Origin of the sequence: Streptomyces sp. NPDC044984 (genome assembly GCF_040646935.1) — a bacterium.
Classification (GTDB): Bacteria; Actinomycetota; Actinomycetes; order Streptomycetales; family Streptomycetaceae; genus Streptomyces.
Genome location: NZ_JBEZBE010000002.1, coordinates 151,654 through 208,384, shown reverse-complemented (window position 1 = coordinate 208,384; position 56,731 = coordinate 151,654). Strand labels below are relative to the sequence as shown.

Genomic DNA, 56,731 nt, shown 5'->3' with positions numbered 1-56,731 from the left:
TACTATTCTGCCCTCCATTCCGACATAGGCGCGCTGAGCCGGTGTGGAGTGCTGCCAGGACAGGGTGAGCGCTTGGCGCAGGTCCTCCTCGTGGACACCCAGTACCTCGCTTCCGATGCGGTCCATGAGACGCGCGTGGCGCGCCTCGTCCGCCGCCTGACCGCCCAGGAACAGCAGCGCCGTCTCGTCGGGCGCACCCGTCATGATGGGAGCCATGGTCTCGGTCGCGGCGTACTCGCTGACCAGGAAGTGCTGGATGACTCGCTCGAGCCGTCGCCTGGTACCGGCAGAGAGCCGGCTCCATTCCTCGGCGTCCTGATCAAGACGCAAGCCCTCGGACGACCACTGCTGCCTGTCCCAGGCGCGGTAGAGATTCCGGTAGGTGGGCCGGGAGCTGATCAGATTCTCCGCGTGGCCGCCGATGTGACTCATCGGCAGCAGGGCCATCTCTTCCAGCGTGGCCTCATCGACGAGAACGCTCCAGCGCTGCAAGGGCTTCTCCCTTCGGTTCGTGGTCCGGTGAGCCGGTTGCCGTGTCGACTATGCGTACAGGTCCAGGACGCGGGCGCCGAACGGCTCGTAGACGGCATCCCAGTCCACCTCCACGCCCTGCACGTGAAGGGAGGTCATGGCCGCGAGCACCGCCGCCCTTTCGGACCCGCGTCGCTCCATGACAGGGACGGCCAGGGCGTCCTTGCCGGGTCCGAACGCGCTCGGCGCCACCGCTGACAGCTGCGCGCAGGGGCCGATCTCGACGAACACCGAGACGCCTTCGCGCATGACGGCGTCCAGACCGTCTCCTACACGCGCCTTGTCACACAAGTGCCGCACCCAGTAGTCGGGATCGCAGATGCCGGAGGGATCCACCAGTGTGCCCGTCACGTTCGACACCATCGGTATGTCGGGAGCCGAGTAGTGCAGGCCCTTGATCGCCTCCCGGAAGTGAGCAGCCGCAGGCTCCATGAGCGGTGAGTGGAACGCATGACTCACACGGGCCCGCCACGCCCTGTGACCGGCGGCCTTCACCGCGTCCGCCACCGCGCGCGTCGCTTCCTCGTCACCGCTGATGATGACGCAGTCAGCGGTTCCGGCCGCGATGCATGCCCGGCCGCGAGTCCCGCGCAGCAAGGGCTCGACCACGTCCTCCGGAGCAGTGAGCACGTACATGGCGCCGCCCGGAGGGAGGTCCTCGACCACACGTACCCTCTCTGCGACGAACCGGCAGGCGTCGTCCAGGGACCACACCCCCGCGGTGTAGGCGGCAGCCACCTCTCCGAACGAGTAGCCCACGAGGAAGTCCGGCTGGACGCCCCACGACCGCAGCAGCCTGAACAACGCCACTTCGAGGATGAACATGGTCGGTTGTGTGTACTGGGTGCGATCCAGCAGGCGTGCTTCGCTGGTCCCACGCTCGGCGAACATGACCTCCAGCAGGGAGGAGCCGAAGGCCGACTCCAGCTTGCCCGCGATCTCCTCGACAGCCGTCCGGAAGACCGGGAAGGTCTCGTAGAGCTCACGCCCCATACCCGGCTGCTGTGCGCCTTGCCCGGCGAAGCAGAATGCCAGCCGGCCACGAGGTTTCACCTGCCCGACCGTGTAGGCGGGTGTCTCGTTTCCCCGTTCGATGTCGTGCAGGGCCTGGAGAAGGCCGACGCGATCGTCGTCCGGTACCAATGCGTAAGCGGTGAAATGGCCGCGATGTCGGGACAGCGTCAGAGCGACATCGGCGGACGTCCAGTCCGTACGGGACTCAAGGGCCGATCGAAGACGACCGGCGGCGGCGCCCAGGGCGGGGGCTGTCTCAGCTGTTATGGCGATCATGAAGTCTCGGATCCCGTGCGAGGTCGCGGCCCGCGGCCAACGGGCCCTGGCAGACGAGGAACGGGTCCGGAGTTCCTCCGGTTCACGTCGCGAGGTGTCTTCTTCGCGATCACACATGAGCGGGGGCCGGCATCACCGTCATACACGGGCCGGCCCCCTCGCCCGCCGAGCCGCGTAAGCCCATGCTGAACACGGTCCGGATGAAAGGCACCTGACGCTTCGACCACCGAGGAAGGACCGGGCCTTTGATATCGCGACACACCGATTGCCGCCGCGGAGGCAAGCTCATGAGGGCGACCGCCGTAGCGGTTCTGGCCGGCGTTCTCACCGGCAGCGCACTGCCCGCCCAGGCGGACACCCGGCACAGTGGCCGTTCAGCGGACCAGCGCCGACTGCGGGAACTCGTCGACGGGATGGTCCGAGCGGGCAGCAACACGAAAACCTTCACCGCGGTGGTGGTGCTGCAACTGGCGGACGAGGGCAGGGTCCGTCTCGACGCCCCGATCGAGGACTGCCTGCCCGCACTGGTCCGGGGCAACGGGATCGACGGAGGCCGTATCACCGTCCGTCAACTGCTCCGGCACACGGGTGGACTGCCTGAATACGTGTCCGGCCTCGGTGACTTCTTCGCGATCCGCGACGTCCACTACGAACCGGACGAACTGCTCGGCCTCGCTCCCTCGCAGGGGGCGCACGGTGGCGGAGCAGATCACCCGCCGTGTCCTCCGCAGGGCCGCCTTGCGCCACACTTACTTCCCCGCCCGCCGGGAGCGGTCCATCCGTGGAGCACACCCCGATGGATATCAAGCCACCACCCCCGGCGCTCCACTGCGTGATCTCACCGTGTTCGACCCGCCCTGGGCTTGGTCGGCGGGACAGTTGGTCTCCACACCCCGTGATCTCAACCGCTTCATCGCGGCGTTCATGGACGGGAGGCTCCTGAAGGCCGAGCAGCTGCGCGAGATGCGCACCACAGCACCCCGCTGAGCTGCGGGGGCCTGGTCCGGGGGCACGGAGGTGACATCCCGGGGTACGAGACGCGGGGAGGAGTCACTGAGGACGGACGCGCGGTGACCGTGGCCGTCACGGCCTTGCCGGCGGCGGTGCCGGAGCCGCAGGACGCGGCCGCGCACGTCCTGGACTTCGTCGACCGGGCACTGTGCGCGTGAACCCGCGAGGGCCCGTCGGTACGGCGGAGGGGCACGGTGCCCGCGCCGCGGTCGCCTGTGACGTGCCTCATGTGAACCACACCTCGCGACGGACCCGTTCACGCAGTGACATGACCAGATGTCGGCCGAGGCGGTGAGCGCGTCGCCGGTCGTGGGGCGGGCTTCAAGCAGCGGGGCCCGCGCCGCACGGCCGGCGGCGCGCCGGCTTCGGCCCCCGCCCGCGTGGCACACACATCGGAAGAAGCTGATGCACCATGAAGGACGCCGCGACCGTGTGGCTCCCGTACCCCTGGGAGGGGATCCCCGGACTGCCGGACGACTTCACCTACGGCCACTGGGACGGTACGGGACCGCTGCCCGGGGATCCCGGTGAGGTCCGCTTCCTCACGGGACCCACGGCGCCGGGCGCCGACCACGCGCTGCGGAGCGTGCTGCCACGCATGGGCCGGCTGGAGGTCTTCCAGCTGCTCAGCTCGGGGTACGACTACGTGCTGCCGATGCTGGACGACATGCCGCCCGGCACGAAGCTGGTGACGGCACGCGGAGTGCACCGTGAGGCCACCGCCGAACTGGCCGTCACCCTCCTGCTGGCCCTGTGCCGCGGGATCGACCAGTTCATCGCCCGGCAGGCCGAGGGACGCTGGCGCCCCGAACCACGTACCACACTGGTCGGCAAGCGGGTACTGGTCGTGGGGTACGGCGCCGTGGGTGCGGCCGTCGCGGCTCGGCTCCGCGCGTTCCGGTGCGCACCGGTCCTGGTGGCCCGCAGCGAGCGCACCACCCCGACGGGACACGTGCACGGGGCGGCGCAGTTGTCCTCCTTGCTGCCCACGGTGGACGCGGTGGTGCTGTGCGCACCGCTGACGGAGTGGACGCGTGGCATGTTCGACGCGGACACGCTGGCGCTGCTGAAAGACGGAGCCCTTCTGGTGAACATCGCCCGCGGGGAACTGGTGGACACCGACGCCGTCGTCCGAGAGGTGCGCAGCGGCCGGATCCGAGTCGCGCTCGACGTGACGGACCCGGAGCCCCTCCCCGCCGGCCACCCCCTCTGGGACCTGCCCGGTGCGCTGATCACCCCGCACGTGGCGGCGTTCACCGACGCCTTCCCCACGATGTCCGTGGCATTCCTCCGTGAGCAGCTGCACCGGTATGCGCGGGGCGAGGAACTCGACAACGTCGTCCTGACGACGACAGCCGGGAGTCCGGGCGGTGAGCGGGCTGCCTAGACGCACCAGGACCGCCGCGCGCTGCGGAGTGCCGCAGGCGGCAGGACCGGACGCGGAGCCGGTCCAGGTTCTCGAGAGCTTCGAGCGTGCCGGTCATGAGGACCCGGCGGCTGCTTGGCATGCCTTCACCCGCACGTGGAACTGGGCCGCGCCGCTGCCCGCGGCCGTGCCCGGCGACGACGGCGCGGCGGGCCTCGTCGCCCGGCCGGTCGCGGGCGGTTTCTCGCTGTCCGGACAGTGGCGTGTGCCGACGCGAGGCGTCCCTCGACGATGGCTGGCTTTGCCACTCACCGACGTCCGGGAGGCCGGCGGCCAGGCGGCGGCGGACGATCCGGACCTCTTCGTGGTCTCGACGAAGGTCCTTCCTCGGCCCTCCGGTCAGCACCACGGCGGTGACCGCGCGCGAGCGCCCGGCCCCGAGTACCGGCTGGACGGGGTCTACGTGCCGGCGGGCTTCGCCACGCGGTCGAGGGGCGGAGCCCTGCGGGCGGACGCTGCGGCTTTCCACTGGACCGCCGTGACGGCCATGGCGCTCGGGGTGGCCCGCCGTCTCACTGACACACTGACGGCTCCCGCACCCCTCGCCGCGGCCGGGCTGACCGCCCTCCTGCGCGACGAGAGGGCGAGCCTCGCCACGGCACTGCGAGAGGTCTCGAACGCCACGCGGGACGGTGCTCCGGACACCGTGGAGAAGCTGGCCGCACAGGTCGGGCGGACCGCCCGTGCGGTCCATCACGTCGTCGCAGCAGCCTACGAGGGTGTCCCGACGGCCGTCGTGCGTGACGGCCGGCACCCCCTGACGTGTCTCATCGACAGCGGCACGCCGATACTGCAACACGTCCGGTACGCGGTGGACCTCCATCGCCCCGACGACAGCGCTGTTCAAGAGGAAGGCCGACCATGGTGACGACCGTCGCGTATCAGGGTGAGCACGGGTCCAACTCGTCGACCGTCGCTCGCAGGCTGTATCCCGGCGGTCGAGAGCTCGCCTGCACGAACTTCGAGCAGGCCCTGGACGCCGTCGCGCTGGGCACCGCAGACGTGGCGGTGATCCCGGTCGACAACTCCGCCGCCGGACGCGTCGCGGACGTGCACCACCTGTTGCCCGGATCGGGACTGTTCATCGTCGCCGAGTACTTCCTCCCCATCCGTTTCGACCTGATGGCCGTACCCGGCACGACCTTCGATCAGGTGGAGTGCGTCCGCAGCCACGTGCACGCCCTGGGGCAGTGCCGGAAGCTGCTGCGGGAGGGCGGTTGGCGCACCCACGTCAGCGATGACACGGCGGGTGCGGCCCGGGAGGTGGCGGAGCTGGGTGACCCCCGGCACGCGGCCCTCGCACCGCCTGCCGCGGCCCCCCTGCACGGCCTGGAGGTCCTGCGGGCACAGGTCGAGGACGATCCGGACAACACCACGCGGTTCGTCGTCCTGTCCCGGGACGCCGTCGTCGCTCCGCTCGGTCCTGACGGGGCCGAGCCGACGATGACGAGCCTGTTCTTCCACGTACGGAACATCCCCAGCGCGCTCTACAAGGCGCTCGGCGGTTTCGCCGGCTGCGGTGTCAACCTCACCAAGATCGAGAGCTATCAGCTGGGCCCCGGGGTGAACCCCAGCCGGTTCTACGTGGAGATCGAGGGACACCCTGACGAGGTGAACGTCGCCCTCGCGCTTCAGGAGCTGCGCTTCTTCTCCTCGGAGGTGCGCGTCCTCGGGGTGTACCCGGCCCATCCGCACCGGCTGCGCGAGCGCACCGGCTGACGTCATGACGCCGCGCGGTCCCTCCGCGTCGGCAATGGCCGAGGAGGCCGGCGAACCGGTGCGGAACCGGACCGCGCCTCCTCGGCCACCTGGTCAGGACTGCGGGTACGACACGCCCGGGAAGTCCAGTCGGGCCTGCTGCAGCTGTGCCTCGTACTCGTCCGTCCACCCGAAGGCGGTCTCGGCCTGCTCCCGCAGATCGGCGCCCGCGGCCCCGCTCCAGAAGTGCACGAACTCACCCATGTTCATGTCGCGGATGTAGGCGCCGTTGTGCTGGGCGAAGTGCTCGGCCGTCAGCCGGAAGAACGAGTCGAGCGCCTCGCTCTTGCCGTGGTCGCGCCAGATCGGGAAGAACCAGTCACGGAACCAGGCGGTGTTGGCCCGCGGGAAGTTGTCGGTCTTGACGACGGCCTTGCTGTACCAGCTTTCGGCGTCGGCGGTCAGACCGGCTCCGAGGTAGGCGTCGTACTGGTAGATCTCCGCCCACTTGCTGTCGCCCCACAGTTTGAAGGCGGGTGATCCATTGACCCCGTAGGCCGAGAACTCGACGACGTGCGCGAGCTCGTGCGAAATGAGGTTGCGCGGCTGGGTGTCGGTCTCGATCCAGTCGCCGAGACCCATGTCGATCACGTTGCGGTAGTCGTGAGACCCGTCGAAGACGGTCGCGGGGTGACCGCCGCCGTACTTGCCCTGGTGGAAGATGGCGGCGAGCTGCGGGTTGCTGAAGCTGTCGTAGTTCTGCTTGGTGTACTTCCAGAGCTTGGTGACGTAGTCGTTCAGCCAGGTCTGGGAACGGTCCATGTCGTCGTCGAAGTAGATCGCGACGTCGTCGTTCTCGTAGACCTTGTTGAGCAGCTGGATGTGTTCCAGCCAGTGCTCCTGCCAGGTGGCAGGCATGTCGCCGGCCGGGGTGGTCGCGGACACCGCCGTGGTGTAGGCGGACCGGCCGCCGGCGTTCTCCGCCCGCAGACGGTAGTGGTAGGTGGTGTTCTCGGTCAGACCGAGGTCGATGTACCTGGTGGTGCCGTTCGGCAGGACCCGGGACCAGTCCCAGTCGGTGCCGTTGAGGGAGCGCTCCAGGCGGAAGGACTGCTCGGTACGGGAGTTGTCCGTCCACTCCAGGACGGCCTGGTCGCCGGAGACGGCTTTCCCGGACAGGTCGCTCGGCGCCTCGGGGGCGTCGACCTGGGTCTCGGTATTGGCGGTGCCCAGCAGTTCCCACTCCGCCACCTGCGTCTGGGCCGCGCCGTTGTTGGCGGTCACGTCGAGACGGAAGTAACGGTAGAAGCGGTCGGTGTCGACTGTGTACGACTTCTTCTGGTGCCGCTTGGTGAACGACTCGCCGCTACGGGTGTCGAGGTCGGTCCAGGTGGTGCCGTCGGTGGAGCCCCGCAGCGTCCAGTCCTTCGGGTCCCGCCCGGACGCGTCGTTGGCGGAGGTGATGCTGTACCCCGAGACCCTGGACGAGCCGGCGGGCTGGTACTGGACCCACGTGCTGCCGCTGTCGGCGAGGTACTTGGTGTACGGGCTGTTGTCCGCGACTTTCTGGCTGCCCTCCGTCCCCCCCTTGCTGTACCGGTCCGTGAGCGTGCCGGGCATGTCGGTGATGTCGAACACGCTCACCGACAGCTTGGTCGTGTTGGAGTACTCCGACAGCCCGTTGCCCACGCCCACCGCACGGATCCGGTAGGAGTAGGCAGTCTCCGGGGCGAGCCCGGGATCGGTGTAGGTCCGCACGTCCGCGCCGGCTGTGGCCAGCGGTTCGAACGGGCCGCCGTCGATGGAGCGTTCGATCTGGAAGCCGGACTCGGCGTAGCCGGTGTCATTACTGGAGTTGTCCGTCCAGTTCAGTACGGCCGCGTCACCGTCCAGCGTGGAGGTCAGCCGGGAGGGCGCCGCCGGCACACCGTTGCCGCCTGCCCACAGCTCCCACTCCGCGAGCTGGGAGTCGGGCGAGCCGGTGGTCTCGCTCACCACGAGCCGGTAGTGGGTGTAGGCCGTGCCGGGCGTGACGCTGAACCCGCGGGTCTGGTTGCGCGCGGAGAACTTCTGGTCGGTGCGGGTGTCGATGACGGTCCAGGTGGATCCGTCGAGCGAGCCCTGCAGCGTCCAGTCCTTCGGGTCGCGGTCGGGCGCGTCGTTGGCCGAGGTGAGGGTGTAACGGTCGATCGTCTCGGCGGTGGGCGACTCGTACTGCACCCACATCGCGGAGCGGATGGTGAAGTACTTGGTCGTGACATCGTCGTCGATCAGCATCGACTCCGACTCGGCGCCGGTTTCCTTGTACTGAGCGGTGATCTTGCCGCCGTTGCCGGTGATGTCCGTGCCCGGGTCCGGCGCGGTGGTCACCGTCGGAACCGTCTCGTCGGCGTGGGCTCGCGTGGTGGTCGCGGCGAGGAGGGTGGCGCCGACCGCTCCGGCGAGCAGAGCGGCCGCCCAGGGTCTGACGAGGAGTGTGTACCGGCTGCGGGAGCCGGTGGAGGACGAGTGCACCTCGGATCCTTTCCGTATGTGCTGGCTGTGCCACTGCGGGAACGGATCAGGGTGCGCTTCGGTTTAGCCGCGGCCGCACTTCGGCCGCCGTACCGGGCGAACCGGGACGAGAAGGCGGTGAGCGCACGCTGTCCTGCGGGGGAGCGGCGCAGCGCAGGGGACCACCGGTGCGGTGCGCCACCGCACCGGTGTCAGTGGGGCGTCAGGACAGGGCGACGCTGTACACCCGGAACTCGACACGCAGTCCGGGCAGGAGTCTCCCCTCACCGACGAACACCGTCTGGTTCACCCAGGCGTACCGCTCGTCCCCCGTTTCCATACGCGGCGTGATCATGAAGTACTGCTCGCCGAAGGCGGTCGGTTCATCGCCGCCCGCGAGGACCGCCTTGATGCCTTTCGTCATCTCGATGAGCCCGAAGTACTGGACGTAGATGGCCGCCCCGTCGTGGGTGTCGAACGTGCTTCGCACGTCGACCCGGGCGTAACCGTCGTCGCCCACGAGCAACCAGTCACCCCCGCCGGCGGTGATGGTTCCCTTCAGCCTGTCTCCTGTGATTCCTCCTCCCACTCCCTCGGCGATGATCCGGTCGCCGAAGGGCCCGTCACCGATGTGTTCCGTGGCGAGGTCGACGTAGAAATCGAACTCCTTGACCAGAGTGGCCATGTTCTTCCTTTCTCGGGTGGTGCGGTGTTGCGTCCGCCGTGGGCGGACTTCAGCCCAGGCGCCGGATCAGCAGGGACAATGCCTCGTCGGGAGCGGCCATCGCGGCGATGTGTCGCGCGGCGGTCCGGGCGGCGGCGCGGTAGGACGAGTCCTCCAGTACGCGTACGACGGCCTCACCGGCTTCGCCGGCGTCACGATGACCTCCGCGGCGCCGAACGCGGACACTCGTTCGGCGCCGCCGAAGGCCTTTGGTGATGCGGCCTTCGCACGGGGGCGGTGCGTCGTGCTGCAGGCAGCCGGGCCGGGGATCGACCGGCGCGCACGGTCGCGACAGGGCGATGCCCCGTTCTGCCAGGCGCGCGCCGGCCACGTCGTGCATGGCTTCGGCGACGGATGCCTCCAGGGCGACGCCGACACCGTGCCGGGCCCGCGGCACGCGGAGGCGGGAGGCCGCCAGCGGACCCAGGAAGTCGGCCGGCTCGGCGATCACCAGCTCCGGGGCGAAATCACGAGCCACCGCGAGAGCGTCGTCCGCCCCCAGGTCCACGCGCGTACCGCCGAAGAACTCACCGGCCGCCGCCGGGTTCATGCCGACAGCGGCGTTCGTCCCCGTCCTGCGTCGGAACTCGCCCAGCGTCTCCTCGAGGGTCGGGCCCGCTGAGTGAACGGTGGTGGGCGCGACCAGCATCTCCAGACAGGCGTGGGTCAAGAAGGCCGTGGTGTGACCGGCCTGACGGGCCGCTCCTTCGAGCGGAAGGAGAGGCAGTACATGGCCATAGGCCGGTGTACTGGAGAAGAGGACGCGCATGGGACACCTTCAGCGGAGGAGCGAGAGGCCGAGGCACCGTCGGTGAACGGTGTGGCAACGGCGCATCGGGCCGCGGGTGCAGTGCACACCGCCGTCACCGGCCTGGCGGACTCATCATGTCCGTGACTCATGCTCCGTGGGGAGCCAGTAATTGCTCAGAACTGCTCAGTGCCGGTACGGGCGGCGGTCGGGCGTCGGCACAAGGCCAGCAGGTATCAACTGTTCGAACGAGGTGACAACTCGGTCATGGGTCGCGGACTCCACGGTATCGGGGTCCTTGCCCGGTGCATGGTGATCACACATTCCATGACGAGGGCACAGCCGTGAGCGGTGCCCCGTCCCTGTGACGAGGAGATCTCATGTTCACCCATCGCCGTTCCCGTACGCGTCTGCTGGCCGCTGTCGTCGTGGCGGGTGTATCGCTGCTGACGGCCTGCGAGGGCGACTCCGACAAGGACACTGCCGCGGCCGAGGTGGCCAGCACCGTCTCGGCCCCGGCCTCGAAGTCCGCCTCGCCGTCCGCTTCACCTTCCGAGTCCGCGGCGGACGACGGGAAGTCAGCGGCGACGGGTGACGAGACGGACGCGGACTCCTCCCGACAGGACGAGGGCTACGCGGCCGACGAGGATTCGGCGGCTGACGACAGTGCGGCCGACGAGGACGCCGCGGCGGACGACAGCGCCGGCGGGGTGAGTGGCGGAGTCAGCGGAACGTTCGCCGGCGGTACGGTCGAGTACCTGGCGCCGGGCACGTACATCGTGAGTGCGTCCGGCAAGGACCAGCAGTTCTTCGTGTCCGACAGCACCGCCGTCTACGGCGCGGGGACGCTGTGTGGCAGTTACAGCACGCGTGCCACCACACGGTGCTCCCTCGAAGACCTGGAAGCGGCCACCAGCAGCGGGTCCGTTGCCGCAGATGTGGTCGTCAAGCAGGGCGTCGCCACCCGGGTCACCGAGCGTCCCGCGCCGGACGAGGGTCCGGCCGTCGACGATCAGTGAGACGTCCGGTGCGCGGTCATAACGGTTTCCACCCGGGTCCGGCGGACGTCCGGTCACCGGCTCGGGTGCTGCCGATACTCGCCGGATGGCTCGCGTTCTGCTGATCGACAGGGATCCCGTGCTGCGTGACGACGTACGCAAGGCACTACTGCCCCTGGACGCCGAGGTGTTCGTGGCGTCGACGGGCGACGGGGGACTGGAGAGCGTCCGGCAATGCCGGCCCGACCTGGTACTGCTGGACGCGGACCCGCCGGACATCAGGGGAGTGGAGGTGTGCCGCGGCATCCGCTCGACAGATTCGCTGCCCGTTCTCTTCCTGTCCTCACGGGCCGAGGATTGCGAGGTCGTAGCCGCTCTTGAGGCGGGAGCGGACTGGTATCTCGTCAAGCCCGTGGCCGCCCGCGTGCTGCAGTCCTATGTCGCGGCGGCCCTGCGGCACCTCGACCGGGTCCGGCCGCCACGCACTCCGGCGGAGCAGTACGGTGACCTGGTCATCGACCGTGTCGCGGCGGAGGTGACCCTGCGCGGCCGGCGAGTCCCCCTCGCCCACTCGGAACGCATGCTGTTGTTCGCCATGTCCGCGGCGCCGGACCGGGTGTTCAGCCGCGAGGACCTCAAGGCGGTCACCGGGGGAACCACCGCGGGGACGAGCCCGCGCAACATCGACTCATGTGTGAAGCGCCTGCGGCTGAAGCTGGGCGAGTCACGTGGTGCGCCGGGCTTCATCGACACGGTGCGGGGACGGGGTTACCGATTCCGGGTGCACCGGGACCCCGGGCCGGCCGCTGAGGTGTGACCCTTCCGGGCCGTGCACGCGGCACCGGGCGTCGGCGTCGGGTGGGCCCCGGCTCAGTCCGTGCCGTCCTCACACCGTGCCCATGAGCGTTCGGCCGGGGCTCGGCACATCACTTCAGGCGGCCGCGGCGCGCCGCGGAGAGCTCTCGGACTGCCGCGTCAACGTCAGCCTCACCGTGCACTGGCTTCCCTGAGGGACGACGACGGCCCCGAACAGGTGGGCCAGCGCCAGAGCGGGCCGGTTCTCCGCCAGCACCAGGGCGTGCAGCTCGTCGTGGCCACGTTGCCGGGCGATGCCCACCATCCGCCTCACCAGCTCCGAGCCGAGCCCTCTGGACTGCCAGCCGTCGTCGACCAGGAGGGCCAGTTCGGCGGGGCCGGCACCGGATCCGCGGGCTGATGTACCGGCGGCGCACAGGACGTGCGTGACGGCGATGACACAGCCGGGCTCGTCGGCCGGCTGGGTGACCCAGGTGAGGCCCGCCGACGGGCTTGTCAGAGCACGCCACTCCGCTGACGAGAGGCCTCGCCGGCCGGTGAGGTACCGCCGGACGAGGCTCCGTTGTGAGCAGCGGGCGTGTAGGGCGTTGACGGAGGGCAGATCACCGGCGGCGGCGAGCCGGGTGTGCGTCGTTGTCCCGTCGTGCAGCCGCGTGGTCCATCCGGTCGCGGGGCCCGCTCCGGCGTCCGGGCGGCCGGGCACTGCCTGAACGGCCCCGTCCCCGGGGGACAGTGTCGTGGGGCTGCCCATCACGTGTCCTGCCGCTTCGGGGCGACGGAATGTCCCCGTGGACGCGCTCGGGCTGCCGCCCGGGGCCGCCACGGCGAGTCCGTGTCTCGTGTCCGTGCTGTGGACTGCGGCGTGCACCGAGCCGTGGGCAGGGCGGAAAGCGTGCATGGGTGTCCCGAGGTACTGGAGGTTCCGGCCGTTCGGTGCGGCGGTCCGCGAAGCGAGGTGACTGTCCGGGGCCGATGCACGCACGTCACGGTATCCGCTGGGCAGGGCTGTCGCCGCTGGTTGAGCAAGGGATGGACGGTTCTTGGCATGGTCGGTGGACACCTGACCGCTCCCGGGCCGCGCGCCCGTGGAATCGCTCAGCACCTGATCGACAACTGCTCATCCGGTGCTCGCAGTGATGTCGCGGCCGTACGACCCGAACGTCGGTCGTCAACACTGATCACCCAAGAGCGTGGGACCAGCGACAACCCGTGTGGACGTCCCACCACGTCAGGAAGGTGCTCTCGATGAGCAGGATACGCAGCATGGTACTGACCTCCGGCGCCGCATCGTTCGCCGCGGCACTGCTGGCGATCGGGGCGCCGGCCGCTTCGGCGTCGACGGACGAGGGGGCGTGCCCCAGGCCCTATCCGACAGTGGACCCGGTATGTGTCTTCGACGGAGCCGACTTCACCGGACTGCTCGAGAACAACCCGGCGTGGACGCCCGCCCTGCCGGCCGACAAGAACGACAAGATCTCGTCGATCATCAACGACTCCGACTACCGGCTCCTTGTCTTCGCGGACAGCAACTACCAGGGCGACTGGATCGAGATCGGCCCGCACCAGAGCTGGGTCGCTCCCGTCGATTGGGACAACCGCGTCTCCGGTTACTTCATGTACTGAGCCGGACCGCCACGGACCCCCGCGTCGACCGGACGGCGGGGGTCCGTGGCGACCGCCGAGCACTCTGCCGGGCTATTTCCACGCCCTGAGAAGCATGCGCTCACCCCGGGCTCCGAAGAGGCTGAGGAACTCGACGGGCTGATCGCCCAGATTGCTGAAGGCGTGCGGGAGGCGTGTGTCGAACTCTGCGGCCTCCCCCGCCTGGACCACGAGCTTCTCCCCGCCCGCCGTGATGCCCAGCCGTCCGAACAGGACGTAGATCCAGTTGAACCCCTGATGAGCGTGGAGTTCGGGCGCTTCGGCGTCCGCCGGCCCCGGCGGCAGAACGTGCTTGTGTGCGTGCGGACCACCGTAGTGGCGCACCAGCGGGATCACCGTCCGGCCCTGCTGGGCGACGGCGACAGGGCGCAGATGGATACGGGGATCGCCGGTCTGGGGAGCGCCCACCAGCTCGTCCAGCGGCACGTTGTACGCGGCCGCCAGCGGCAGCAGCAGATCAAGGGTGTACTTGCGCCGGCCGGATTCCATGCGGGACAGCGTGCTCGGAGAGATGCCGCTGATGTCGCTGATGTCGTCCAGGGTGGCCTGGCGCTCCCGCCGGAGCGCCCGCAGGCGTCCGCCGACCGTCAGGAGGAATTCCTCTACCTCGTCGTGGTGCACACCTCCATCTTGCCAAGTCGGCAAGCGGCCTTGGACGCGCCCGCCCGATGGTCGCAGGATCACCGGCGAACGGAACGGAAGGAACCACCATGACCGACGAACACACCCTGTACGACGCCATCGTCATCGGCGCGGGCGCGGCCGGCCTCAACGCGGCGCTCACCCTCGGCCGGGCCCGGCGCTCCGTGCTGGTCGTCGATGCCGGGCAGCAGCGCAACGCCCCGGCGCGGTCGATGCACAACTACCTGGGACACGAGGGCATCGCCCCCGCCGACTTCCTGGACCTCGCGGGACGCGAGATCTCCCGCTTCGGTGTGGAGCGCGTGACGGCCTCGGTGCTGACCGCGACGCGCGAGACGGAGACCTGCTTCCGCCTCGAACTGGACAACGGCGCCACCGTACGAGCGCGCCGGCTGCTGCTGGCCACCGGACTGGTGGACGAACTGCCCGACGTACCCGGCATCGCCGAGCGCTGGGCACGTGACGTACTGCACTGCCCGTACTGCCACGGGTGGGAGGTCCGGGACCAGCCCATCGGCATCCTCGCCACCAGCCCGGTGGGCGTGGAACAGGCGCTGCTGTGGAGTCAGTGGAGCGACCAGGTCACCCTGCTCGCGCACACCGGACCGGTTCTCGACGACACCGCCCGCAAGCGTCTGGAAGCCCGTTCGGTGCGGGTGGTCGAAGGCGAGGTGCGCGCGCTGGACGTCGTGGACGACCGGCTGGCGGCGGTGCTGCTCGCGGACGGGCGGCGCGTCGACCTCACACAGATCGTGGTCGCACCCCGCTTCACCGCTCGCGTCACCGGGTTGGACGGGCTGGGTCTGGACGTCACCGACTGGGAGATGTTCGGGCAGGTCGCCGGCAGTTTCGTGGCGGTCAACCCGCAAGGCGCCACCAGTGTGGCCGGGGTGTTCGCGGCGGGCAACGTCGCCAGTGTCACCGAGACGGTGATCGGTTCCGCGGCCGCCGGGCTGAAGGCGGCGGCCGGGCTGAACCTCGATCTCATCGCCGAGGACACGCGGCGCGCGATGACCGCCTGACGCCCGTCCCGTAACCGGTACCAGCGGCTGAGGCACCCGCGCCCCGTACGGCACCCGACGGATCACGGGTGCCGTACGGGCGCGGATCACGCCGCCCTCGCGAGCGGCCCTCCTGCCGTGGCGTCTCAGAGCGTACGGGTCACACGTATCCGAAGTTCTGTGTCCACATCGGACCCAGCGGGGTGACGAACACGCCGACACCGATCACGCGGAACCCGCGACGCAGGATGTTCCGTCGATGCGGTGGGCTGTTCATCCAGTCGGCGACCACCTCTTCCGGTGTCGGCTGGCCGAAGGCGATGTTCTCACCGCCGGGCAGCGGGAAGCCGGCCGCGAGCATGCGCTCCGCCGGCGAGGTGCCGTCCGGAGCCAGGTGGTCGAAGTAGCCGAGGCGGACCATGTCCGCGCTGTGGGCGCGGGCTGACGCCCGCAGACGCTCGTCGCTGACCAGGAGTTGCATGCCGCGCACGGTGCGCTCCCGGTTGACCAGCGAGACGACCGGATTCTCCAGCGACCGGCGCACGGCGTCACCACCGATGGCGGACCCGTCCGCGGTCGGACAGTCGCGGGGCGCGCCCTCGAAATCGCCTGAGGGCGAGCCCAGGAAACGAATGCGTCCTCCGGTGCCGCCCCACTGGGAGTCCCAGTCGTCCGTATCCGTGTCGTTCGGATTCATTTCTTCAGCCGGTCCACCATTTCCTTGGCCTCGAGAAGGCCGGCTCCCGTGGCCTCGCGGTACTTCTTCATCGCGGAGATGTCCTCTCCGGCACGGGCGAGAGCGGCGACTTCCGCCGGCACGAGTTCGTGATCCGGCACGCCGGCCTGTGTCAGCAGAAGGTCGACCTTGTGTTCCAGGCGCGTCATTCGCCGGTCCAGTCGGCGTGCCCGGCTTTCCAGCGCCGCCGTCACCGTGAGGCCCACGAGAACCACGAGAAGGGATGTGATGACGTCCATGTGTGCTGCGTTTCCTCTTCGTCGAATGACAGACCTGGCCGAGGGGCGGCTGTACATCCTATGAGCGGCGCGCACCTCTTCGAAGAGCATGTCCCGGCACTGAAGCCGCAGATGGTGCTCGACATCTGCTCGCTTGCTGCTCATCCCCGAGGTCCCCTCCTCAAGGAGGAGCCCGCCCGCCCGTCATCTGCGTGACGGAGCCGCCGTATAGACGCGAGGAGGGAGGATCCTGCCGCGATGAGCCGATGAACTGTGAAGACCACTCCCCGAACCGATCGAAGGTCCCCACATGCTCGGAGCACGCAGCCGCAGAACGCCCCCCGGCGCGCCCATCGGAATCGACTCCACCCGCAGCGCCGTACGTCTGACACAGGTGACCAAGGCATACGGTCACGGACCGTCCGCGGTCGTCGCGCTCGACCAGGTCAGCGCCGGCATCACCGCCGGTACCTTCACAGCCGTCATGGGCCCCTCGGGCTCGGGGAAGAGCACCTTCCTGCACTGCGCCGCCGGACTGGACCGGCCGACGTCGGGGGTGGTGCAACTCGGCGGACAGAACCTCGGGGACCTCGGGGAACGGCAGCTCACGGAGTTCCGGCGGAGCCACATCGGATTCGTCTTCCAGGCCTTCAACCTGTTGCCCTCCCTCACCGTGGAGCAGAACATCACCCTTCCCCTGCGGCTGGCCGGGGCCAGGGCGGAGAAGGGGGCCTTGCAGGGCATCGCCTCGGCCGTGGGGCTCGGGGGGCTGCTGGACCGCCGCCCCGCCGAACTCTCCGGCGGCCAGCAGCAGCGCGTCGCCATCGCCCGCGCCCTCATCACCCACCCCGAGGTCATCTTCGCGGACGAGCCGACGGGCGCACTCGACCCCGACACGGCCGAGGAGATACTCGCCCTGCTCCGGCAGGCGGTGACCGACCTCCACCAGACCGTGGTGATGGTCACCCATGATCCGGCCGCCGCCCAGCGCACCGACCGCGTCCTGTTCCTGGCCGCCGGCCGCGTGGTCGACTCCGTCAACACGCCGTCCGCGGCCCAGGTCAAGGGCATCATGAGCGAGCTGCGGAGGCGGTACTGATGCTGCGTCTGGCCCTGGCCACCCTGCGCTCGCGCGGCGGTGCCTTCGCCGCCACGTTCACGGCCCTGCTGCTGGCGGCGGCCGTGGTGAGTGCCTGCGGGGTGCTCCTCGAATCGGGACTGCGCTCCGCGCTGCCGCCGGAACGGTACGACAAGGCCCCGGTGATCGTGGCCGCGAGTCAGTCCGTGGAACTGACGGTCAAGTCCGCTGACGGGACCGACTACCGCAGCGCGCAGCCGCTTCCCGAACGGCCCGGTCTGGATGCCTCCCTGACCGAGGGCATCGCCGCGCTCGACGGCGTCACCTCGGTCGTGCCCGACCGCCGTGCGACAGTGCGCCTCCTGGCGGGCGACCGGTCCGTCACCGGCGCCAACGGTGCCGTACCGCAGGTACACACCTGGGAGAGCCGTGTCCTGGGCGGCTTCCGTCTCACCGAGGGGCACCGCCCCGAGGGTTCCCGGCAGGTCGTGCTGGACACCGACCTGGCCGAGCGGGCCGGTCTCCGCGTCGGCGACGACGTCCGGCTGATGTCCACGGCCACGCCCCGCACCTTCGAGGTGGCCGGTCTCGTGGCTCTCGACGGGGGCCGCACCCCACGGCAGTCGGTGCTCTTCGCCTCCGCGACCGCGGTCGAGGAGCTGTCACCGGCCGCACGCACGTCGGTCGACGCGTTCGGCGTGCTCACCGCTCCCGGCACCCCCGCGGGGCAGGTCGCCACGGAGATCGCGAAGACGCTGAAGGGCACCAACGCGTCCGTCTACACGGGCGAGGGGCGGGGGGAGGCGGAGTTCACCGACGTGGCGGTCGGCGCGGCCACCCTGGTCGAGCTCGCCACCGCGATCGGCGGCAACGTCATGCTCGTGGCCGTCTTCGTCCTGTGCGCGACGACCTCGCTCGCCATCCGGCACCGGCGGCGGGAGTTGGCTCTGCTCCGCGCGATCGGCACCACGCCACGGCAGCTCCACCGCATGATCGCCGCGGAGTCCGCCGTGGCCGGCCTGGCCGCGGGGGCGTTGGGCTGTCCCTTGGGCGTCGGCGTCGTGTACTGGCTCAGTGATCAGTTCGCCGGACGCGGCATCGTGCCCCCGGACTTCCAGCCGGTGATCGGACCGCTCCCCTTCCTCACCGCTGTGGCGGCCACCGTCCTGACCGCGGTGGGAGCCTCCTGGTTCGCCGCCCGGCGCGCGGCGCGCGTCCGCCCCACCGAGGCGCTGCGGGAAGCAGCGGACGATCCCGGCCGCCTGGGCCGCGGACGGCTGGTGACCGGCGGGATCCTGCTCGCCCTGGCGGCGTCCGTACTGGGCCTGGGCCTGGCCTACCGCACCGACTTCCTGACCCTGGTCGGAATGGCCAACTCCCTGGTCCTGGTGCTCGTGACAGCGGCAGCGGTCCTCGGACCGCTGCTGACCCGCCTCGCGGCCGCTCTGCTCGCTCCCGCGCTGCTGCGTACCGGTGCCGCCGGCTGGCTGGCGGCGGCCAACATCCGGGCGCGGGCCGCTCGGACGGCCGCGGCCGTCACCCCGCTCGTCCTGGCGGTGTCCTTCGCCGCGACCGTCGTCTTCACCCAGACCACCCAACTCGACCGGTCGGCACAGGAGATCCGGTCCGGCACGGTGGCCGACCACGTGCTGACCTCCGCCGCCGGAGTCTCACCCGACCTGGCGCGCCGGGCCGCGGAGCTGCCCGGGGTGTCGGCCGCCACCGGGGTGGTCCGTTCCAAGGCCGTGGGCGTGGGCTCACTGCTCGGTACGGAAGAGACCGTGTCGCTGACCGCGCAGGGCCTCCAGCCCGCCGCCCTGTCCGCCACGATCGACCTGGACGCCCGCGAAGGCGACCTCTCGGCCCTCGCCGCGGACACGGTCGCCCTCAGCACGACGGCGGCGTCGTGGCTCGGTCTGGGGGTCGGGGACCGAGCCCATCTGTACCTCGGGGACGGCACCCCCTTCACCGGAGAGGTGATCGCCGTGTACGGCCGGGGACTCGGCTTCGCCGACCTCACCTTCGACCACGACCTGCTGCTGTCGCACACCACCGCCGGCGTCGACCAGTCGGTACTGGTCCGGTCCGCGTCCGACGCCGGTGATGTCGCGGACGGGCTCTCCGCACTGGCCCGCGCGTACCCGGGTACGGCGCTGAGCGGCGCACTGGCGGTGGACGACCTGGTGGCGGAGCAGCGGGCCATGGCGTGGGTGAACTACGTGGTGGTCGGTCTGATCATCGCCTACACCGCGCTCACCGTCGTCAACACCCAGGCGATGAACACCGCCTCCCGACGACGGGAGTTCGCCCTGCTGCGGCTGACCGGTACGACCCGTGCGCAACTGCTGGGGATGGTGCGTCGGGAGAGCGTCGCGGTGGTGGTCGTCGGGGCGGTCCTGGGGACACTTCTCGCCGCTCCGCCGCTGGTGTTGGTCGCGCTCGCCCTGACCGGTGGGCCGTTCCCCACGGTGCCGGTACGGGGCTGGCTCCTGATCGTCGGCACCACGGGCCTGCTGGCGATGGCCGGTTCGGTGCTGCCCAGCCGTCTGATGCTCCGTGCCCGGCAGGCGGAGGCCATCGGGACGAAGGAATGACCGCATGACCCGTGGTCGCGTGGCAGGAGCGCGCTGACCGCGATAACTCCCGTCGGCTCATACAGGTGAGTGATTCGGTGCACATGACGCAACAGCCTGTGTGTTCACCGGGCGGTGGAACGGCCCGTGGCGAGGTCCCGGACGCCGCCGAAGCGCCGTTCGTCGGCAGGACCGCGGAGCGTGCGGTGTTCCGGTCGGCGCTTCGCGGTGAGCGCGAAGCGCCGGCGGTGCAGTACCTGCACGCGATGAGCGGTGTGGGGAAGAGCGCGTTGCTGAGGCGGTTCGCCCTCGACGCCGCCGGCGCCGGCAGGCCGGTGTTCGAAGCCGACGGGAGCCGTGTCGCCGCGCCGCGAGCCCTCGCGGCTGCCCTGGGGAACATCGCGGACCTGACCGGTCCCGTGCTGTTCGTCGACGAGGTGGACCGGTGCGAGGGCCTTGAGGCGTGGCTGCGCGAGTGCCTCCTGCCGTCTCTGTCCCAGGAGGCGATCGTGGTGCTCGCCGGCCGCCGGTGCCCCGAACCGGACTGGACCGCCGATCCCGGATGGGCTCGCCATGCCCGTACGCACCGGCTGTCACGTCTGGGGGAGGACGAGGCGGACCGGCTTCTCGACAGTCTCCTCGTGCCGCGGCCGTTGCACACCGCCGTCAAGAGCTTCGCGGCGGGCCACCCGCTCGCTCTGCGCGCAGCCGCGGCCGACGCGCGGACACGTGCCGTCCCCGCCGGGGCGGAGGAGGAGTGGTCTCCCGCTCCCGCGACCACGTCTTTCCTGTTCGGCCGCCTCGTCGGTCCGGCACCGACGGCCCTGCAGCGCAGGACACTGGCCATCGCGGCAGCCGCGAGGACGGTCACCGAGGGACACCTGCGGGCTGAAGTGGGCAGCCAGGCCATGTCGGCGTTCCAGTGGCTCCGCACCCAGCCCTACACGACGCCTGTGGCCGGGGGACTGCGGTTGAGCGAGGTGCTCGTCCACGTCGTGCTGGCCGTGCGGGAGCGGGAGGAAGCGCTCCGAGACAGAAACTTGCCTTACTGGTAAGTTAAGTTTCATGAGTCCTCGAAGGAGCGCCCGCAACCAGCTCATCGCCAGTGCCGAGGAGGTCTTCTACCACCGGGGCCTCGGCGCCACCAGCGTGGTGACCGTCGCGTAGGAGGCCGGTGTGTCGAAGCCGACGCTGTACGCCCACTTCACCGGCAAGAGCGAGCTCGCCGCGACGGCACTGCGCCACCGGCACGACCAGGCGGCCGCGGAACTGGCGGACTGGCTGGCCGGCGTGGCGGAACCCGCCGACCGACCGCAGGCGGTGTTCTCCTGGCTGGCTCACCGGTACGAGACCAAGGGCAGGCGAGGCTGCGCCTTCCTCAACGCCGCGGCCGAGACGGTCGACACCGAGGACCCCGTGCACCACGCCGTCCGGGCGGAGAAGCGCTGGCTGCGGGAGCTGCTCACCACCCTGTGCGCCGAGGCCGGGACGGCGGCACCCGAGCTGCGCGCCTCCCAGTTGCTGCTCCTCATCGACGGAGTGGCCGGACGCGTGGTCGTCGAGGGGCCACAGGCCGCCGCGCGGGCGGTGGCCGACGCCGCGGACGCCGCGGCCGCACTGCTGGCGGCCGGTCCCTCATGAGGTGCGCCGGGGACCGGGTCGGGCGCCGCGCCGCCCTCCTGCTGTCAGGCCTGGCTCTCTACGGGGTCAGTACGGCCCTGCTGGTCCGCGCCGGACTGGGAACGGACCCGTGGACGGTCCTGACCCAGGGCGTCGCCCGTGCCGCCGGGCTGTCGCTCGGAGCCGTGATGGTGCTGATCTCCGCCGTCGTGTTCGTCCTCTGGGTTCCCCTGCGGCAGCGCCCCGGCATCGGCACCCTGGCCAACGCCGTTCTCGTCGGCCCCGTGCTCGACCAGGCGCTGCGCGTACTGCCCGCCCCCGGCCCGTGGCCGTGGCGGTTGCTGTTCCTGCTCGCCGGCGTCGTCGGCACCGCGGTGGCCACCGGGCTGTACGTCGGCGCCGGCTGGGGGCCGGGCCCCCGGGACGGCCTGATGACCGGACTGGCGCGGTGCGGCGTTCCCGTCCTCGTCGCCCGCACCCTCATCGAGGCGTCGGTCCTGCTGGGTGGATGGCTGCTCGGCGGCACCGTCGGTATCGGAACGGCGGTGTACGCCCTCGGTATCGGGCCGCTCGTCGCCTTCTTCCTGCCCCGTCTGTCCCTGGAGCCGGGTGAGCCACGAGCCCCCGCTACGACGGACTCCCCGAGAACTGCGTCCCGATCGTCCGCAGCAGCGCCAGCGCGTCGTCGTCCGACGACCCCGGAACAGCCGTGTACAGAACGACGCGCAGGTCGCTGCCCTCGACGGTGAGCACGTCGCAGTCGAGGGTCAGGGGGCCCACTTCGGGGTGGTGGATCGTCTTGCGGGTGGAGGCGTGGCGGGCCACGACGCGCGCCTGCCACAGGGTCTCGAACCGGGGACTCGTCCGCCGGAGGTCGGCGATGAGGTCCCGCAGCAGCGGGTCGTCCGGGTGGCGTCCGGCGGCGGCACGCAGGTCGGCGGTGGCCGCGGACTCGAACGCGGCGTCCTGCTCGGCGGTGGCGACGACCCGCGACGGGACGCCGGTGAAGTGCCGCCACAGCAGGTTCTGGTCGCGTGCCGGACCCGCGGACACTTCCCCGAGCAGGGCGATGAGCAGCGGGTTGGCGGCGACCACCTGCCACGCGGCGTCCAGTACGAGGACCGGGGTGTCGGTCATCCGGTCCAGCAAGCGCCGTACGCCGGGCGCGAGGTGCCTGCTGATGCCGTTGACGCGTGGGTCGGCGTGCCCCGCGAGCCGGAAGAGGTACGCGTTCTCGTCGTCGGACAGGCGCAGCGCCCGGGACAGGGACTCCACCACCGACGGCGAGGGGTTGCCCGCCCGTCCCTGTTCGAGACGGGCGAGGTAGTCCACGGAGAGCCCGGCGAGCAGCGCCACCTCCGCGCGCCGCAGACCGGGCGCCCGTCGACGGCCGCCCGTGGGCAGTCCGACGGTCGCCGGAGTGAGGCGGTCACGCCAGCCGCGCAGACAGCGGGCGAGTTCTTCGCGTTCCATGACTCCATGGTCACCCACTTCGCACGGATCAGGGTCGCCCTGTCAGTCCTAGCAAGACGCGGTCTCTGGTACCGGGCCGGCGCAGACCCCATCGTCTGGGACAGCGGCCGCCGCGAACGCCGCGAGCCGCCCCGCGATCCACCACCTCTTCGGGAGTGACCCCATGACCACGCATCCCAACCGCAATCCCGCGCCGCTCACGCTTCGGGCCCGGCGCCTGGAGGAGAAGGTCATCCTCGTCACCGGCGCGTCCGCCGGCATGGGCGAGGCCGCCGTGCGGCGTTTCGCCGCCGAAGGGGCGACGGTCATCGCCGGCGCACGGCGCGTGGACCGCCTGGAAGCGCTGGCCGCCGAGCTGTCGGGCGGGGGTGCGGAGGTGGTCGCCGTTCCGCTCGACGTGACCGACGAAGCCTCCGTGGAGGCCGCGGTCGCCACCGCCGTCCAGCGGTTCGGCCGCCTCGACGGCGCCCTGAACGCCGCCGGCGTGACCAGCGACGGCACGCCCGTGCACGACAAGCCCACCGACGTCTACGACCGGATCATGGAGGTCAACGCCAAGGGCGTCTTCCTGTCCATGAAGTACGAGGTCCGCGCCCTGCTCGCAGGCGGCGGCGGATCGATCGTCAACGTCTCCTCCATCGGCGGGATGGTCGGCGTGGCGGGCATCTCGGAGTACGTGGCCTCGAAGTGGGCGGTCAACGGCCTCACCAAGAGCGCGGCCCTGGAACTCGCCCCGCACAACGTGCGCGTCAACGCCCTCGCGCCGGGCTCCACGCGCACGGAGATGTGGGACATGCTCCCCGCCGCGATGCAGGACCACCTCGCTGCCATGTCGCCGATGAACCACGTGGCCCCCGCCGACGACATGGCCCGTGCGGCCCTGTTCCTGCTCTCCGACGAGAGCCGCTGGACCACCGGTGCGGTGCTCCCGGCGGAGGGCGGGCACCACGTGGGCCGCTGACCCGTCCGGCGCAGAGACGCGCGTGAGCAGAAGGTGGACAATAAGCGGCCGACCGCTGCCCGCTCCCGCGCGTTAACGTCCCGGAACCGGCGTGATCACAGGAACGCAGCGAGGTCCCCATGCAACAGGTCATCGATGACCAGCTCGACAACCCGGCTCTCACCTCACTGACCGGGCCCCACGCCCGCTTCGCGGAGCGCCGGGGACGAGTGCTCCGTTACCTGCCCGAGGTGTCACCCTTCGCGGCCCTGCCCGATGCTCCCGAACCGGGGGACTGGGAGGATCTCGCCGCGCTCGCCGGTCCCGGGAACCGGGCCCTTCTCCCCGCCATGACGGTCGCGCCACCGGCCGGCTGGGACGTCGAGTGGCGGCTCGAAGGCTTCCAGATGGTCCTGGAGGACGACGACGCGTTCGTTCCCGACCAGGAGGTGCTGCGACTGGGTGTCGCGGACGTGCCGGAGATGCTGGCTCTCGTCGAGCGGACCCGGCCCGGCCCCTTCCACGCGCGCACCATCGATCTCGGTGCGTACTACGGGATTCGCCGGGGCGGCGAGCTCGTGGCCATGGCGGGTGAACGGCTGCGTCCGCCCGGCTGGGTGGAGACGAGCGCGGTCTGCACCGCGGCCGCCCACCGGGGCCGGGGACTGGCCGCCCGCCTCGTCCTCGCGGTCGCGGCCGGCGCACGGAGCCGGGGCGACCGTTCCTTCCTCCACGTGACGGCTGACAACACCCGGGCCGTCCGGCTGTACGAGTCCCTGGGGTTCCGCGTGCGCCGCCGGACGGCCTTCGTCATGGTGCGGGTACCTTCGCGGACGTGAAGCACCTGACCGCGACAGTGCTGCCGACGTCACGGCAGCAGCTGGTGCTCCATGGCGAAGACGGCCACACCGGCACGGGTGCGCCGGCCGGTCCTGTCGTAGATGTGCGCGAGGTGGTGGCCGACCGTGCGGCCCGAGATGAACAGGCGCTCACCGATCCGTTGGTTGGTCAGCCCCCGGGCGGCCAGCTTCAACACCTCGACCTCGCGATCCGTCAGCCCGGCCGGATGGCCGGTCCGTGCCGGGCTCAGACCGGCCGCGCGCAGGACGACAGCACAGGCACCGGAGTCGAGCGCACCCGCCGAGGCCTGTTCCTGGAGCAGCGCGGCGGCGGCCTCGGGCGAGTGACCGTCCCGGTGCGCCCTCGGTTCGGTCAACGCGGCGAACACGTCGGCCGCGGCGAGGATACGGCCCGCCTGTGAGAGATGGGGCGCGGCCGTGCCGCGGTGGTAACCGCTGCCGTCCATGCGCTCGTGATGGGAGGAGGCCAGGGCGGCGAGCGGAGCGAGCAACGGTATGCGCTCCAGCGTCCGCTGTGTCCAGTAGGCGTGCAGCCGCACCCGCTCGGCGTCGGCCGTGCTCAGCGGGCGTTCGCTGTCCCAGACGGCGGCGGAGACGGTCGCCCGCCCGAGGTCGTGCAGCAACGCCGCGCAGCGCATCCGCTCGACCTCTTCCGCCCCCCATACCGGCCAGCCGGGCCGCCTCGGCCGCCAGCCGGGCGACGTGCTCACTGTGACCGATCAGCCACCTGCTCTTCAGGTCGACGAACCTGCCCAGCAGCGCGCACAGTTCGGCGATGTCCGCGACGGGCGCCGTGACGTGCGGCTCGGGTTCGAGCGCCAGGACGTCGGCGAGGGCGTCGGGCACGCGCAGCGGCGCCAGCACGGTGGTCGCCGCTGCCGAGAAGGAGGTGGCGAGGTCGGGATCGAGATGACCGCCGGCCCGTCGCTCCACCTCCAGTGCCGCCGCGACCGCTCCACCCGTCGCATGAGCCAGTACGGCCTGTTCGGCGACGTGGACGACACGCGCGGCCAGGGACAACCGGGTGCCCGTACGGCTGTGGGGAATGCCGGGCCCGTTCCAGCGTTCGTAGACGTCGTCCAGCGCCGCGAGGGTGTCCGCGCGCACACCGAGCCCCTTGCCGAGCACCCGGCTCGTCTCGCAGCCGTTGCGCATGGCTTCCACCCCCGCACTCGGCAGGACCTCGGCCAGGACGCCGGTCAGCCGGGCAGCGTCCTGCCGGGTCCATCCGCCCAGCCGGAAGAGCTGCTCCGCCATCGGCGTCCCGTCGGCCGGATCTAGTGCTCTGACCAGGAAGGTTCGCCGGGGCGCGGTTCCGGCAGTTGGATGTCCGGTGACGTTCGACCCGATCGCTGGAGGCATGGTGGCTGAGCCTGTCCGTGTGCGCAGGTTGACCGATCAGGAAGGGCAGAAGCTGCAGCAGATCGTGCGCCGGGGCAGCACGAGTTCGGTGCGGTACCGGCGCGCGATGATGCTGCTGGCCTCGGCAGGCGGGAACCGGGTCCCGGTGATCGCCAAGCTGGTCCAGGCCGACGAGGACACCGTCCGGGACGTGATCCACCGGTTCAATGAGATCGGCCTGGCCTGTCTGGACCCTCGGTGGGCGGGAGGCCGTCCCCGCCTGCTCAGTCCTGATGACGAGGACTTCGTCGTCCAGACGGCCACCACACGCCCGACCAAGCTCGGCCAGCCCTTCACCCGCTGGTCCATCCGCAAACTCGCCGCATACCTGCGCCGCGTCCACGGCCGCGTGATCCGGATCGGCCGCGAGGCGTTACGGTGCCTGCTCACCCGCCGCGGCATCACCTTCCAGCGCACCAAGACCTGGAAAGAGTCACCCGACCCGGACCGCGACACCAAGCTCGACCGCATTGAGGAGGTCCTGGACTGCTTCCCGGACCGCGTGTTCGCCTTCGACGAGTTCGGCCCGCTCGGCATCCGCCCCACCGCCGGCTCGTCCTGGGTGCCTGCCGGCCACCCCGAGCGTCACCCCGCGACCTACCACCGCACCCACGGGGTGCGCTACTTCCACGGCTGCTACTCGATCGGCGACGACACCCTCTGGGGCGTCAACCGCCGCAAGAAGGGCAGCGCGAACACCCTCGCCGCACTGAAGTCGATCCGCGCGGCCCGCCCGGACGGCGCTCCGATCTACGTCATCCTGGACAACCTCTCCGCCCACAAAGGCGACAAGATCCGGCGCTGGGCGAAGAAGAACAAGGTCAAGCTGTGCTTCACCCCGACCTATGCCTCCTGGGCCAACCCGATCGAGGCCCACTTCGGACCACTGCGGCAGTTCACCATCGCCAACTCCCACCATCCCAACCACACCGCACAGACCCGCGCCCTGCACGCCTACCTCCGCTGGCGCAACAAGAACGCCCGCCACCCCGACGTCCTCGCCGCCCAGCGCAAGGAACGCGCCCGCATCCGAAGCGAGAAGGGCATCCGCTGGGGCGGGCGACCGGCGAAAGCCGCGTGACCATGCGGACAGCACCGACGACACTGACGTCATGACCCTTGATCGTGAGGCACTTCAGGCTAGCTGGGACCGGACCCGCGGCCACCTCGAAGCCGCCCGGGACCGCCTGACAGACCTGCCGGGCGTCGACCTCTCCGCAACGCTTGAGTTCCTGGAGCACAACGAGCTGGAACTCGCTTTCGACTGTCTCGTTGATCTCAGTGACGACCTTGACCTACCGCTCGCCTTCTGGCAGCACCTCGACCGGGCAGCTCGTGAGATGCAGCTCTACAGCGATGCACTGCACACACCCCACCTCACGGCCGCCGACATCTGCCGCCGTCATCTCGCAGCTGCCTCAGAGAAGGAATGAACGGCTGCCCCGGCGGACCTTCCCGGTCAGAGCACTAGGTGCTTCAACGCACGCTGGACCGCGATCTCGTCACCGAAGAGGGACGCCAGCTCCGGGGCGTAGGACGTGCAGCCCACCGAACGCAGCAGGGCCGTCTCGTAGACGGTGCGGCACGTCTCCGCTTCCAGGCCGAGCACGTCGCGAGCGAATACGGTCGCCACCGCGCAGGTGCGCAGTCCCTTCTCCACGGGCATACCGGCCGCCATGTCGGTGGTGAGGGAGAACGCCGCCAGTACCTCCGCGACCCGAAAGGTCTCCATTCACAGGAGGTTTAACGCCTGCCCGAGGCCGACGGACAACCGTCACCGAGCCGCGCATAGGTCGATCGACCGATGTGGCGGATGCCGACCGCCGGAGACGATGTGAGCGTCGCGGAACACACAGGGCTGCGTCGCCGCCCGACCGCCCACCTGCCATGGAGAACACTGATGACCATTCCCGTTCACACGAACACCGACACCGGCGCCGGCGCCATCGTGCGCGGACTGTACCGCTGCCTCGCCGAGGGGGATGTCGAAGGGCTGCTCGCCGGTCTGCACGAGGACATCCAGTGGGTCGTCCCGCCGGGTCTGCACTACGGGGGCACCTACCGGGGCCGGGAGGCGGTCCTGAGCAACGTCTTCGCTCGCTTCACCACGGACTGGGAGAACTTCGCCGTGGAGCCCGCCGAACTGGTCGCCACCGACGACACGGTGGTGGCGCTGGGGCACTACAGCGGCACCAGCCTGGCCTCGGGCAAGGCGATGCGGACCCGGTTCGCCCACGTCTGGCGCTTCGAGAACCAGGTGCCCGTCCACTTCGAGACCATCCTCGACACCCGCACCATGACGCGCGCCATGTGACGCCTGTCCGATTGAGCAGAGGTGAGCGGACAATGAGCCACGGATGACCTGTCCGGCCCGGATACGCGGAACTTAGGCTCTCCTCGGCCCCGTCCTGCCGTCCGGGCAGGACGGGCCGACGCGTTCCCACGGCTCGAACTCACACAGGACAGATGCGGACATGACTGGCACGACACACGAGGGGTCCGCGGCCCGACTGCCGTTCTCCTTCTCCCACACCGCTTTGATCGTCGACGACATGGAAGCGGCGGCGAAGCGGTTCGCCGAGGTCTTCGGTGTCTCCTTCACCGCGCCCATGACGAGTGTCTTCCCGTATGTGCGAGGAGCTGCCGGTGTCACCCAGGACACCGTGCGTACGTGCGTCTCCCTCACCCAGGAGCCCTACTTCGTACTCGTCGAGGCGCAGGACCGGGAAGAGGGCGTCCACGCCAGGAGTCAGGTCGGCTCGCTCGCCTACTGGGGCTGGTGGGAGGAGGACACGGACGCACGGCTGCGGCATCTGCGGGCCGAGGGCGTGGGCATCGCCGCGACCTACGCGACCGGCCCCGGCACACCGCCGTCCATGATCATCACCGAGCCTGACCTCTGCGGCACCCGGCTCTGTTACGTGGGCGCCGAGCTGAGGAACGAGTGGGTCGGCCGCGTCGAGCGGGAGCACGGGGGCGGCCCGCTGCCCGCGTCGTACTACCACGTGGGCATGGTCGTCCCGGACATCGACGCGGCGGTCGAGCGGTGTGCCGCGGTGCTCCAGGTGCCGTTCACCGAAGCGGCCTGGACCGAGAGCCCGTACCAGGAGGAGGGCGGAGTGGTGCACGCGCCGTTCCGCCAGCGGCAGGCGATCTCCCGCACGCGCGAACCGTACGTCGAACTGATCGAGGCGACGGGTGAGGGCGTGTTCGGACCGGGCAGGGCCGGGGAGCTGCTGTACTACGCCTGCTGGGAACCGGAGATGGAGCGACGCCTCACGCGCCTCGCGGAGCAGGGCTTCACCATGGACGCCGTCATACGGATGGACGCCTCGTCCGGCCCGATCGCCGCCATCACTTCCCGCGACGCGACCGGCATCAGCATCGAACTGGCGCACCCCGGGGCGAAACCGGTGATGGAACACTGGGCGGGCACCGGGCGGCTCCCGCAGTTCTGACGCCGTCCCGGTCCGTGCGTCCCGGGCTCCTCGACGAGGAGCCCGGGACGGCTCAGGGCACGATGAGCGCCTTCACGACGTGCTGCCGGGCCACGTCCTCGAGCGCGCTCTGCGCCTCCTCCAACGGGTACTCCCGGCTGATGAGTTCGGTCCAGGGAAACCGGTCACGGTAGCGGGCCATCACCTGGACGGCCCGGTACAGGTGACCGACGTCGCTGCCCCAGCAGCCCCGGACGTCGAGGTGTTTCTGGTTGAGATCCAGATGCGGGTTGAAGGACGCCGGGCCCGCGTCCGTGTACTGTCCGACCACCACGTACCGTCCGGCGTCCCGGGTGAGGCGCATGCCCTCGGGAACGGCGCCGGCCACGCCGGTCGCCTCGATCGTGACGTCGGCGCCCCGCCCTCCCGTCAGTTCGAGCACCCGCTCCCGGCGTTCCTCGACGGTGGTACGGGTGATGTCGATGACGGCGTCGGCCCCGAAACGGGACGCCGTGCGCAGCCGGACCTCGGGACCGCCCACCACCACGATCCGGCCCGCTCCCCGCAACTGGGCGAGCACGGCGACGCACAGGCCGACCGGACCGGCGCCCTGGACCACCACGGTGTCGCCGAAGGCGATGTCCGCGAGGGTGACCGCGTGCAGGGCGGTGGGCATGCCGCAGCCGCCGGCCAGGAACGCCCGCCAGTCGAGTTCCTCGGGCAGCGGAATCACATGCACGCCGGGCTTCAGATGAATCTGCTCGGCCCAGCCGCCGAACAGTCCGTCGTCGGCCGACATCGTCACGCCGTACACCTCGCGTGCCGGACAGCGCGTGGTGGCGTGGGCCACGGTGCAGTACCAGCAGCGGCCGCACGTTCCGTACACGTCGAGGAACGTGACCACCTGGCCCATGGCGAGGGGCGCGCCGGACACGTCCCGGGGGCCACCCGCGCGCGCGTCCACGGCGGCGACGCGACCGACGCTGATGTGACCCGGGACGATGGGATAGGGAACACCCGCCAGCTGTCCCTTCCACAGGTGCGTGTCGGTTCCGCAGACCTCGCTGCCGAGGGTCTGCAGGAGGATGCCGCCCGGTTCGAGCACGGGCGGATCGACGTCCCGCAGCTCCAGCGGTGCACCGGGTTCGGGCATGACGACGGTCCTGATCACAGGGTTCCTCTCTCAGACGGTGACGATGGTGAGCGCGGCGTTCCGATGCCGCTCGCGGATCTTCGACTTGTCATGTTTCCCGGTGGAGTTCCTCGGGATCGACGGCAGGAAGGACCAGTACTCGGGCACCTGCCAGCGCTGGTGCAGCCGTTCGGTGAGGAACTCCTTGAGCTGCGCGGCATCCGCGGGCTCCGCTCCCAGGACGACACATGCCAGGGGGCGCTCCCCCCAGGTGTCGTCGGCGATGCCGATCACGCAGGCCTCGACCACCGCGGGGTGCTCCGCGAGGTGGTTCTCCAGGGTCAGGGAGGAAAACCACTAGCCCTCCGACTTGATGACGTCCTTGAGCCGGTCGGTCAGGACCAGCTGACCGTCGTCGAGGATGCGTCCCACGTCTCCGGTGCGCAGCCAGCCGCCCGCACTGAACGCGCCGCCGTCCGGTTCCTCGTCCCCGTGGTAGGCGGCGGTCACCCAGGGGCCGCGCACCTGCAGTTCACCCACGGCCTGACCGTCCCAGGGCAGTTCCTGTCCGTCCGCACCGACCAGTCTCGGTTCCACTGACGGGGTGAAACGGCCCTGGGTCACGGGTGTCTCACGTGCACCCGTGATCCGTGCTGCAGGATGCGTCGGATCTGCAGGTGCGTGGTGTGCATGGTGCTGCGCATGGAGCCTCCGGTGAGTGGGTGTCCCGCGAGCCTAACCAGAGCGGCGGTGCGGAAGATCCCCGCAGAGGCGGAGCGACTGGTCGATCTCTGCTCCGATCCTGCTCACCTGACGACGTGCCGCATGCGGTCCCCGTCGTCCCCGCCCGCGCACACCCCGTTCTCCCAGGACCAGGCGGCGATCTCCACCCGGTTGCGGGCGGCGAGCTTGCGCTGGACGCTGCCGAGGTGCGTCTTGACGGTGGACAGCGTGACGTGGAGTGCGGCCGCCAACTCCTCATTGGTGAGGCCGCGCGCGACGAGGCGTACGACGTCCAGCTCCCGAGCGGTGAGCGGAGAAACCGGCGTGACCGGGCCGGTGCCCGCCGCACCCCTCCGCCCGCCACCGGTCCGGCCGGCGGTGTCGGTCATGTGCCGCAGGAGCCGGACCGTGACGGACGGGGATATCAGAGCGGTGTCGGCGGCCACCGCCCGCACGGCTTCCACGAGCAGTGCGGGCGACTCGTCCTTCAGCAGGAACCCACAGGCTCCGTGGCGCAGCGCCCGGTACACGTACTCGTCCAGGTCGAACGTGGTGGCGATGAGCACGCGCAGCGGATCGGCAGCCTCGGGGCCGGCCAGCAGCCGGGTCGCCTCCAGGCCGTCCAGACCCGGCATCCGGATGTCCAACAGGCACACGTCCGGGCGCAGCCGCCGGGCCTCGCGCACCGCGGCCGCACCGTCGGCCACGGGGGCGACGACCTCCATGTCGGGCTGAGCACCGAGGATCATGCCGTAGGCGGAGCGGATCATCGGCTGGTCGTCCGCGATGAGGATGGTGGTCGTCATGTGTCCAGAGTGGCAGTCGCCTCGGAGAGGGGTATGCGCGCCTCGACGACCCAGCCGACGCCCGCCCGTGGTCCCGCGCTGACCGTGCCACCGCCCAGGGCGGCACGTTCCGACAGCCCCGTCAGGCCGAAGCCGGACCGTGGCGTACCGGTCGGCGGGGTGCTCCGGCCGGCGTCCGGACCGTTGTCGGTCACCGCCACGAGCACGGTGGGCCGTTCACGAGTCTCCGCCGCCAGCCGCACGTCGACGGTCACGGCCGTGGCCCGGCCCGCGTGCTTGCGTACGTTCGTCAGGGCCTCGCGCACGATCTGGTGCACCGTGGTGGCGACACCGGGAGGCAGGGCACCCGAGGCGGTGAGACGGGGTGCCAGGGCGAGTGTGGTCCTCGGACCGGACTCGGAGAACCGCGCGGTCAGGTCGCGCAGTTCGTCGAGCGTGCCACCCGGGTGCGGTGACGAACCGTCGCTCCCGGGCTCCCGCAGGACAGTGACCATGGACCGCATCGACAGCATGGCCTGGGACGCGGCGTCCTCGATGGCGGCCAGCATGTCGTCCAGCTCGCCGGGTGACGGCGGTCGGCCCGCCGTCGACGTGTACCGCACCGCCTTGGTCTGGGCGATGATCGCGGTGACGTGGTGGCCGACGAAGCCGTGCAGATCCCGGGCGTACTCGAGCCGTTGCTCCTGGAGTTCGGCCGCCCGCTCCCGGGTCCGGTAGCGGTCGAGCAGCCGGAGGTACAGGCCGAGCACGATGACGAGGGCGGTGGCGAACCAGAGCACGGGTTCCACGAACGACACCAGGTCCGGGTACTCGGACGGCGGGCAGCGCAGGAACAGCGCGCTGAGCGCGGCGAACGCGCCCCCTGCCAGCAGCACGGCACCGCGCGGCCGGAGCAGTCGCACGGCGCGGGCAACGACCAGCAGCAGGGCCGCCGCCTCGATGATGCCGAAGCCTGGCGGTGACCCGCGCACTGGCTCAGCAACGGGGCTGGCGGGTGGGCGACCGGGTCACCGGCCGGGCGCTGCCGGAACCGGGCGCCGCCGACGGCCCGTCGCTCGACCGCGAGATCGTCGCGGTGTACGACGGTCCCGAGGCTCTCGGTCCCGCTCTGCTGCCGGAGCAGGCCGTGACCGGGTCGGAGGTGGCGACGGGCGGGGTCGACGCGGTGCTGGTGCGGGCGGAACCGGGCCGGACGGGTGCCGCCAAGGCGGAGATCCGCCGGGCGCTGAGCAACCCGATGCTGCTGGTCGAGGACCGGGCGGACGCCGGACGAGCGGCCCGGCACGGCTTCGGCTCGCTGTTGTCGGTGCTGTACGCGCTGCTCAGCGTCACGGTGGTCGTGGCGGCGCTGGGCGTGGCCAACACCATGGGCATGGCGGTCTTCGAACGCGGACGTGAGATCGGGCTGCTGCGCGCGGTCGGCCTGCAGCGAGGTGATGTGCGGTCGATGCTCCGGGTGGAGTCGGTGGTGGTCTCGGTGCTGGGCGCGGGACTGGGAGTTCTGGCGGGCTCTGCAGCCGGCACGGCGGCGGCGGCCGGGGCCGGTGCCGTGGTCAGTGTGCCTTGGCTGGTCCTGCTCGTGGTGTTCACCGGCGCGGGCGTCATCGGTGTGCTCGCCGCGCTCGGGCCCGGGATCCGGGCGACCGGAGTACCGGTGACGCGCGCGGTGGGCGGCGAGGTCGGGTGAGCGGCTCACCCGGTGCCGCCGGTACCCGCCGCCGACGGGAGGCGTGAGCGCGACCCGCTTGCCTCATGGGTCGTCCACATCCTCGCCGGCGGCTCGCCGGTGAGTACCGAACGGAACGGCCGACGCCGACCGCAGGGTGAGCCCGCGGCGGGCGCCGGCCGTCCGGTCAGGGTCAGCCGCGCGTCACGCGCGGCTCCACCGCTGGTTGGGCTGGCCGTTGCAGATCCAGGTCGTGACCTTGGTGCCGTCGGACTTCCCGTGCCATACGTCCAGGCAGTGCCCGGAGTGCTGGGAGACCAGCTCTCCCGCGGCGCTCAGCTGGAACTGCTGCCACGCCTCACCGTTGCACGGCCACACCTCGACCTTCGCCTCGGTGGACTTCGTCCCGTCGAAGAGGTCCAGGCACATGCCCTTCGTCCGGATCGTCCCGTCGTTGGCGAACTTCCACTGCTGTGTCGCGGAACCGTCGCACGCCCGGACCACCAGCTGGGTCGCGGCGGTGGCACTGCCGGTCAGGCACTTGCCGGTGTCGGAACTCACCAGCTTGAACGTGCGCACCGAGGGAGCCTCGGAAGACGGGGCGCTCGTCCCCCGCTTCTGCACCGTCACCTTCTTGGGGGAGGGGCTGCTCGTCGCGGTCGGCGCTCCGGCGGAGGGAGACACCCGCGCAGTGGCTTCCTGGTCCTTGGCCGCGTCCCCGTCCTTCTTCTGCTTCTCCTCCGTCCTCGGGGACTCCGACTTACCGGCCGAGGGCTCGTCGGACGGCTCCTCCGCCGCGTAGTCGCCCAGCGGGACCTCCGCGACGTCGTCGGGCCGGGGGGCGGTCTGCCCCACCGACACCGTCGTGTCCTTCTTCTCGTCGTCGTCCGTGGCCAGGATCAGCAGTGGCATCCCGATCAGGACCACACCGGCCAGGCCGGCCGCGGCCAGCAACGGCTTCTTGGGGTTACCTCCGCGGAGCCCGTCGCCGTCCTCCTCCCGGTCGCCCCGGGCAGCGGTGGCGGTGGCGGCCGTGGCAGGGGCCGTCACCGCCATGGATTCGGTCTCCGCCGTGTCCGCCGCGCGGCTGCTCGTGCTCTCCTCGGCGGCCGGGACACTGGCCGACCGGTCGGCCCGGCGGCCCAGCAGCGAGGCCAGTCCGCCCGCGCGCGCGGACGACGAGGTGGCTGAGTGGTCCGGCGCTGCGGCTTCCGGCTGCCGCTCACCGGGCCGCTCGGACTCCGCCGGGGCGGCTGCCGCGTTGCCGGCCGGTGCCAGGGCGGCCCCGGGATCCGCCGGGACCGCGGGCATGGTGACAGCCCGGCGCACGTCCGTGCTCTGGGCGTCACCGCCGGCCGCCGATCGCGCTGACGACGAATCGGGGGACCGTGTCTGACGTCGTGACACTCGTTCTCCTCTGGCTGGGTCGGTCGTTCGCTTCCCCGCTGGCCCCGTGGAGAGGCACGCGCGGGTGATGGGGACGGACGGCGGGTCACGCTTCCGTTCCCACGTGGCCGGTACATCGCTCCGGCCAGGTCTTGTCCCGCTGGACGGGGAGCGCGCCGGCCAGTGCCTCCTCGAGACGGGACAACGCCTTGCGGTCGAGCTGGCTCAGCTCGGCGACCTCGTCCACGTAGGCCGTCGTGGTGGGCGGGAGTTCGCGCAGCAGAACGGTGGTCGAGCCGGCCACGTCCCGGGTGCCCAGCACGCGGAACCCGCTGCCGGGCGCGAAGACGACCTCTTCCGGACTGTCCTGCGCCTCCTCCGCGCGGTTCAGGAGCTGGCGCACCTTGCGTCCGGTGACGGACCAGACGGCGTAGGCCACGGGACGATCGCCGGGCAGCGGGCCGGAAGCGGCCAGCGCGCTGAGCGGGCCGGGATCCTGCAGCAACCGGCCCACCTCGGGCGGCTCCCCGCCCCCCTCGGCCGCCGCGCCGCGCAGGGCCACCCCGCGGTAGGAAGGGAGCCTGCGCAACGCCGATGCCAGACAGGCGGCGTAGGCCGACAGCCGGCCCTCGCCCGTGCGCAGGTCCCTGAGCAGCTCGCGGTGGTTGAGCGGCCCCTCCGAGGTCGTGAGGTAGGCGTGCGCGGCCACCAGGTCGGCCCGCGCCGCCTCCATCTGCTGGCCGCGCAGGGCCGGCAACCGGGTGAGCGTGCGTGCCACGGCGGCGGCGTGCCGCTCCCAGTCGGGGACCAGGTCCCGCAGGGCCGTCCGTTCACTGTCGCTGCTCACGTGACCCGGCACCAGCGCGAGAGCCGCGCCGGCCGGCGTCCGCGAGGACCGGGGCGCCGGTTCGTCGCCCCGGGGAACCGGCGCCCGGCCCGGGGCCCCCGGCGAAGCCCCGCGGGGCACCGCCGTGCCGGTGGGAGCCGGTGCGACGACGGCGCCGGCGTCCGTGTCGGGGGTGGCGGGGACAGGGGCGGCCGGGACGGGGGGCGGGCCGGCGTCCGTGTCGACAACGGCCGGGACGGGGGGCGGGCCGGCGTCCGTGTCGACAACGGCCGGGACGGAGGGCGGGCCGGTGACTGCGGGGTCGGCCGGACGCGCCCCGGCGGGAGGCTCCGTCGGGCGGGGGTCCCCGTCCGGGGTGCTGGGCCCGTCGCCCTCCGGGCTCGCGGACGGGCCGGCCGGCGAACGCCCTTCCCGGGTGCGGTCGGACGCCTCATCGGTCGCACCGGCGAGACGCTCGTCCTCCGGCGCCGACGGCCGCGGAACCGACGGCCCCGGCCCCGTCTCCGGTGGCTCGGCAGGCCGGTGGCCGGCCGTGTCGACGGCGGCAGCGGCCTGCGGCCCATATGCGGGAGCCGGGTGCGGACCGGCGCTCACCGCGGACGCGGCGGCAGGGGGCACCCGCGAGGAGTGGTGGTCCCCGCCGCCGACGACGCCCCGGGAGCCGGTTCCCGACAGGACGCCGAGCAGCGTCTCCTGCGACGGCGCGGCCGCGTCCGTACGAGGACCTGTCCCGGCTCGCCCCGGCTCGCCCCGGGCGGATGCGCCCGCACGGACACGACCACCGTCGTCGCGGTCTCCGTGCGGCACGTCCGTCCCCGGCGACGCAGGCCGGGGGGCGGGCACCGGGGCGGCCCCCCGATCTCCCTCGCCGTGGGGCACCGGCGCGGTCCGTGGTGTCGCGCCGTCCCGCCGAACCGTGCCGCGGCCGGTGGGAGAGGTGACGTAACGGATGCCCGGGACGGCGTGCTGAGCCGCGAGGCGGCGCAGTCCGCCGTCACCACTGAGGAGTCGGCCCCGCACCAGGAGCGTGACCCGTGCGGCGGCCCGCGGGCCGAGCGCGATGAGCAGTCGTGTCAGGGCCGGGAGGACCGAATCGTCCACCGGCCGTCCCGGAAGTCCCAGTTCGACTGTGCAGGTGTCCGGGTCCACGGCCAGCTCCGCCAAGGGCGGGGGCGGTCCTCCGCCGTCCCACACGACCAGGCCCGCCCTGGTCGCGGTGGCGTTCCACCGCTCCGTCAAGGACACCGTCCCCTTGCCCGGACCGCCCAGGGGCAGTGGGTGTCCGTCGGTCACCCGCAGCGGGGGCGGCTGTTCGTCCGGACCGGCGGGGCGGCAGGCGACGGCGCCCACGAACGGCTGCCATCCCGGCCTGCCGTCCGAGCCCACCACGGTCGGTCTGACACCGGACTCCCCGTCCGGGTGCGCGTGCAACAGCGGAACACCCGACAGGACTTCGACCTCGGCACCGAGCATGTCGGCCACCGACTGGGCCAGCCGCAGCACGTCCCGCCGACCGCCGGGGACCAGCCGCGCGGCGGCACGCTGAGCGGCCGGCAGCGCGCTGAGGACGGCGGCCACCTCGGCCGCCGAGACGTCCTCGGCCTGGGGCGCACCGATCACCACCGCGGGGCGTACGGCATCCATCGGTACCGCGAAACACAGGTGCAGCGGGTCCGGCCGCGGTGACTGGGCAGGACGAATCAGCACACCGGCGGGTATCTGCTCCACCAGGCACCCGTCGTCCGTCCGTGCCGGGAGCCGGCTCAGCGCGGCCTGCCAGCCCGGAGCAGGGGTTCGAGGGCCCAGCCTGCGGGGTGTGCCGTCGGGTGGGAAATGCCACCAGGCACCCGCGTCCGAGGTCTCGCCGTCCACGAACAGCGTCCCGCCCGGGGTGATGAGCACCGGGCCGTCGGGTGCGATGACGTCCAGCTGCCACGCGTCGGCGATCCGGCGGGCCACGCTGGTGCGGTCCGTCCGGTCGGCCCCGGCCCCCGGCATGACGAGTCGTACCCGCCGTGTGCCCTTGTTCCGCAGGGAGTCCAGCAGTGTGCCGAGCCGGGACCAGACGTTGTGCCCGGCCGGTCCGCCATCGGGCGTGCCGACCATCACGGTGACGGTGTCCGTCTCCGCGCTCACCGCACGCGCCACTTCGGCCAGGTCGGGCAGGTGCAGGGAGTCGTCCTCGAAGGAGCGCAGCAGCAGCAGTCCGTCCACGTCCTCGACGAGCGGGGCTGCCGCCGACAGCGGTCCGGCCCCGTCCGTCGCGGCCCGACCGTCCGCAGCGGGGCCGTGGCCCGCGCGCCGGCGCGAGCGGGCGGATGACCAGCGTTTCACCCCTGCGACCCACCGGATGCGGCCGTGGAGCCGCCGTCCTGGGCGCCCTGCTCCGCCGGCTCCGGTACACCGGTGGCGTCCGTGCCGGCAGCGGCGGGGGAGCCGCCGTCGGGGGCGTCCGAACCGGCGGTCGCGATCCGGCGCGCCGCCTGGGCCCCGTCGGCGCCGGCGGGGGCCGCGGCCTCCTCGGTACCCGCCGCATCGGTGGCCTCGCGCAGGGCCTGTGGGTCCAGAGTCATGCTGACCGGCCCGGACGGGTTGAGATACAGCGCGTGTCCCTCGGGAACCTGGGGCAGCAGGTCCTCGGCACGCACCAGCTCGAAGGCGAAGCGACCGGTGGTGTGCAGGAACACCGGAGAGGTGAACAGCGGGACGACGGGCTCCCCTTCAGGGGTGGTGGCGGTCACCGGCGTGCCCGCCGGACCGGTCAGCACAGCCACCTCGCGGCCCGCGAGAGCCCGCGCGACGGCCTCGCCCGGACCGTAGCCGGTCGCCGCGAGCTGTACCGCGGCGTCGACTTCGTCCTCCGGCTCCGGCCATCCGAGGGCGCGCGGCGAGGGACGGTACTCGGGATTGTCCTGCCACTCCTCGATCTCACCGTCGAGTCCCGACCGCCACCGGCCGACCGTCGCCCACTCGGGCGGCTCGCCGTCACCGGTCCAGGTGGGGTCCACCACGCCCAGCCAGTGGTCCGGGGCGAGCCTGCCCGCCTCGCGGATCTCGTCCGGGACGGGCGGACCGTCCTCGGCCGGCGGGCCGGTCACCGGCTCCTGCGCCGCTTCCGTGGTCGTCTCGTCAGGGGTCTGTGCGGTCATCACTGTCCTCGATCGGATGTCTGCGTGTGCCGGTCCGTCAGGAGAGTCGTCGGCGAACCGCTCCGGCGCGCCTCGCGGCGGCGGAGCAGGCGGGACCGTACGGGGCCACGACGGCCGTGGGGGAGGAAGTCACCGTGGCGCGACCGGGCGGGCGGGGCCGGACCGGCGCCCACGGGAGAAGAGCGGGAACGCGGGTCCGGTGCCGCTCCGCCCCCGGAGTGCCGTCCGGGGGCGGACCGCTGCCGAGCCGGGCGACGTTCCGTCCCCGGCCCAGGACCGCGTGATCCTGCCGAACCAGCTTAGCGGCCATGTCCGCTCCGCGTGCGACGAGGGGGCGACAACGAGCCCGGCGGAGTGCTCGACCGGTGTACGACGCGGCTTTCGCGGCGTACTCCTGACAGGCCATCAGTGATCGGCGGGCCGAGTCTCCGTCTTCGGCGCGGTGCCGTCCGGGCGGCGGACGGCCGACGGGCGCATGACCTGTACGGCCGTGTCCGCGTCGGTGACGACCCCGCTCAGGCAGTTCGACCGCAGGGCCGCCCGCAGCGCCGTCTGCGCGCCCGGGCCGCCGATGACGCCTATCAGCTCCGGAACCGCGCGCAGGGTCGCGGTGTCGATGCACATCATGCGGTCACCCAGGTCCGTGGGGACCGTACGGCCGTCCTCGTCGAATATCAGGCCGCATACCTCCGCGCGGGCGCCGCGGGAGTGGTACACCGCCCGTTCGCGGGGTGTCAAGGCGTCGTACAGGCCGGAGCCGCCCGCTTCCCATCCGCCGATCGGCACCACGGCCCGGGTCACCCGGCTGAACTGCCGGAGGGTTTCGGCGATCGACGGCTGACGGGTCAGGATGGCGGCCGTCAGTGCGTTGGGCAGTACCAGGGGTGTGTGCAGGGTGAAGGCCCTGCCGTCCGCCGCCGCGGCCAGTCGGAGCACCGGTTCCACGGCGTCGTCGCCGAACGGGTCGGGCGCCGCGGTGCCCGCCAGTTGCACCACCTCGCAGGGGGGCAGTCGGTCGACGGCCGCGGTGAGCGCGTCGGTCACCGGCCCGCATGCCAGGCCGAGCACATCGCCTTTCCGGGCGAGTTCGGTGACCAGCCGGGCGCCCGCCTCCGCGAGCAACGGCAGGACAGGTACGCCCTCGGCGCAGCCGCTGTCGTGCGCCAGGTCGACGACCACCGCGTGGCGCAGGGCGAACCGCTCCCGCATCAGCCGGGAGAGGGCCGTGTCGATCTGCGCCGGGACACTGATGTCGATGCGGACGATCTGGTGGGCGACGGCCGCTTCGAGCAGACGGGCCACCTTGAACCGGCTGATGCCCAGGTCCTTGGCGATCTCGACCTTCGACTGCTGCGCCCGGTAGAACCGCCGGGCGACGGTGGCGGCGAGCAGGACGTTCACGGGCGGCGGCGCCGTCCCCGCGTCCTGGTCCTCCTCTGTCATGCCGTCGTCCCTCCTTTTCGAACGGGGCGCGTCGTGTCGTGGTGAGCCGTGGTGCGGCACCGGTCCGGATGGTGGTACACGGGAACCGGCCGGTACGGCCACCGCCGCCTTCGGTGCTGGCAACGTGTCGCTCCTTGTCACGGACGGGAAACGAGGTACGGGGAAAACGATCTGTGCGCAGAACGGGCCGGGTGACTCTCCGGTTCACCGCGCGACCGGGATTTCCGGTGCCGGACCGGGCCGCGGGCGGACCCGGTGACCGCCGGGTGCGGGCAGGTCCTCGGGGAGCAGCGCGGTCAGCTGGTCGATGCTCGGTGCGCCGACCGCGGCGAGCCGCCGGGCCTGCCGGGTCATCATCGTCTCCAGCAGCTGACGCGCCAGCCGGGCGTTGCCGAAGGACCGGTCCCTGGGCAGCGCGTCCACGTGGGCACGCAGGGCGGCCAGGGTGTCGGTACCGCAGGTGTAACCGGATGCCGCGGCGTGGCGGGAGACGATCGTGACGAGCTCGTCAGTGGTGTAGTCCTCGAACGTGACGAACTTGGAGAACCGGGAGGAGAGACCGGGGTTGGAGGCGAGGAACCGCTCCATCTCCTCGGTGTAGCCCGCCACGATGACGACGATCTCGTCGCGGTGGTCCTCCATCAGTTTCAGCAGGGTGTCGACGGCTTCGCGGCCGAAGTCGTTGGAGGCTCCGCCCTCGGGTGTCAGGGTGTAGGCCTCGTCGATGAACAGCACACCGCCCAGGGCGCTGGTGAACACCTCCTTGGTGCGTTGCGCGGTGTGCCCGATGTACTGGCCCACGAGGTCCGCCCGCGCCACCTCCACCAGGTTGGATCCGGGCAGCACGCCCAGGGAATGCAGGAGTCTGGCGTACAGCCGGGCGACGGTCGTCTTGCCGGTGCCAGGGGGTCCGGTGAAGACCAGATGGTGACTGATACGGGGACTCGGCAGTCCGGCCGCGATCCGCTGGCGGGCGTTGGACAGCAGGCTGACCAGGTCGGTGACCTCGTGCTTGACGGACTCCAGCCCGACCATGGCCGTCAGTTCGGTCATCGGGTCGCCGTCGTCGTCCGTGTCCGGTGAGCCGTCGCCCCCGACGGCGGCCGCCTCGGCGTCCCCGACGTCCGCGGGCAGCAGCAGGACCAGGTCCTTCTCGCCGGGGTCCGCGGCGGCCGCGAGGCGGAAGGCCTGCCGGTCGACCATCTCTTCGAAGACCGCGCGGGCCGCACGGCCGTTGCCGAAGGCGGCGTCGCGGGTCATGCCCTCGAAACGCAGCACCAGCGCCTCCCGGGTCAGGGGCCCGAGTTCGTAGCGGTGCTGGGCGCACATGTGCTCGGTGATGGTGACGAGTTCGTCCACCGTGTAGTTGGTGAAGCCGATGGTGCGGGTGAAGCGCGAGGCGAGGCCAGGGTTGGCGGACAGGAACTGCTCCATCTGCTCGGAGTAGCCGGCCGCGACCACGACCACGTCGTCGCGGTGGTCCTCCATCAGTTTCAGCAGGGTGTCGACGGCCTCGCGGCCGAAGTCGTTGGAGGCTCCGCCCTCGGGTGTCAGGGTGTAGGCCTCGTCGATGAACAGCACACCGCCCAGGGCCCGGTTGAACGCCTCGGTCGTCTTGATGGCCGTACCGCCGATGACCTGGGCGACCAGATCGGCGCGTGACACCTCGACTAGGTGACCCGAGCGCAGCACCCCCAGCTCGGCCAGGATGCTGCCGTACAGCCGGGCGACCGTCGTCTTGCCGGTGCCCGGTGGTCCGGCGAAGATCAGGTGCCGGCTCATCGAGGCGACGGGCATGCCGAGGCCGCGACGGCGCTCGGCGAGCTGGTTGAGGTTGACCAGCGTTTCCACCTGGTGTTTGACGTTCTCCAGCCCGATCAGGGAACGCAGTGCCGCCAGCGGCCCCTCGTCGGTCCCCGGTTCCCCGGTCGCGCCCGGTCCGCCGGATGCGGCCGGCGCACCGGCGTCCTCGCCCCAGGCGTCCGGGTCGCCGTTGTCGGTGCTGGTGAGGGCGTCGACGGTGAGCCCGGCACCCGCCACCGCCTGCCGCAGTCCCGCGCCGCGGTTGTCGCGCACCACGCAGCGCAGGACGGAGACGGTCTCGGCGCTGTCCACCCGGACCCCGTCCCCGGTGCTCCCCGTCACTTCACAGGCGGTGAGCGTCCCGCGGCCCCCGGCGAGCACCTGGATGCCGTGGGCCCTCGCCCCGCTCACCCGGACCCGGTCCAGGGCCACCTCGGCATCGCGCCCCACGCTGATGCCCGCGTCGGCGCTGCCCTCGATCCCGCAGTCCCGCAGGGTGGCCTGACCGTGCTCGCCGACCAGTACGCCGCTCTGCCCGGGGGCGAGCACCATCGTGTCGTGGATCTCCGGAGCGGCGTAGTCGTCGATCTTCAGGCCGGCTCCGGCCGCCGCCTCGATCTCGCAGTGCTCAAGGCGGCCCCGGCCGTCGCCGGTGACCTCCACCCCGTGGCCACCGGAGCCGGTGATCCGCGCGTGGCGCAGCAGGGGGTTGGCGAGGCCGCGGACGAGGACGCCCGTCGCGGCCGCCTTCTCCACGCTCAAGTGGTCGAACTCGGCGGTGGAGTCGTCCGCGACCAGGACGGCCGCGGTCGGATCGGAGCAGTCGCGCACCACCGTCTCGCGCAGCAGGGGGGAGCTGCCCTCCAGGACGCGAACGGCGGAGCCCTCGGCGCGCAGGAACTCGCAGTTCTCGAAGGTGCCCCGGGAGCGGTCCATGACCAGCAGGCCGCTCAGCTTCGTGCGCCGGGTGACGCAGTGGCGCAGTGCCGGGTCGGCACCGCCGGTGACGACGACGGCGTTCTCCGCGAGCGACTCGAATGTGCAGTCCTGCACCTCGGGGCGGGCCACGCTGGTCACCAGCAGCCCGACGGACGTGTGGTGCACGGTGGTCCGGATCACCCGCGTGGAGCTGTGGCCCTCCAGGGCGATACCGGGCTTGTCGGTACCTGATATGTCGCAGTTCTCGACGGTGCCGGTGGCCTCTCCGGTGGCCAGGACGCCGTTGGCCCGCGCGCCGCGGACACGGCAGCCGCGGATCAGCGGCCGGCCGGTCTCGCCGATGACCACCGCCGATGTGCCGAAGTTCTCGAACGCGCAGTCCTCCACGACGCTCTCCGCCTCGGAGGTGTCCACGAACCCGGCGCCCCCGGGGTTGGACACCCGGCTGCCGCGCGCGGCCAGCGAACCCTTCGCGCGGGCCAGCAGCGCCGTCCACCCCGCGCCCACGATGGTGCAGGAGTCCAGGGCCACCTGGCCGGTCGGGATGTCGACGACCGCGAGTTCCTTGTCGCGGCCGCGCAGCGTCACGCCGCTGAGCATGACGGCGTCCGCCAGCAGCGTGACGGCGCTGCCCGAGCCGGGGCAGATCTCGACCGCGCCCGGATCCCCCTCGGCGACGATCGTCACCCGGTTCCTGATGACGAGGTTCTCCGCGTACCGGCCGGGGTGGACCCGGATGACCGCGCCGGTGCGGGCCTGCGCCAGGGCCTCACCGATCGTCCGAAGTCCGTCCGGCCGGTGTGCGCCGACCATGAGTAGTTGCCGTGACACGTGCCTCAGACCTCCTGCTGCTGTGCGGAACTCAACTCGCCGGTATCACGGCAAAGTTGGCGGCCGACGGGATGCTCACCACGCGTATCATCCTCGACATGGCTTTTTTCATGACATACCGTTATAAGTCCTGTGCGGTGGCTGCCGCTGTGCTGCTGACGGTCACCGCGGTGCCCGCCGTGGCGGCACCGGGTGCCGGGGGCCGGACCCAGGACCCGGGCACCACCCTGCTGCCGCCGCTGCCGGTCCGTCTGGGCGACGGACGGCCCTGCACCGGCGCGTCGAAGACCACCGCGACCGGTGCCGTCTGGTCGCAGACCGTCCTCGGTCTGTCCGCGGCCCAGCGCGTCGCCCGGGGTGCCGGGGTGACGGTGGCGGTGGTCGACACCGGGGTCTCCCCGAACGCCCCCGCTCTGGCGGGCAGGGTGACGACGGCCGCCGGAGCGGGCGCCGACTGCGTCGGGCACGGCACCTTCGCGGCCGGTCTCATCGCCGCCGCCGAACGCAAGGGCAGCGGTGTCGTCGGCGTCGCCCCCGAAGCGGACGTACTCGCCCTGCGGGGCACCGACGACCGGGGGGTGCCGGACGTCGCGCTCGTCGCCGACGCGATCCGCACGGCCGCCGACCGCGGGGCCCAGGTCATCTACGTGGGCCACACCCTGCGCACGGGCCGGGGGGAGCTGACCGACGCCGTCGCCCACGCGGCCGACCGGGACGCGCTGGTGGTCGCGCCCGCGGCCCCCGACGCGGTGCCGGACGAGGAACTCGGCCCGGACGGGGAGCAGCCCACGGGCCCCTACTGGCCGGCCGCCGCGCCCGGGGCGCTGGCCGTGGTCGACTTCGGCGCCGGCGGCACCCGGCAGGACAACGCCCCGCCCGCCTGGGAACCGGACCTGGCGGCACCGGGCAGCGGCATGGTCAGCATCGGCCCGCGCGGCTCGGGCCACTACATCGGGTCCGGCGCCTCGCTGGCCGCGGCCGAGGTGGCCGGCGCCGCCGCGCTGGTCCGGGCCCGGCAGCCCGGGCTGAGCGGTGCCGAGGTCCGCCGCCGGCTGCTGGAGACCGCCTATCCGGCCGACACGCCCCGGCTCGATCCCACCGCCGCGCTGACCCTCGTGCGGGACGCGGACGACCGCGGGACGGAGCCCGCCGGGGCCCCGTCCGCGCGGCTGCCCGCCGCAGCTGATCGCGGACCCCGTCATCGTGCTCTCGCCTTCACCGGCGCCGTGACCGGTTTCGTCCTGTTGATGGGCTGGGCCGCGGTGGTCGTACCCCGCGGCCGGTCCAGGGGCTGGCTGCCCCCGGCCCGCCCGGCCGGCCGCATCGCGCCCCCCTCGTGAGACCTGCCCGCGGCCCCGCCACCGGTCTCCGTGCGGCGACCGCAGCGGGGCACGCGGTGGTGGGGAGCGGTCCGGGGGCGGCCGGTCCCGCGGTGCCGCCGGTTCACGGGCACGGTGCGGCAGTTCGCGCGGTGTCCGTGCGCGGCCGCGCGGCGGTGGGCCCGGTCCGGCCGGCGAATCCGGGCCCGGCCCGGCCGTGCCGTCACCGGGACTCCTCCAGCAGCGGCGTCTGCACCTGGACGCTCTTGCGGCGGGCGATGCGCAGAGCGCGACCCGGAATCAGCTCACGGCCCTTGACACTGCCGAACAGGAAGCCCTCGCTCGGCGGGCAGGACATCAGCAACGCGGGCGTGTTGAGCTCCTGCAGCTTGCGCAGCATCGACTCGCCCAGACCGCGTCCCGCGCCGGCGGACGAGCGGGCCGCCACGATGTGCAGTCCCACCTCCCAGCCCAGCACGAGATGGTCGAGCAGCGGAGCGAACGGCTGCGTCATGGGGCCGGACCCGATCATGTCGTAGTCGTCGATCAGGATGAACAGCCGCGGGCCCGTCCACCAGTCACAGAGCTTCATGCGCGCCGGGGCGATGTCCTCGCCCGGCTGCCGGCCGCGCACCGCCTGGGCCGCCGCGTCGATCAGTTCCGTGAGGACGTCCGCGGAGACGGCGTGTCCGAGCCGGTACTCCTCGGGGACGGCCTCCACCAGCTCGCGCCGGTAGTCCACCACCATGATCCGGGCTTCGGCCGGGGTGTAGCGGTCCATGATGCCCTTGGCGACCACCCGCAGCAGGTTGGTCTTGCCGCACTCGTCGTCGCCGACCACGATCATGTGCGGGCTCTCACCGAAGTCGTGCCAGACCGGCTCCAGTTCGTTCTCATCCAGGCCGACGGCGATCCGCAGCGGCCGCTGCGCGGGCGGCGGCGGCAGTTCCGCCAGGGGCAGCGTCGCGGGCAGCATGCGCACCTGTGGCGCCACCGGCCCCGGCCAGCTCTCGGCGATCGAGGCCACGAGCCCGGCCACGCCGTCCGCCAGGTCCTCGGCGTCCTCGACACCGTCGATGCGCGGCAGCGCAGCCAGGTAGTGCAGCTTGTCCGGGGTCAGCCCGCGCCCCGGGCTGCGCGGCACCGTCGCCGCCTTGCGGGAGTCGATCTGCGAGTCCATCGGATCGCCCATGCGCAGTTCGAGCCGGGTGCCGATCTGGTCGCGCACCGCCGAGGACAGCTCCACCCAGCGGGCGGTCGCGATCATCAGGTGCACGCCGTAGTTGAGTCCGCGCGAGGCGAGCGCGGAGATGGTGGGCAGGTGACGGTCGAACTCCTGCCGCATGGTGGACCAGCCGTCGACGACCAGGAAGACGTCACCGTGCGGCTCGTCGGGGAACTCGCCCGCGGCACGGCGCCGGCGATAGGTGGCCATCGAGTCGATGCCCTGCTCGATGAAGAACCGCTCCCGCCGGGCCAGCACCGAGTTGACCTCGGCGACGGTGCGGCCCACCCGTTCGCTGTCCACGCGGGTCGCCACCCCGCTCAGGTGCGGCAGCCCGGTCAGGCCGACGAGCGTGCCGCCGCCGAAGTCCAGGCAGTAGAACTGCACCTCGCGCGGTGTGTGGGTCAGGGCCAGGGCGGTGATGACCGTCCTGAGCAGCGTGCTCTTGCCGCTCTGCGGTCCACCGCCGACGGCCAGGTGGCCGCCGGCGCCGGAGAGGTCCACGGTCAGCAGATCGCGCAGCTGGTCGAACGGCCGGTCGACGATGCCCACCGGCACCGTCAGCCTGCCGCGCGACGGCCAGTCGGTCGTCGTGAGACCGAACCGCGGATCGGGAGCCACCGGCGGCAGGATCTGGTCCAGGGTCGGCGGCAGGCCGAGCGGCGGCAGCCAGACCTGGTGGGCCGGCGGACCCGAGGCGCGCAACCGGTCCAGCGCCACCGACAGCAGCGTGTCGCCGTCGTCTGCGGTGTCCGCACCGGACGCGGTCTCCTCGCCGTCGTCCGCCGGGGCGCCGTCCGCCGGGGTCCGCGGCACCACCCAGTCGGCCGTCCACGGCACCACCTGCCGGGCCACCTGCGCCAGTACCGCCGGACTGCGGTGCCGCTGCTGGTACGGACCCGAGACGTACGCCGCCCGGAACCGGGTCAGCGCGTCCACCCCGCTCTTGAGGAAGCCGCTGCCCGGCTGCGAGGGCAGCTCGTAGGCGTCCGGGACACCCAGTACCCCGCGGCTCTCCATCGCGGAGAACGTCCGCAGCCCGATCCGGTACGACAGATGGCCTTCGAGCTGGTGCATCCGCCCCTCGTCCAGCCGCTGGGACGCCAGCAGGAGGTGCACCCCGAGGCTGCGGCCGAGCCGGCCGATCATCACGAACAGCTCCATGAAGTCGCGGTGCGCGGCGAGCAGTTCGCTGAACTCGTCCACGACGACGAAGAGACTGGGCAGCGGCTGCAGCGGCAGACCCGACTGACGCGCCTTCTCGTACTCCAGGGCGGAGGTGTAGTTGCCCGCCGCGCGCAGCAGTTCCTGCCGGCGCATCAGCTCGCCGTGCAGGGCGTCCTGCATCCGGGCGACCAGGGACACCTCGTCGGCCAGGTTGGTGATCACCGCCGAGGTGTGCGGAAGCTCGTCCAGGCCCAGGAAGGTCGCCCCGCCCTTGAAGTCGACCAGGACGAAATTGAGGGTCTCCGAGGAGTTGGTCAGGGCCAGACCGAGCACCAGTGTCCGCAGCAGCTCGCTCTTGCCGGAACCGGTCGCCCCGATGAGCATGCCGTGCGGTCCCGTACCGCCCTGCGCCGACTCCTTGATGTCGAGCTCCAGCGGCCTGCCGTCGCTGCTCACCGCGATCGGGACCCGCAGCCGCGCGCTGCCGGTGTGGCGTTCCCACAAGGTGGCGGGGTCGTGCCGGTACAGGTCCGGGATGTTCAGCAGCGCGGTCAGTTCCACATCCGTGGACAACGGCTTGGTGTCGTCCCCTCCCACGCTCATCCGGTACGGCGCCAGCAGCCGCGCCAGCGCCCTCGCCCCGGCCGGGCCCATCCGGTCGGGGCGGCCCAGCAGCGCCGTCTGCTCCTTGCGGTCCCGGTCCGTACGGATCAGCGAGACCTCGCCGTCGAGCACCTCGAGCCGCAGCGTGGTCCGCCCCGGCTTCCAGGTGAGAGCGCCCGACAGGTCCAGCACCACGGCGTTGCGGTACCCGTGGCCGTCGAAGCGGTGGCCGCTCGGCACGGTGGAGCCGTCCAGGACGATCACCATGTAGGGCTCTTCCCGTCCCGGCACCGCGTCCGGGTCGGCCGCGGGACGCTCCTGGAACTCCGGACCCAGCAGGTTCTCCAGCTCGCCGAAGGCCGAGGTGACCAGCCGGGCCGGGCCGGCCCCGTCCTGCTCGTGCCGGTGCAGGCTGTGCGGCAGCCACTTGGCCCACTCCCACTCGGCCCGCCGCTCGTCCGAGACGCACAGCGCGATCCACAGGTCGTCGGGGGAGTGGAAGACCGCGAGCTGGGCCAGCAGCGCGCGCGCCAGATCCCGGATACGTTCCTCGTCGCCGCGCAGCAGCACCTTCGACCAGGCCCGCAGATAGATCGCGACCGGCTGGTCGCGTACCGTGGAGTAGGCCCGGGTGAAACTGCGCAGCGCGTGCGCCGACTGCGGCTCCAGGTCCTCCACGGGTTTCGTCGCCAGCGGGGCCAGCCGCATCGCGATGCGCTGGTCTCCCACTCCCATGCGCACCTCGGCGAAGTCGTCGTCGGACGCCCGCCGTTCCCACAGCCTGGTGGTGCGCACGAAGGACGACAGCGTGCCGGGCTCCGGATGCCGCCAGGCCAGGGCGCGCTGCTGCTCGCCGATCGAGGTCCGTACCTTGCGGCGGGTCTGGGCGAGGTAGCGCAGGTAGTCGCGGCGCTCGCCCTTCATCCGCTGCTTGCGCTCGGCGTTGCGACGCATCACCTGACCCACCATCATCGCGGCGGATCCCAGCACCATCATGCCGAGCGCGACGTACATGAACCCGCCGCTCGAGCCGCTCATCCCCGGGCGCATGAACATCAGCATCATCGACACCGACATGAGGGCCATCGGCAGATACGTCCAGACAGCGGAACTGTCCGGCACGACCTCGGGAAGTGTCGGCGGCTCCTGGAGACTCAGCTCTCCGGACGGCAGTTCCGGGCCGCGACGGCGGGCCGGCCTCCGGAACAGGATCACGCTCAAGGAATGGCCTCCTCAAAGAAGTCCGGGAAAACATGTGACGAAGTACTGCAGTGCGGTGAGTTCCACCGGAGAAAGGAGAACCCGGCATTGCTGTGGGATGAAAAGGGGTACGTTGCAAAAAGTGGTTCCGGAGAACCCGACGGTTAGCGCGGTTGCGTATTCCCGCGTGGTGGCGTAGAAATCACGGCACACGCGCCCCGCTCATATCTCTCGCTGCCTTCAGCAGCCAGGCCGGCGCGCCCGAATTCAGCTTCCGTCACACCCGCACCGGGTCTGCAGAGAGCGTGACCACCCATGACAGATACTCAGGCGGCCTCGCTGTGCCGCCTCACCGTACGTGCTCCGGCCAGGACCGTTGACCTGGCGGTGCCCTCCGATGTCCCCGTCGCCGACCTGTTGCCCACTGTGATCGGCTACGGAGGGGAAGACCTGGCGGAGTCCGGCCTGGAGCACGGAGGCTGGATACTGCAGCGCCTCGGCGGCCCACCGCTCGACCCCGAGAGTACCTTGAACTCACTCGGCCTGCGTGACGGTGAGGAGCTTTACCTGCGGCCGCACACCGAGGCGCTGCCCGAGGTCCATCTCGACGACCTCGTCGACGGTATCTCCACGAGCATGCAGCGGCGCCCCCACGGCTGGTCCGCCGAGGCGAGCAGGCGCCTGCTGCACGGCCTGGCCGTGGCCGTCCTCGTCGTCGGGCTGATCCTCCTGGCCCTGCCCGGAGCGCCCGGCTGGGTCAGGTCCCTGACCGCCGCCGTCATCGGGATGCTCCTCGTCGCGGGCGCCGGGTCCGCCACCCGCGCGGTCGGCGACTCCGGAGCGGGCGCACTCCTCGGCCTCGTGGCCGGACCCTACTTCGCCCTGGCCGGATGGCTGCTGCCGGGAGGCGACCTGGGCGGAGCCGACGGCCACGCCGTGCTCGGAGCCCGGCTACTGACCGCCTGCGCGGGCGGAGGCGGCGCGGCGGTGCTCGCCCTGGCCGCGGTGGGCATGTACCCGGCGCTCTTCTTGGGCCAGGCCACCCTGGCCGTCGCGGGCGCGCTCGGCGCCGGCCTGGTACTGGCGGGCCTCGAGGTCGAGGAGGCGTCCAACGTCGTCGCGGTCGTCGTCGTGCTCTTCGGGGGTTTCGTCCCCTCGCTCTCCTTCCGTCTGGCGGGTATGCGCATGCCACCCCTGCCGACCAACGTCCAGCAGCTCCAGGAAGGCATCGACCCCTACCCGGCCGCCCAGGTCGAGGAGCGGTCGACCCTGGCGGACGGCTGGATGACCGCGTTCTACGGCGCCATCGGCATTCTCTGCCTGCCCTGTCTGACCGGGCTGCTGGTCTCCGCCGACCCCGCCGAGATCTGCACCGTCATCGCCCTGTCCCTGCTGCTGCTCCTGCACAGCAGGGGGCTCGGCAACGTCTGGCAGCGCCTCTCGCTGACCACGGCCGGTGCCTGGGGAGCCGTCCTGCTGACCTTCGCCGCCGCCCGGACGGTCGGCGGCGGGGACCGGCTCGCCCTGATCGCCGGCCTGATGGGCCTGGCCGTCGTCGTGGTCGTCGCCTCCTGGACGGTGCCCGGCCGCCGGCTGCTGCCCTACTGGGGGCGGGCGGCCGAACTGCTGCACTCCCTTGCCGCCTTCAGCCTGATCCCCCTGCTGCTCTGGTCGGTGGGGCTCTACGGCTATCTGCGCGGCCTCAACGGCTGACCGATCTCGGAGAACGGCGACCATGCACAGCAAACGTGACCAGATCCAGGCGCACCTGTTCATCATGGGCAGGCTGGCCTCGGCCATGCTCAGGAGCGACCCCGACGAACCCGAGAGCCCGCTGGGCCGGACCAACAGAGGTGCCGCGATCGGCGTCCTCATCGCCCTGCTGATCTGCGCCGGCTTCTTCGTCTTCGGGCTCGTCAAACCGGGCGGGAACAACACCTGGCGCTCCACGGGGAACCTGGTGCTCGACAAGCAGACCGGCGCCCGCTACCTCTACCTCGACGGACGGCTGCGCCCGGTACGCAACTACGCCTCCGCCCAGTTGCTCGCGGGCGGTGAGCCGACGGTCAAGTCGGTGCGCACCGATTCGCTCAAGGGCACCCCGCACGGCACGCCCCTGGGCATCCCGGACGGCCCCGAGGCCCTGCCCGCCGCGGCGGACCTGGACACCGGCCCCTGGCTGGTCTGTTCGGCGGTGCGCACCCGCAGCACCGATGTCGTACAGCCCGCCACGGTCCTCGCCATCGGAACGGACGCAGCGGACCAGGTGCCGGGCGCCCGTGGCCTCGGAAACTCGGAAGCGGTGCTGGTCAGGGGCTCGGACGGGACTTCGTACCTGGTGTGGCGGGGCATGCGGCTGCGCCTCGACGCGGACGCGAACGCGGCCGGTTCCCTCGGCTACGGCGGTACCGACGCCCGCCCCGTCTCGGCCGCCTTCCTCGACGCCTTCCCGCAAGGCCCCGACCTGGCCGCGCCCGAGGTGCCCGGACAGGGGGCGCGAGGTCCCTCACTCGCGGGCCGGAGCAGCCGGGTCGGCCAGCTCTTCCGCGTGACCGTGCCCGGTTCCGGACCGCGGTACCACGTGTTGCTGAAGGAGGGACTGGCCCCCGTCAGCGACACGGAGGCGCTGCTGCTGATGGGTGACCCCCGGACGCGGGTGAAGGCGTACGGGGGTGCGGACGTCACCGTACGCCTCCTGGGAGCCGACGCCCTGAGCGAGCACCTGGCGCCCTCCTCCGCCGCGGTCACCGATGCCGCGCTGCCCGCCACGCCGCCCCGGCTGGTCTCCGTGCCCGCGACCTCCGTGGCCTGCGCGGGTGTCGTCTCGGCCGACGGCGAACTCGCGGTGGACGTGCGCCTGCTGCCGGACACCGCGCTGCCGGAGCCCGTGCAGAACCCGGCGCCGCAGGTCCAGCCCGCCTGTCTGACGGTGGACGCGGTGGCGGTACGTCCGGGGAAGGGGGCCCTGGTCAACGCGGTCGGAGCCGGCGGCGACGTCCTGGGTGACACCACGTACGCGGTGACCGACGACGGGGTGAAGTACCGCGTCACCTCCCAGGACGCGCTGAAAGCACTGGGCTACGGCGACGCGGAACGCGTCGCGGTGCCCGCCCAGTTGCTCTCCATGCTGCCCAGCGGACCGGACCTCTCCCCGGCCGCGGCGCAGAACGGGACGGCACGGATCAGCCTGCGCTGCCCCGCGAACGGAACGGACAACTGAGGCGAACCGCCGTGTGTGGCCTCTCGCCCACCTCAGGAAAACCTCAAATCTTTCCCGGACTCATCGTGGTGCCGCGCTGACGGCTGGTGACCGGAGGTGGCGGCGAATGTCCCATCCGTCCGGTCCTCGGCGGGGCGGTGCTCAGAAGAGCGGCCGCGATAAAGTCCGCCGCCGCTCTATTGAGAGTTATTCGAGGAGGTAATTGGTTCGGTGGTGAAGGTGGGTAATTGCCAACGTTCGGAATCTCTGTTTAGCATCGGAGGCCCATGATCCGGTGATCCAACGTGCCGGCGCAGCTGTGTTGTCGGCCCATGGGGCACAGACCCCATGGCTCGGTGACTTCCACCACCGAAAGGCAAGGTTTTCATGGCCATTCAGCAGTCAGAAGAGCAGGCGACGCGCAACGGAATCACGGCGCTCCAAATGGCGCACACCGGCGTTTCCAGGTGCCAGCAGGATGTGCAGAGCACCTCGGCCACTCTCGCCAACGCCTACGGGGGTGTCGACGGCGGCGAATTCCAGAAGCTGCTGTCGCAGTGGAACGGCTACGTCGACACCATCCTCAGGAACATGAACCAGATGATCGACGAACTCGAGGAGACCCTCAAGTCGAACCAGCTGCTGCAGAGTTCGACGGTCGACAGGATCGGCGAGCAGGCCTCCCGCGGACCGGCCGTGTTCGACGTCCTCAGCGGGTCCGCGGCCGGCCGCTAGGCCCGCCACCGCTCCACTGCTTCCTCCGCGGGCCCCGCCCACTGGCCCGCCGGAAATGCCACTCTCTCGGCGAAAACGAGGACCACATGAGCAACTTCAGTGACGGCTACATCCATGTCGACTTCCTGCACGCGGACAACGCGGGGCAGGACATGATTCAGCAGTCGCAGGCCATCGCCAACATCGTCGCCCATCTCGAGAACGAGCTCAGCGAGCTCAAGCAGAGCTGGATCGGTGAGGACAAGGACGCCTACACCGAGGTGCAGAAGGCGTGGGACACGGCTGTGGACAACATCTCGAAGCTGCTGGGTCAGTACCAGTTGCTGCTGCAGGAAATCACCGGGGACTACTCGCGCCAGGCGCGCAGCCGGTCGGAGGCATGGCAGTCCGTCAAGATCGGCGCCTGATCACCTGACCGCGTCCCGTGTCGTCGGCCCGGCCGTGCCGGGCCGGGCCGGTGACACGGGTCGTCCGACCACCGGATGCCGCGGCATCCCGCCTGGATGGGGAATGGCATGGCCAAGACCGAGACTCTCGACGTCGACTTCCTGAACCAGTTCATCAGGAACCACATCGAAGAGTTCACCAATGATCTGTCGAAGATCATGAAAGATGACGCGAACGGAAACGCGATCACGTACATCGCCGAGGGGAAGCTGACCCCGGGCACCCTGGCACTGACCAAGCCACTGGCCATCGGCCGGATGGCCGGTGACAACAGCGGTGTCGCCGGCGCCTCGCTCAACAAGGCGATCCAGGCGATGGCGGAGAGCATCAGCAAGGTGATCAAGGATCACCAGGTCCTTTTCGGGGACATCGAGCAGGCACTCCGGGACACCATCACGGAGATGAAGCAGACCCAACAGGCGAGCCTGGACAAGATGTCGTCCACGAAATTCACCGAAATCTTCGAGCCCGTGCAGGGTGACCTGAGCGGTTCGGCTCAGGATTCGACCTCGACCTCGACCTCGGCCACCGGTGCCGGGTCGAAAAGCAGCTAGGCGCCCCGGAGTACTGACATGGTCGACGCGCAGCGGAACAACGATGACAACTGGAAAAAGGCAGTTGACATGCTCACGGGTTATATACTGCCCGAGAGGGGTGCGCTGTTCGACCAGCTCAAGGGCAATGACGGCATTCCGCTGATGCATGTGCGACTGGACCGCGTCGGGCGAGCTCCGGTCTCCGGCTTCATCGCGTCGGGTGGCTGGCAGACCCAAGGCACCGACTACACCATCCCGTTCTACCGCAACTACGACCATCACGATCAGACCTCCTCCGGCACCAAGCTCGACGCCTATCGGGTGCACATCACCTTCATCGGGCGCTCCGGCAGCGCGCTTCCGCCCAGCGGGGACGACGTGCTGCAGGGAACGGAGAGGACGAGCGAGTACCTCAAGGACAAGGGCGGCTGGAACAAGGAAGGAGGATACGTCGAGTGGAACACGCAGCCCCTCGCGCAGTATGTGAACGGTTCCTCCAGCGCCCTGTGGCAGTTGATGCTCTGGCCCTTCAGCACCCAGGGCTACGAGAAGTACGGCATTTCCGTAGCCGACGCTGACGCCGTCGACCTGGGCTCCTTCAACGACGCGGCGAAGACCTTCGACCGTGTCGTCAAGTTCTTCGAGGACGCCGCCGACACCGTCGGGCAGTGGGAGAAGGAGGACATCGGAGACGGCAGCGAGTCGTGGGCCGGCACCGGCGCCAGCATCTTCAAGGAACTCATTCACAAACTGGCGCAGAACTACAAGGGTTACGCCGAGCAGGTCGGCGGCGGCGACCACGGCTCGTCCAACATGCTTGAGGACAACGCCGTCACGTCGAAGCCGGCGCGTGCTCTCGCCGAGGCGCAGACGCTCCTCTACAACGCGGCGAACGACCTGCACACCGCCTGGCGGGCCTGGAAGCCCGAAAGCTCCCCGCATCGCTGGCTGTACGACATGCTGCAAGAGGCCCGCATGCATGTCCTGGACAAGAACATCACCCCCACGGAGATCGACACCGAAGGGGGGCCTCGGCATTACCGGACCATTGTGCGCGCGGCCGCCGGGTTCCAGGTCGACATCTCCATCGGCGGCACATCCTATGGCGTGATCGACGACATGGAGACCTGGAAGAGGATCGGCGACGAGGCGGTCCGTCGGTGGACCGAATCCGCCCAGCAGGTTCTGGGAGTGGCCGGCGCCCAGGCGATCACGAAGATAAATGATGCATTGCAGACGGCGTCGGCAGCGTTCGACACCACCGTGACGGACAAGGACAAGCGTTCCCTGTCCGACATCGCCACCAAGGAGGAGAACAAGAAGGAGAAGGCCGACACCGCCAAAGAGAAGGCGGACGCGGCGAAGGAGAAGGAGGAGGCGAAGAAGGAGAGGGAGCAGGAGAAGGCGGAGGCCGCCAAGGAGAAGGAGGCGGCGAAGGAGGAGGCGGCCAAGGAGAAGGCCGCGGCCAAGGAGGAGCAGGCGAAGGAGAAGGCGGAGGCCGCCAAGGAGAAAGAGGCGGCGAAGGAGGAGGCCGCGAAGGAGAAGGCCGCGGCCAAGGAGGAGCAGGAGCAGCAGAAGGCGGAGGCCGCGAAGGAGAAGGAGGCCGCGAAGGCGGAGCAGGAGCAGCAGAAGGCGGAGGCCGCGAAGGAGAAGGAGGCCGCGAAGGCGGAGCAGGAGCAGGAGAAGGCGGAGGCGAAGAAGGAGCAGGAGGCGGCGAAGCAGCAGAACGAGCAGGACCGCGCCGACGCGAAGAAGCAGGCCGAGGAGCAGTCCGCTCTGGCGGCCCAGCAGGCGACTCAGCAGCGGGCCGACGCGGAGAAGGACCGGGCTGCGGCCAAGGCGGAGGCCGCGAAGGAGAAGGAGGCCGCGAAGGCGGAGCAGGAACAGCAGAAGGCGGAGGCCGAGCAGGAGAAGGCTGCCGCGAAGGAGGAGCAGGAGCAGGAGAAGGCGGAGGCGAAGAAGGAGCAGGAGGCGGCGAAGCAGCAGAACGAGCAGGACCGCGCCGACGCGAAGAAGCAGGCCGAGGAGCAGTCCGCTCTGGCGGCCCAGCAGGCGACTCAGCAGCGGGCCGACGCGGAGAAGGACCGGGCTGCGGCGAAGAAGGAGCAGGAACAGGAGAAGGAGGCCGCGAAGGCGGAGCAGGAACAGCAGAAGGCGGAGGCCGAGCAGGAGAAGGCTGCCGCGAAGGAGGAGCAGGCG

The 56,731-nt window shown here is 71.2% G+C and carries 51 protein-coding genes (1 of these 51 cut by a window edge); 28 read left to right on the top strand and 23 right to left on the bottom strand.

Going from position 1 to position 56,731, the window contains the following annotated elements; translation table 11 throughout:
* Positions 1-492 carry the start of a ribonucleotide-diphosphate reductase subunit beta gene (locus tag AB0A94_RS03110; protein ID WP_361737959.1) on the bottom strand. Its footprint begins 498 nt before the window's first position, so only the first 492 of its 990 coding nucleotides appear in the window; its start codon is at positions 490-492; the stop codon falls past the left edge of the window.
* Positions 493-540: 48 nt separating this feature from the next.
* Positions 541-1,821 carry an acyltransferase domain-containing protein gene (locus tag AB0A94_RS03105; RefSeq protein ID WP_361737957.1) on the bottom strand — a complete coding sequence of 427 codons (1,281 nt, stop codon included), beginning with the start codon at positions 1,819-1,821 and terminating at the stop codon, positions 541-543.
* A 287-nt stretch (positions 1,822-2,108) separates the two neighbouring features.
* Between AB0A94_RS03105 and AB0A94_RS03100 the strand changes: the two genes are divergently transcribed.
* The 5 genes from AB0A94_RS03100 to AB0A94_RS03080 all read left to right on the top strand — a co-directional run bounded on the left by AB0A94_RS03100 (position 2,109) and on the right by AB0A94_RS03080 (position 5,977).
* Complete coding sequence (locus tag AB0A94_RS03100; protein WP_361737954.1) at positions 2,109-2,657, top strand: serine hydrolase domain-containing protein; 549 nt, start codon at positions 2,109-2,111, stop codon at positions 2,655-2,657.
* Positions 2,560-2,808: a hypothetical protein gene (locus AB0A94_RS03095; RefSeq protein ID WP_361737951.1), complete on the top strand. Its 249-nt coding sequence runs from the start codon at positions 2,560-2,562 to the stop codon at positions 2,806-2,808. The genes AB0A94_RS03100 and AB0A94_RS03095 overlap by 98 nt, the downstream gene beginning before the upstream one ends.
* A 436-nt stretch (positions 2,809-3,244) precedes the next feature.
* Positions 3,245-4,219, top strand: coding sequence for an NAD(P)-dependent oxidoreductase (locus tag AB0A94_RS03090; RefSeq protein ID WP_361737948.1), 975 nt, complete (start codon positions 3,245-3,247; stop codon positions 4,217-4,219).
* On the top strand, positions 4,203-5,126 hold the full coding sequence (locus AB0A94_RS03085; RefSeq protein WP_361737945.1) for a hypothetical protein: 924 nt from the start codon (positions 4,203-4,205) through the stop codon (positions 5,124-5,126). Before AB0A94_RS03090 ends, AB0A94_RS03085 begins: the two co-directional genes overlap by 17 nt.
* A complete protein-coding gene (locus AB0A94_RS03080) occupies positions 5,123-5,977 on the top strand; it encodes a prephenate dehydratase (RefSeq protein WP_361738452.1) in 855 nt (284 codons plus the stop codon). Before AB0A94_RS03085 ends, AB0A94_RS03080 begins: the two co-directional genes overlap by 4 nt.
* A 93-nt stretch (positions 5,978-6,070) precedes the next feature.
* Here AB0A94_RS03080 and AB0A94_RS03075 read toward each other — a convergent pair whose 3' ends face one another.
* The 3 genes from AB0A94_RS03075 to AB0A94_RS03065 all read right to left on the bottom strand — a co-directional run bounded on the left by AB0A94_RS03075 (position 6,071) and on the right by AB0A94_RS03065 (position 9,843).
* The gene (locus AB0A94_RS03075) at positions 6,071-8,470 is read right to left on the bottom strand and encodes a discoidin domain-containing protein (RefSeq protein ID WP_361737942.1); all 2,400 of its coding nucleotides are present in this window, start codon (positions 8,468-8,470) and stop codon (positions 6,071-6,073) included.
* 202 nt (positions 8,471-8,672) lie between these two features.
* The gene (locus AB0A94_RS03070) at positions 8,673-9,134 is read right to left on the bottom strand and encodes a DUF3237 domain-containing protein (RefSeq protein ID WP_361737939.1); all 462 of its coding nucleotides are present in this window, start codon (positions 9,132-9,134) and stop codon (positions 8,673-8,675) included.
* A gap of 49 nt (positions 9,135-9,183) precedes the next feature.
* Positions 9,184-9,843 (bottom strand): hypothetical protein, encoded by a 660-nt coding sequence (locus AB0A94_RS03065; RefSeq protein ID WP_361737936.1) that lies wholly within the window; start codon positions 9,841-9,843, stop codon positions 9,184-9,186.
* A 458-nt stretch (positions 9,844-10,301) separates the two neighbouring features.
* Here AB0A94_RS03065 and AB0A94_RS03060 point away from each other — a divergent pair, with 458 nt between their 5' ends.
* Together AB0A94_RS03060 and AB0A94_RS03055 are read left to right on the top strand one after the other, a co-directional pair.
* Positions 10,302-10,940, top strand: coding sequence for a hypothetical protein (locus tag AB0A94_RS03060; protein WP_361737933.1), 639 nt, complete (start codon positions 10,302-10,304; stop codon positions 10,938-10,940).
* Between the two features lie 85 nt (positions 10,941-11,025).
* Positions 11,026-11,736 (top strand): response regulator transcription factor, encoded by a 711-nt coding sequence (locus tag AB0A94_RS03055; RefSeq protein WP_361737930.1) that lies wholly within the window; start codon positions 11,026-11,028, stop codon positions 11,734-11,736.
* Between the two features lie 114 nt (positions 11,737-11,850).
* Here AB0A94_RS03055 and AB0A94_RS03050 read toward each other — a convergent pair whose 3' ends face one another.
* Positions 11,851-12,486, bottom strand: coding sequence for a GNAT family N-acetyltransferase (locus tag AB0A94_RS03050; protein WP_361737927.1), 636 nt, complete (start codon positions 12,484-12,486; stop codon positions 11,851-11,853).
* 494 nt (positions 12,487-12,980) lie between these two features.
* Here AB0A94_RS03050 and AB0A94_RS03045 point away from each other — a divergent pair, with 494 nt between their 5' ends.
* On the top strand, positions 12,981-13,358 hold the full coding sequence (locus AB0A94_RS03045) for a peptidase inhibitor family I36 protein (protein WP_361737924.1): 378 nt from the start codon (positions 12,981-12,983) through the stop codon (positions 13,356-13,358).
* Between the two features lie 72 nt (positions 13,359-13,430).
* Here AB0A94_RS03045 and AB0A94_RS03040 read toward each other — a convergent pair whose 3' ends face one another.
* The gene (locus AB0A94_RS03040) at positions 13,431-14,018 is read right to left on the bottom strand and encodes an XRE family transcriptional regulator (protein ID WP_361737922.1); all 588 of its coding nucleotides are present in this window, start codon (positions 14,016-14,018) and stop codon (positions 13,431-13,433) included.
* A gap of 89 nt (positions 14,019-14,107) precedes the next feature.
* On the opposite strand from AB0A94_RS03040, the gene AB0A94_RS03035 reads away from it, so the two are divergent.
* Positions 14,108-15,061, top strand: a complete 954-nt coding sequence (locus AB0A94_RS03035) for an NAD(P)/FAD-dependent oxidoreductase (protein ID WP_361737919.1) — start codon at positions 14,108-14,110, stop codon at positions 15,059-15,061.
* Between the two features lie 139 nt (positions 15,062-15,200).
* Here the strand turns inward: AB0A94_RS03035 and AB0A94_RS03030 are convergent, their stop codons facing one another.
* Both AB0A94_RS03030 and AB0A94_RS03025 read right to left on the bottom strand, forming a co-directional pair.
* Positions 15,201-15,737, bottom strand: a complete 537-nt coding sequence (locus AB0A94_RS03030) for a CAP domain-containing protein (protein WP_361737916.1) — start codon at positions 15,735-15,737, stop codon at positions 15,201-15,203.
* A complete protein-coding gene (locus AB0A94_RS03025; protein WP_361737913.1) occupies positions 15,734-16,015 on the bottom strand; it encodes a hypothetical protein in 282 nt (93 codons plus the stop codon). Before AB0A94_RS03025 ends, AB0A94_RS03030 begins: the two co-directional genes overlap by 4 nt.
* Positions 16,016-16,304: 289 nt before the next feature.
* Between AB0A94_RS03025 and AB0A94_RS03020 the strand changes: the two genes are divergently transcribed.
* From AB0A94_RS03020 to AB0A94_RS03005, 4 genes are all read left to right on the top strand, one after another.
* Positions 16,305-17,093, top strand: coding sequence for an ABC transporter ATP-binding protein (locus AB0A94_RS03020; RefSeq protein ID WP_361737910.1), 789 nt, complete (start codon positions 16,305-16,307; stop codon positions 17,091-17,093).
* Positions 17,093-19,666 (top strand): FtsX-like permease family protein, encoded by a 2,574-nt coding sequence (locus AB0A94_RS03015; RefSeq protein ID WP_361737908.1) that lies wholly within the window; start codon positions 17,093-17,095, stop codon positions 19,664-19,666. Before AB0A94_RS03020 ends, AB0A94_RS03015 begins: the two co-directional genes overlap by 1 nt.
* Before the next feature lie 83 nt (positions 19,667-19,749).
* On the top strand, positions 19,750-20,700 hold the full coding sequence (locus tag AB0A94_RS03010; protein WP_361737905.1) for a hypothetical protein: 951 nt from the start codon (positions 19,750-19,752) through the stop codon (positions 20,698-20,700).
* Between the two features lie 121 nt (positions 20,701-20,821).
* The gene (locus AB0A94_RS03005) at positions 20,822-21,286 is read left to right on the top strand and encodes a TetR family transcriptional regulator (RefSeq protein WP_361737903.1); all 465 of its coding nucleotides are present in this window, start codon (positions 20,822-20,824) and stop codon (positions 21,284-21,286) included.
* 606 nt (positions 21,287-21,892) lie between these two features.
* Here AB0A94_RS03005 and AB0A94_RS03000 read toward each other — a convergent pair.
* On the bottom strand, positions 21,893-22,738 hold the full coding sequence (locus AB0A94_RS03000) for a helix-turn-helix transcriptional regulator (protein WP_361737900.1): 846 nt from the start codon (positions 22,736-22,738) through the stop codon (positions 21,893-21,895).
* A 163-nt stretch (positions 22,739-22,901) separates the two neighbouring features.
* Here AB0A94_RS03000 and AB0A94_RS02995 point away from each other — a divergent pair, with 163 nt between their 5' ends.
* The gene (locus AB0A94_RS02995) at positions 22,902-23,699 is read left to right on the top strand and encodes an SDR family NAD(P)-dependent oxidoreductase (protein ID WP_361737897.1); all 798 of its coding nucleotides are present in this window, start codon (positions 22,902-22,904) and stop codon (positions 23,697-23,699) included.
* Positions 23,700-23,818: 119 nt separating this feature from the next.
* Complete coding sequence (locus AB0A94_RS02990; protein ID WP_361737894.1) at positions 23,819-24,517, top strand: GNAT family N-acetyltransferase; 699 nt, start codon at positions 23,819-23,821, stop codon at positions 24,515-24,517.
* A 29-nt stretch (positions 24,518-24,546) separates the two neighbouring features.
* Here AB0A94_RS02990 and AB0A94_RS02985 read toward each other — a convergent pair whose 3' ends face one another.
* Positions 24,547-25,248, bottom strand: coding sequence for an HD domain-containing phosphohydrolase (locus AB0A94_RS02985; protein ID WP_361737891.1), 702 nt, complete (start codon positions 25,246-25,248; stop codon positions 24,547-24,549).
* Here AB0A94_RS02985 and AB0A94_RS02980 point away from each other — a divergent pair.
* From AB0A94_RS02980 to AB0A94_RS02970, 3 genes are all read left to right on the top strand, one after another.
* Positions 25,241-25,819 (top strand): hypothetical protein, encoded by a 579-nt coding sequence (locus AB0A94_RS02980; protein WP_361737888.1) that lies wholly within the window; start codon positions 25,241-25,243, stop codon positions 25,817-25,819. The genes AB0A94_RS02985 and AB0A94_RS02980 overlap by 8 nt on opposite strands.
* An 82-nt stretch (positions 25,820-25,901) precedes the next feature.
* On the top strand, positions 25,902-27,020 hold the full coding sequence (locus tag AB0A94_RS02975) for an IS630 family transposase (RefSeq protein ID WP_361738449.1): 1,119 nt from the start codon (positions 25,902-25,904) through the stop codon (positions 27,018-27,020).
* A 31-nt stretch (positions 27,021-27,051) separates the two neighbouring features.
* Positions 27,052-27,372, top strand: a complete 321-nt coding sequence (locus AB0A94_RS02970; RefSeq protein ID WP_361737885.1) for a MafI family immunity protein — start codon at positions 27,052-27,054, stop codon at positions 27,370-27,372.
* 26 nt (positions 27,373-27,398) lie between these two features.
* Here AB0A94_RS02970 and AB0A94_RS02965 read toward each other — a convergent pair whose 3' ends face one another.
* Entirely contained in the window at positions 27,399-27,671 is a 273-nt protein-coding gene (locus AB0A94_RS02965; protein WP_361737882.1) for a hypothetical protein, read from the bottom strand.
* A gap of 168 nt (positions 27,672-27,839) precedes the next feature.
* Here AB0A94_RS02965 and AB0A94_RS02960 point away from each other — a divergent pair, with 168 nt between their 5' ends.
* Positions 27,840-28,253: a nuclear transport factor 2 family protein gene (locus tag AB0A94_RS02960; protein ID WP_361737879.1), complete on the top strand. Its 414-nt coding sequence runs from the start codon at positions 27,840-27,842 to the stop codon at positions 28,251-28,253.
* A gap of 160 nt (positions 28,254-28,413) precedes the next feature.
* On the top strand, positions 28,414-29,397 hold the full coding sequence (locus AB0A94_RS02955; protein ID WP_361737876.1) for a VOC family protein: 984 nt from the start codon (positions 28,414-28,416) through the stop codon (positions 29,395-29,397).
* 52 nt (positions 29,398-29,449) lie between these two features.
* On the opposite strand, the gene AB0A94_RS02950 is transcribed toward AB0A94_RS02955, so the two are convergent.
* The 5 genes from AB0A94_RS02950 to AB0A94_RS02930 form a co-directional block, all read right to left on the bottom strand.
* Complete coding sequence (locus AB0A94_RS02950) at positions 29,450-30,529, bottom strand: zinc-binding dehydrogenase (RefSeq protein WP_361737873.1); 1,080 nt, start codon at positions 30,527-30,529, stop codon at positions 29,450-29,452.
* Between the two features lie 30 nt (positions 30,530-30,559).
* Complete coding sequence (locus AB0A94_RS02945; protein ID WP_361738446.1) at positions 30,560-30,847, bottom strand: hypothetical protein; 288 nt, start codon at positions 30,845-30,847, stop codon at positions 30,560-30,562.
* Between the two features lie 18 nt (positions 30,848-30,865).
* Positions 30,866-31,105: a hypothetical protein gene (locus tag AB0A94_RS02940; protein ID WP_361737870.1), complete on the bottom strand. Its 240-nt coding sequence runs from the start codon at positions 31,103-31,105 to the stop codon at positions 30,866-30,868.
* Between the two features lie 209 nt (positions 31,106-31,314).
* Complete coding sequence (locus AB0A94_RS02935; protein ID WP_361737867.1) at positions 31,315-32,037, bottom strand: response regulator transcription factor; 723 nt, start codon at positions 32,035-32,037, stop codon at positions 31,315-31,317.
* The gene (locus AB0A94_RS02930; protein WP_361737864.1) at positions 32,034-33,008 is read right to left on the bottom strand and encodes a histidine kinase; all 975 of its coding nucleotides are present in this window, start codon (positions 33,006-33,008) and stop codon (positions 32,034-32,036) included. Before AB0A94_RS02930 ends, AB0A94_RS02935 begins: the two co-directional genes overlap by 4 nt.
* Here AB0A94_RS02930 and AB0A94_RS02925 point away from each other — a divergent pair.
* Positions 32,996-33,724: an ABC transporter permease gene (locus tag AB0A94_RS02925; RefSeq protein ID WP_361737861.1), complete on the top strand. Its 729-nt coding sequence runs from the start codon at positions 32,996-32,998 to the stop codon at positions 33,722-33,724. The two genes, AB0A94_RS02930 and AB0A94_RS02925, sit on opposite strands and share 13 nt — an antisense overlap.
* A gap of 183 nt (positions 33,725-33,907) precedes the next feature.
* Here the strand turns inward: AB0A94_RS02925 and AB0A94_RS02920 are convergent, their stop codons facing one another.
* The 5 genes from AB0A94_RS02920 to AB0A94_RS02900 all read right to left on the bottom strand — a co-directional run bounded on the left by AB0A94_RS02920 (position 33,908) and on the right by AB0A94_RS02900 (position 44,101).
* Positions 33,908-35,014, bottom strand: coding sequence for an RICIN domain-containing protein (locus AB0A94_RS02920; protein WP_361737858.1), 1,107 nt, complete (start codon positions 35,012-35,014; stop codon positions 33,908-33,910).
* Between the two features lie 181 nt (positions 35,015-35,195).
* Entirely contained in the window at positions 35,196-38,270 is a 3,075-nt protein-coding gene (locus tag AB0A94_RS02915; protein ID WP_361737855.1) for a hypothetical protein, read from the bottom strand.
* Positions 38,267-39,085 (bottom strand): type VII secretion system-associated protein, encoded by an 819-nt coding sequence (locus AB0A94_RS02910; protein ID WP_361737852.1) that lies wholly within the window; start codon positions 39,083-39,085, stop codon positions 38,267-38,269. The genes AB0A94_RS02915 and AB0A94_RS02910 overlap by 4 nt, the downstream gene beginning before the upstream one ends.
* A 405-nt stretch (positions 39,086-39,490) precedes the next feature.
* Positions 39,491-40,528: a sugar-binding domain-containing protein gene (locus tag AB0A94_RS02905; protein WP_361737849.1), complete on the bottom strand. Its 1,038-nt coding sequence runs from the start codon at positions 40,526-40,528 to the stop codon at positions 39,491-39,493.
* 204 nt (positions 40,529-40,732) lie between these two features.
* Complete coding sequence (locus AB0A94_RS02900; protein ID WP_361737846.1) at positions 40,733-44,101, bottom strand: right-handed parallel beta-helix repeat-containing protein; 3,369 nt, start codon at positions 44,099-44,101, stop codon at positions 40,733-40,735.
* A gap of 137 nt (positions 44,102-44,238) precedes the next feature.
* On the opposite strand from AB0A94_RS02900, the gene AB0A94_RS02895 reads away from it, so the two are divergent.
* The gene (locus tag AB0A94_RS02895) at positions 44,239-45,441 is read left to right on the top strand and encodes a S8 family serine peptidase (RefSeq protein ID WP_361737843.1); all 1,203 of its coding nucleotides are present in this window, start codon (positions 44,239-44,241) and stop codon (positions 45,439-45,441) included.
* Between the two features lie 202 nt (positions 45,442-45,643).
* On the opposite strand, the gene eccCa is transcribed toward AB0A94_RS02895, so the two are convergent.
* A complete protein-coding gene (eccCa, locus tag AB0A94_RS02890) occupies positions 45,644-49,636 on the bottom strand; it encodes a type VII secretion protein EccCa (protein WP_361737840.1) in 3,993 nt (1,330 codons plus the stop codon).
* A 294-nt stretch (positions 49,637-49,930) separates the two neighbouring features.
* On the opposite strand from eccCa, the gene eccD reads away from it, so the two are divergent.
* The 6 genes from eccD to AB0A94_RS02860 all read left to right on the top strand — a co-directional run.
* Positions 49,931-51,328: a type VII secretion integral membrane protein EccD gene (gene eccD, locus AB0A94_RS02885; RefSeq protein ID WP_361737837.1), complete on the top strand. Its 1,398-nt coding sequence runs from the start codon at positions 49,931-49,933 to the stop codon at positions 51,326-51,328.
* Positions 51,329-51,350: 22 nt separating this feature from the next.
* Positions 51,351-52,835 (top strand): type VII secretion protein EccB, encoded by a 1,485-nt coding sequence (gene eccB / locus AB0A94_RS02880; protein WP_361737834.1) that lies wholly within the window; start codon positions 51,351-51,353, stop codon positions 52,833-52,835.
* A gap of 459 nt (positions 52,836-53,294) precedes the next feature.
* A complete protein-coding gene (locus tag AB0A94_RS02875; protein WP_361737831.1) occupies positions 53,295-53,549 on the top strand; it encodes a hypothetical protein in 255 nt (84 codons plus the stop codon).
* An 86-nt stretch (positions 53,550-53,635) separates the two neighbouring features.
* Complete coding sequence (locus AB0A94_RS02870; protein WP_361737828.1) at positions 53,636-53,956, top strand: WXG100 family type VII secretion target; 321 nt, start codon at positions 53,636-53,638, stop codon at positions 53,954-53,956.
* Between the two features lie 108 nt (positions 53,957-54,064).
* Positions 54,065-54,550, top strand: coding sequence for a type VII secretion system-associated protein (locus AB0A94_RS02865; protein ID WP_361737825.1), 486 nt, complete (start codon positions 54,065-54,067; stop codon positions 54,548-54,550).
* An 18-nt stretch (positions 54,551-54,568) separates the two neighbouring features.
* The coding region (locus AB0A94_RS02860) for an AAWKG family protein (protein WP_361737822.1) at positions 54,569-56,731 on the top strand (2,163 nt) is incomplete at its 3' end.

What these genes read in the sequence shown, in the direction of transcription:
- AB0A94_RS03105 (WP_361737957.1), bottom strand. Translation starts at nt 1,821, where the DNA reads ATGATCGCCATAACAGCTGAGACAGCCCCCGCCCTGGGCGCCGCCGCC.
- AB0A94_RS03100 (WP_361737954.1), top strand. Translation starts at nt 2,109, where the DNA reads ATGAGGGCGACCGCCGTAGCGGTTCTGGCCGGCGTTCTCACCGGCAGC.
- AB0A94_RS03090 (WP_361737948.1), top strand. Translation starts at nt 3,245, where the DNA reads ATGAAGGACGCCGCGACCGTGTGGCTCCCGTACCCCTGGGAGGGGATC.
- AB0A94_RS03070 (WP_361737939.1), bottom strand. Translation starts at nt 9,134, where the DNA reads ATGGCCACTCTGGTCAAGGAGTTCGATTTCTACGTCGACCTCGCCACG.
- AB0A94_RS03060 (WP_361737933.1), top strand. Translation starts at nt 10,302, where the DNA reads ATGTTCACCCATCGCCGTTCCCGTACGCGTCTGCTGGCCGCTGTCGTC.
- AB0A94_RS03055 (WP_361737930.1), top strand. Translation starts at nt 11,026, where the DNA reads ATGGCTCGCGTTCTGCTGATCGACAGGGATCCCGTGCTGCGTGACGAC.
- AB0A94_RS03050 (WP_361737927.1), bottom strand. Translation starts at nt 12,486, where the DNA reads ATGGGCAGCCCCACGACACTGTCCCCCGGGGACGGGGCCGTTCAGGCA.
- AB0A94_RS03045 (WP_361737924.1), top strand. Translation starts at nt 12,981, where the DNA reads ATGAGCAGGATACGCAGCATGGTACTGACCTCCGGCGCCGCATCGTTC.
- AB0A94_RS03035 (WP_361737919.1), top strand. Translation starts at nt 14,108, where the DNA reads ATGACCGACGAACACACCCTGTACGACGCCATCGTCATCGGCGCGGGC.
- AB0A94_RS03030 (WP_361737916.1), bottom strand. Translation starts at nt 15,737, where the DNA reads ATGAATCCGAACGACACGGATACGGACGACTGGGACTCCCAGTGGGGC.
- AB0A94_RS03025 (WP_361737913.1), bottom strand. Translation starts at nt 16,015, where the DNA reads ATGGACGTCATCACATCCCTTCTCGTGGTTCTCGTGGGCCTCACGGTG.
- AB0A94_RS03020 (WP_361737910.1), top strand. Translation starts at nt 16,305, where the DNA reads ATGCTCGGAGCACGCAGCCGCAGAACGCCCCCCGGCGCGCCCATCGGA.
- AB0A94_RS03015 (WP_361737908.1), top strand. Translation starts at nt 17,093, where the DNA reads ATGCTGCGTCTGGCCCTGGCCACCCTGCGCTCGCGCGGCGGTGCCTTC.
- AB0A94_RS03010 (WP_361737905.1), top strand. Translation starts at nt 19,750, where the DNA reads ATGACGCAACAGCCTGTGTGTTCACCGGGCGGTGGAACGGCCCGTGGC.
- AB0A94_RS03000 (WP_361737900.1), bottom strand. Translation starts at nt 22,738, where the DNA reads ATGGAACGCGAAGAACTCGCCCGCTGTCTGCGCGGCTGGCGTGACCGC.
- AB0A94_RS02995 (WP_361737897.1), top strand. Translation starts at nt 22,902, where the DNA reads ATGACCACGCATCCCAACCGCAATCCCGCGCCGCTCACGCTTCGGGCC.
- AB0A94_RS02990 (WP_361737894.1), top strand. Translation starts at nt 23,819, where the DNA reads ATGCAACAGGTCATCGATGACCAGCTCGACAACCCGGCTCTCACCTCA.
- AB0A94_RS02970 (WP_361737885.1), top strand. Translation starts at nt 27,052, where the DNA reads ATGACCCTTGATCGTGAGGCACTTCAGGCTAGCTGGGACCGGACCCGC.
- AB0A94_RS02965 (WP_361737882.1), bottom strand. Translation starts at nt 27,671, where the DNA reads ATGGAGACCTTTCGGGTCGCGGAGGTACTGGCGGCGTTCTCCCTCACC.
- AB0A94_RS02960 (WP_361737879.1), top strand. Translation starts at nt 27,840, where the DNA reads ATGACCATTCCCGTTCACACGAACACCGACACCGGCGCCGGCGCCATC.
- AB0A94_RS02955 (WP_361737876.1), top strand. Translation starts at nt 28,414, where the DNA reads ATGACTGGCACGACACACGAGGGGTCCGCGGCCCGACTGCCGTTCTCC.
- AB0A94_RS02950 (WP_361737873.1), bottom strand. Translation starts at nt 30,529, where the DNA reads ATGCCCGAACCCGGTGCACCGCTGGAGCTGCGGGACGTCGATCCGCCC.
- AB0A94_RS02935 (WP_361737867.1), bottom strand. Translation starts at nt 32,037, where the DNA reads ATGACGACCACCATCCTCATCGCGGACGACCAGCCGATGATCCGCTCC.
- AB0A94_RS02920 (WP_361737858.1), bottom strand. Translation starts at nt 35,014, where the DNA reads ATGCCCGCGGTCCCGGCGGATCCCGGGGCCGCCCTGGCACCGGCCGGC.
- AB0A94_RS02910 (WP_361737852.1), bottom strand. Translation starts at nt 39,085, where the DNA reads ATGACCGCACAGACCCCTGACGAGACGACCACGGAAGCGGCGCAGGAG.
- AB0A94_RS02905 (WP_361737849.1), bottom strand. Translation starts at nt 40,528, where the DNA reads ATGACAGAGGAGGACCAGGACGCGGGGACGGCGCCGCCGCCCGTGAAC.
- eccD (WP_361737837.1), top strand. Translation starts at nt 49,931, where the DNA reads ATGACAGATACTCAGGCGGCCTCGCTGTGCCGCCTCACCGTACGTGCT.
- eccB (WP_361737834.1), top strand. Translation starts at nt 51,351, where the DNA reads ATGCACAGCAAACGTGACCAGATCCAGGCGCACCTGTTCATCATGGGC.
- AB0A94_RS02870 (WP_361737828.1), top strand. Translation starts at nt 53,636, where the DNA reads ATGAGCAACTTCAGTGACGGCTACATCCATGTCGACTTCCTGCACGCG.
- AB0A94_RS02865 (WP_361737825.1), top strand. Translation starts at nt 54,065, where the DNA reads ATGGCCAAGACCGAGACTCTCGACGTCGACTTCCTGAACCAGTTCATC.